This window comes from Binatus sp. (SeqCode), assembly GCF_035272065.1.
Lineage (GTDB): Bacteria > Desulfobacterota > Binatia > Binatales > Binataceae > Binatus.
In genome coordinates this window covers 1-41,412 of record NZ_DATEQZ010000037.1, presented here as the reverse complement: position 1 = coordinate 41,412, position 41,412 = coordinate 1, and the positions used below count along the sequence as shown (strand labels likewise).

Annotated in this window: 39 protein-coding genes and 1 tRNA gene; 18 read left to right on the top strand and 22 right to left on the bottom strand. The window is 61.7% G+C overall.

Translation table 11 applies throughout. From position 1 onward, the window contains the following. A partial coding sequence (metH, locus tag VJX68_RS06580; protein WP_324094872.1) for a methionine synthase occupies positions 1 to 2,960 on the bottom strand: 2,960 nt, incomplete at its 3' end. A gap of 95 nt (positions 2,961 to 3,055) precedes the next feature. Here metH and VJX68_RS06575 point away from each other — a divergent pair. Further along, entirely contained in the window at positions 3,056 to 3,973 is a 918-nt protein-coding gene (locus tag VJX68_RS06575) for an NAD-dependent epimerase/dehydratase family protein (protein ID WP_324094871.1), read from the top strand. A gap of 460 nt (positions 3,974 to 4,433) precedes the next feature. Here VJX68_RS06575 and VJX68_RS06570 read toward each other — a convergent pair whose 3' ends face one another. The 7 genes from VJX68_RS06570 to trmFO all read right to left on the bottom strand — a co-directional run bounded on the left by VJX68_RS06570 (position 4,434) and on the right by trmFO (position 12,503). Beyond that, positions 4,434 to 5,519, bottom strand: a complete 1,086-nt coding sequence (locus VJX68_RS06570) for a Zn-dependent alcohol dehydrogenase (protein ID WP_324094870.1) — start codon at positions 5,517 to 5,519, stop codon at positions 4,434 to 4,436. 37 nt (positions 5,520 to 5,556) lie between these two features. Next, positions 5,557 to 6,642, bottom strand: a complete 1,086-nt coding sequence (locus VJX68_RS06565; RefSeq protein ID WP_324094869.1) for a Zn-dependent alcohol dehydrogenase — start codon at positions 6,640 to 6,642, stop codon at positions 5,557 to 5,559. Positions 6,643 to 6,946: 304 nt separating this feature from the next. Continuing rightward, positions 6,947 to 8,500 carry a hypothetical protein gene (locus VJX68_RS06560; RefSeq protein WP_324094868.1) on the bottom strand — a complete coding sequence of 518 codons (1,554 nt, stop codon included), beginning with the start codon at positions 8,498 to 8,500 and terminating at the stop codon, positions 6,947 to 6,949. A 12-nt stretch (positions 8,501 to 8,512) separates the two neighbouring features. Further along, a complete protein-coding gene (locus tag VJX68_RS06555) occupies positions 8,513 to 9,367 on the bottom strand; it encodes a class I SAM-dependent methyltransferase (RefSeq protein ID WP_324094867.1) in 855 nt (284 codons plus the stop codon). A gap of 7 nt (positions 9,368 to 9,374) precedes the next feature. Continuing rightward, the gene (locus VJX68_RS06550) at positions 9,375 to 10,637 is read right to left on the bottom strand and encodes a hypothetical protein (protein ID WP_324094866.1); all 1,263 of its coding nucleotides are present in this window, start codon (positions 10,635 to 10,637) and stop codon (positions 9,375 to 9,377) included. A gap of 224 nt (positions 10,638 to 10,861) precedes the next feature. After that, positions 10,862 to 11,131 carry an HU family DNA-binding protein gene (locus VJX68_RS06545; RefSeq protein ID WP_324094865.1) on the bottom strand — a complete coding sequence of 90 codons (270 nt, stop codon included), beginning with the start codon at positions 11,129 to 11,131 and terminating at the stop codon, positions 10,862 to 10,864. Between the two features lie 22 nt (positions 11,132 to 11,153). Beyond that, positions 11,154 to 12,503 (bottom strand): methylenetetrahydrofolate--tRNA-(uracil(54)-C(5))-methyltransferase (FADH(2)-oxidizing) TrmFO, encoded by a 1,350-nt coding sequence (gene trmFO, locus VJX68_RS06540; RefSeq protein ID WP_324094864.1) that lies wholly within the window; start codon positions 12,501 to 12,503, stop codon positions 11,154 to 11,156. A gap of 125 nt (positions 12,504 to 12,628) precedes the next feature. On the opposite strand from trmFO, the gene VJX68_RS06535 reads away from it, so the two are divergent. From VJX68_RS06535 to VJX68_RS06525, 3 genes are read left to right on the top strand one after another with little or no spacing between them, the layout of a single operon-like run. Continuing rightward, the gene (locus tag VJX68_RS06535; protein WP_324094863.1) at positions 12,629 to 12,982 is read left to right on the top strand and encodes a YciI family protein; all 354 of its coding nucleotides are present in this window, start codon (positions 12,629 to 12,631) and stop codon (positions 12,980 to 12,982) included. Between the two features lie 23 nt (positions 12,983 to 13,005). Then, a complete protein-coding gene (locus tag VJX68_RS06530; protein WP_324094862.1) occupies positions 13,006 to 13,794 on the top strand; it encodes a YciI family protein in 789 nt (262 codons plus the stop codon). Positions 13,795 to 13,851: 57 nt separating this feature from the next. Beyond that, complete coding sequence (locus VJX68_RS06525; protein WP_324094861.1) at positions 13,852 to 15,108, top strand: RNA polymerase sigma factor; 1,257 nt, start codon at positions 13,852 to 13,854, stop codon at positions 15,106 to 15,108. A gap of 8 nt (positions 15,109 to 15,116) precedes the next feature. On the opposite strand, the gene VJX68_RS06520 is transcribed toward VJX68_RS06525, so the two are convergent. The 3 genes from VJX68_RS06520 to dprA form a co-directional block, all read right to left on the bottom strand. Continuing rightward, positions 15,117 to 16,025, bottom strand: coding sequence for a hypothetical protein (locus tag VJX68_RS06520; protein ID WP_324094860.1), 909 nt, complete (start codon positions 16,023 to 16,025; stop codon positions 15,117 to 15,119). Positions 16,026 to 16,113: 88 nt separating this feature from the next. Beyond that, positions 16,114 to 18,441, bottom strand: coding sequence for a type I DNA topoisomerase (topA, locus tag VJX68_RS06515; protein ID WP_324094859.1), 2,328 nt, complete (start codon positions 18,439 to 18,441; stop codon positions 16,114 to 16,116). A gap of 92 nt (positions 18,442 to 18,533) precedes the next feature. After that, positions 18,534 to 19,703 (bottom strand): DNA-processing protein DprA, encoded by a 1,170-nt coding sequence (dprA, locus tag VJX68_RS06510; RefSeq protein WP_324094858.1) that lies wholly within the window; start codon positions 19,701 to 19,703, stop codon positions 18,534 to 18,536. 185 nt (positions 19,704 to 19,888) lie between these two features. Here dprA and VJX68_RS06505 point away from each other — a divergent pair, with 185 nt between their 5' ends. Beyond that, positions 19,889 to 20,473: a ferritin-like domain-containing protein gene (locus tag VJX68_RS06505; protein WP_324094857.1), complete on the top strand. Its 585-nt coding sequence runs from the start codon at positions 19,889 to 19,891 to the stop codon at positions 20,471 to 20,473. Positions 20,474 to 20,571: 98 nt separating this feature from the next. Here the strand turns inward: VJX68_RS06505 and pyrF are convergent, their stop codons facing one another. Next, a complete protein-coding gene (gene pyrF / locus VJX68_RS06500) occupies positions 20,572 to 21,456 on the bottom strand; it encodes an orotidine-5'-phosphate decarboxylase (RefSeq protein ID WP_324094856.1) in 885 nt (294 codons plus the stop codon). A 101-nt stretch (positions 21,457 to 21,557) separates the two neighbouring features. Here pyrF and VJX68_RS06495 point away from each other — a divergent pair, with 101 nt between their 5' ends. Both VJX68_RS06495 and VJX68_RS19100 read left to right on the top strand, forming a co-directional pair. Continuing rightward, positions 21,558 to 22,265: a hypothetical protein gene (locus tag VJX68_RS06495; RefSeq protein ID WP_324094855.1), complete on the top strand. Its 708-nt coding sequence runs from the start codon at positions 21,558 to 21,560 to the stop codon at positions 22,263 to 22,265. A gap of 22 nt (positions 22,266 to 22,287) precedes the next feature. Further along, positions 22,288 to 22,704 (top strand): GFA family protein, encoded by a 417-nt coding sequence (locus tag VJX68_RS19100; RefSeq protein ID WP_349255889.1) that lies wholly within the window; start codon positions 22,288 to 22,290, stop codon positions 22,702 to 22,704. 23 nt (positions 22,705 to 22,727) lie between these two features. On the opposite strand, the gene VJX68_RS06485 is transcribed toward VJX68_RS19100, so the two are convergent. After that, positions 22,728 to 23,408 (bottom strand): DNA-3-methyladenine glycosylase family protein, encoded by a 681-nt coding sequence (locus VJX68_RS06485; protein WP_324094853.1) that lies wholly within the window; start codon positions 23,406 to 23,408, stop codon positions 22,728 to 22,730. Between the two features lie 59 nt (positions 23,409 to 23,467). On the opposite strand from VJX68_RS06485, the gene VJX68_RS06480 reads away from it, so the two are divergent. From VJX68_RS06480 to VJX68_RS06470, 3 genes are read left to right on the top strand one after another with little or no spacing between them, the layout of a single operon-like run. After that, on the top strand, positions 23,468 to 23,917 hold the full coding sequence (locus VJX68_RS06480; protein ID WP_324094852.1) for an FAS1-like dehydratase domain-containing protein: 450 nt from the start codon (positions 23,468 to 23,470) through the stop codon (positions 23,915 to 23,917). After that, positions 23,914 to 24,351 carry a MaoC family dehydratase gene (locus tag VJX68_RS06475; RefSeq protein WP_324094851.1) on the top strand — a complete coding sequence of 146 codons (438 nt, stop codon included), beginning with the start codon at positions 23,914 to 23,916 and terminating at the stop codon, positions 24,349 to 24,351. Before VJX68_RS06480 ends, VJX68_RS06475 begins: the two co-directional genes overlap by 4 nt. Next, a complete protein-coding gene (locus tag VJX68_RS06470) occupies positions 24,348 to 25,382 on the top strand; it encodes a lysylphosphatidylglycerol synthase domain-containing protein (RefSeq protein ID WP_324094850.1) in 1,035 nt (344 codons plus the stop codon). Before VJX68_RS06475 ends, VJX68_RS06470 begins: the two co-directional genes overlap by 4 nt. 9 nt (positions 25,383 to 25,391) lie before the next feature. Here VJX68_RS06470 and VJX68_RS06465 read toward each other — a convergent pair whose 3' ends face one another. From VJX68_RS06465 to VJX68_RS06435, 7 genes are read right to left on the bottom strand one after another with little or no spacing between them, the layout of a single operon-like run. After that, positions 25,392 to 26,987, bottom strand: a complete 1,596-nt coding sequence (locus tag VJX68_RS06465) for an ABC transporter substrate-binding protein (protein WP_324094849.1) — start codon at positions 26,985 to 26,987, stop codon at positions 25,392 to 25,394. Next, on the bottom strand, positions 26,984 to 27,796 hold the full coding sequence (locus VJX68_RS06460; protein WP_324094848.1) for an ABC transporter permease: 813 nt from the start codon (positions 27,794 to 27,796) through the stop codon (positions 26,984 to 26,986). The genes VJX68_RS06465 and VJX68_RS06460 overlap by 4 nt, the downstream gene beginning before the upstream one ends. Continuing rightward, positions 27,793 to 28,722, bottom strand: a complete 930-nt coding sequence (locus VJX68_RS06455; RefSeq protein WP_324094847.1) for an ABC transporter permease — start codon at positions 28,720 to 28,722, stop codon at positions 27,793 to 27,795. Before VJX68_RS06455 ends, VJX68_RS06460 begins: the two co-directional genes overlap by 4 nt. A gap of 3 nt (positions 28,723 to 28,725) precedes the next feature. Continuing rightward, a complete protein-coding gene (locus tag VJX68_RS06450) occupies positions 28,726 to 28,977 on the bottom strand; it encodes a hypothetical protein (RefSeq protein ID WP_324094846.1) in 252 nt (83 codons plus the stop codon). 10 nt (positions 28,978 to 28,987) lie between these two features. Continuing rightward, complete coding sequence (locus VJX68_RS06445) at positions 28,988 to 29,713, bottom strand: VIT1/CCC1 transporter family protein (RefSeq protein WP_324094845.1); 726 nt, start codon at positions 29,711 to 29,713, stop codon at positions 28,988 to 28,990. A gap of 7 nt (positions 29,714 to 29,720) precedes the next feature. After that, positions 29,721 to 30,248 (bottom strand): redoxin domain-containing protein, encoded by a 528-nt coding sequence (locus VJX68_RS06440; RefSeq protein WP_324094844.1) that lies wholly within the window; start codon positions 30,246 to 30,248, stop codon positions 29,721 to 29,723. A 42-nt stretch (positions 30,249 to 30,290) separates the two neighbouring features. Then, the gene (locus VJX68_RS06435) at positions 30,291 to 31,010 is read right to left on the bottom strand and encodes an SIMPL domain-containing protein (RefSeq protein WP_324094843.1); all 720 of its coding nucleotides are present in this window, start codon (positions 31,008 to 31,010) and stop codon (positions 30,291 to 30,293) included. Positions 31,011 to 31,109: 99 nt separating this feature from the next. Here VJX68_RS06435 and proS point away from each other — a divergent pair, with 99 nt between their 5' ends. After that, positions 31,110 to 32,582, top strand: coding sequence for a proline--tRNA ligase (gene proS / locus VJX68_RS06430; RefSeq protein WP_324094842.1), 1,473 nt, complete (start codon positions 31,110 to 31,112; stop codon positions 32,580 to 32,582). Between the two features lie 6 nt (positions 32,583 to 32,588). Here proS and trpS read toward each other — a convergent pair whose 3' ends face one another. After that, positions 32,589 to 33,587, bottom strand: a complete 999-nt coding sequence (trpS, locus tag VJX68_RS06425) for a tryptophan--tRNA ligase (protein ID WP_324094841.1) — start codon at positions 33,585 to 33,587, stop codon at positions 32,589 to 32,591. Positions 33,588 to 33,598: 11 nt separating this feature from the next. Beyond that, positions 33,599 to 34,474, bottom strand: a complete 876-nt coding sequence (locus tag VJX68_RS06420; RefSeq protein WP_324094840.1) for a deoxyribonuclease IV — start codon at positions 34,472 to 34,474, stop codon at positions 33,599 to 33,601. Between the two features lie 123 nt (positions 34,475 to 34,597). On the opposite strand from VJX68_RS06420, the gene VJX68_RS06415 reads away from it, so the two are divergent. The 7 genes from VJX68_RS06415 to VJX68_RS19300 all read left to right on the top strand — a co-directional run bounded on the left by VJX68_RS06415 (position 34,598) and on the right by VJX68_RS19300 (position 40,812). After that, on the top strand, positions 34,598 to 35,023 hold the full coding sequence (locus VJX68_RS06415; RefSeq protein WP_324094839.1) for a hypothetical protein: 426 nt from the start codon (positions 34,598 to 34,600) through the stop codon (positions 35,021 to 35,023). Positions 35,024 to 35,086: 63 nt separating this feature from the next. After that, complete coding sequence (locus VJX68_RS06410) at positions 35,087 to 35,953, top strand: NAD(+)/NADH kinase (protein WP_324094838.1); 867 nt, start codon at positions 35,087 to 35,089, stop codon at positions 35,951 to 35,953. 15 nt (positions 35,954 to 35,968) lie between these two features. Next, positions 35,969 to 37,666, top strand: a complete 1,698-nt coding sequence (recN, locus tag VJX68_RS06405; RefSeq protein ID WP_324094837.1) for a DNA repair protein RecN — start codon at positions 35,969 to 35,971, stop codon at positions 37,664 to 37,666. Between the two features lie 75 nt (positions 37,667 to 37,741). Beyond that, positions 37,742 to 38,842 (top strand): amidohydrolase family protein, encoded by a 1,101-nt coding sequence (locus tag VJX68_RS06400; protein WP_324094836.1) that lies wholly within the window; start codon positions 37,742 to 37,744, stop codon positions 38,840 to 38,842. Between the two features lie 94 nt (positions 38,843 to 38,936). Beyond that, positions 38,937 to 39,013, top strand: a tRNA-Ala gene (locus VJX68_RS06395). A 290-nt stretch (positions 39,014 to 39,303) separates the two neighbouring features. Beyond that, the gene (locus VJX68_RS19305; protein ID WP_414643460.1) at positions 39,304 to 40,131 is read left to right on the top strand and encodes a GNAT family N-acetyltransferase; all 828 of its coding nucleotides are present in this window, start codon (positions 39,304 to 39,306) and stop codon (positions 40,129 to 40,131) included. 375 nt (positions 40,132 to 40,506) lie between these two features. After that, positions 40,507 to 40,812 (top strand): ASCH domain-containing protein, encoded by a 306-nt coding sequence (locus VJX68_RS19300; protein ID WP_414643459.1) that lies wholly within the window; start codon positions 40,507 to 40,509, stop codon positions 40,810 to 40,812. The last annotated feature ends 600 nt before the right edge of the window (positions 40,813 to 41,412 follow it).

The following is a 41,412-nucleotide window of genomic DNA, read 5'->3' as shown; positions in this document are numbered from 1 at the left end:
ACCGTTTTGCCGTCGGGCGAATAAATCATGACGGTCCGATTGCCGTCGGATTGCGCAGGAAAGAACCGATAAACGGCGTTCGCGGAAATATCCGCGCGCGCGAGAATCTGTTGCGCTACTTCCTCGACGCGATCGTGAAGCTCACGCGCCTTCTGGTCGCCCGCCTCGAACGCTTCCACAAAATTCTGAAAGCCGAGATGCTTGGAGTAGAGGCTTTTGGGATTGATGTACTCGAAGATCTCGCCGAGATCGTAACCGCGAATCACGTGAGTCTTGAGGTCGGGCGGTTTCGGAATCTCGACGTCGCGACGCACCGATGAAGTGCGTGGGGTCGTGTCCGCGGGCGCATCGACAACCTTCGGCGCGGCTTCGAGCATCTTTTTCGATTGCTCGGCGAGCACGTGCTTGAGCGACTCGCGCCGCTCGAAGTCCATGATCTGATTGGCGAGGTCGAGCCCGTTCATCGCGTCGTTGGCGTAGGCGACCAGACCTTCATACTCGGGCGCGATCTTCATCCGCGTGAAGCGGTTCGAGAGCGCGGCGCCGCCGACCAGGATCGGACAATCGATCCCTGCGGTCTTCAGGTCCTGCGCCGTCGCAACCATCATCTGCGCCGACTTCACGAGCAAGCCCGACAGCCCTATAGCGTCGGGCCCATGCTCGCGGAAAGCCTTGATCAATTCCTCGGGCGGCACCTTGATGCCGAGATTGACGACCCGGTAGCCATTGTTGCTGAGAATGATCTCGACCAGGTTCTTGCCGATGTCGTGGACGTCGCCCTTGACGGTCGCGAGAATAATTTTGCCCTTGGTCGAGCTCCCGGACTTCTGCATGTGCGGCTCGAGGTGCGCGACCGCGGCCTTCATCGCCTCGGCCGATTGCAGAACTTCGGCGACGATCATCTGGTTGGCGTTGAACAGCCGTCCGACCTCGTCCATGCCCTTCATCAACGGGCCGTTGATGATTTCGAGCGGGCCGCGAATCGTCAGCGCCTCGTTGAGGTCCTCGACCAGGCCGTCCTTCGAGCCTTCGAGGATGTAGCGCGCGAGGCGATCGTCGAGCGGCATCGACTTGCGATCTTCGGCGGTGACGGTGCTTTTGCGCGCGCGGAAATACGCGGCAAACGCCGCGATCGGATCGTCGCCGCGCCACCAGATCAGATCCTCTGCGAGCTTGCGCTCTTCTTCTGGAATGGACGGATAACGGTGCAGTTTCTCTGAATTAACGATCGCGAGGTCGAGACCCGCCTGCACGCAGTGATAGAGCATCACCGCGTTCAGCACTTCGCGACCCGCCTCGGGCAGTCCAAACGACACGTTCGAGATGCCGAGAATCGTTTTGCAACGGGGCAGCGCTTCCTTGATCAGCCGAATGCCCTCGATCGTCTCGACGCCCGAGCCGATGTAGTTCTTGTCGCCGGTGCCGACCGGGAAGACGAGCGGATCGAAGATGATGTCTTCGGGCTCGACGCCGTGTTTTTCGGTGAGCAGCTTGTACGATCGCTCCGCCACCTGCAGCTTGCGATCGCGCGTAACCGCTTGCGCCTGCTGCTTGTCGTCGTCGATACATCCGACGACCAGCGCGGCGCCGAAGCGGCGCGCGAGCGGCACGACCTTCCTGAAGCGATCCTCGCCGTCTTCGAGATTGATCGAATTGATCAGCGACTTGCCCGGCGTGCGCTTGAGCGACTCTTCGATCACACGATGATCGGTCGAGTCGATCATCAACGGCACCTTGACTTTTTTTACTTCGATTTCGAGAAAGCGCGTGACATCCGCCATCTCGTCGCGGTCCGGATCCTGCAGGCATACGTCAAGGATGTGCGCGCCGCGGCGCACCTGTACCCGCCCCACTTCTGAAGCTTCCTCGAACTTGCCTTCGGCGATCAGCCGCTTGAACTTGCGGCTGCCGAGCACGTTAGTCCGCTCGCCGACGATCACGGGCCGCGTGTCGTTGTCTATAACGAGAGTCTCGATTCCCGAAACCACGGAGCGCCTGAGCGTCGATGGCTGTCGCGGACGTTTGCCTGCGACGGCCTGTACCAGTAGCCGGATATGCTCGGGCGTCGTGCCGCAGCATCCGCCGACCAGGTTGACCCATCCATTTTCGGCGAAGCGCGCGATTTTCCCCGCGAGCATCGCGGGTGTCTCATTGTAATGACCCTCTTCGTCGGGCAGACCCGCGTTCGGCACGCATGCGACAAAGAATTTCGAGATGCCCGAGAGAGTGCGCAGATGATCGGTCATGAAGTCGGGACCGGTCGCGCAGTTCAGGCCTATCCAGAGCAGGTCGCGATGCGCGAGCGAAGTGTAGAACGCTTCGATGTCCTGGCCGCTCAGGAGAGTGCCCATCGTCTCGATCGTTCCCGACACGGCGACGGCAGGTGCGACGCCGAGTTTTGCGATCGCGGCCTCGATGCCGACGAGGCCGGCCTTGCAGTTCAGCGTGTCGTTGACGGTTTCGAGGATGAGGATGTCGGCGCCGCCTTCGATCAATCCTTCGGCCTGCACCTGGTAGCCGTCGCGCATCTGATCGAAGGTGACGCCGCCGGTGACCGAGATGCTCTTGGTGGTTGGACCCATCGAGCCCGCCACGAAGCGCGGTTTGTCCGCAGTGCTGAACCGCGCGGCTTCCTCGCGCGCGAGCGTCGCGGCGATACGGTTGATCTCGCGGGTGTCCTGTTCGAGGCCGTACTCGGCGAGCACGATGGGGCTGGCCTGGAAGCTCGCGGTCTCGATAATGTCGGCGCCCACTTCGAGGAAGCCGTCGTGCATGCGGCGAATCAGCTCCGGCCGCGTCCGGACGACGTTCTCGTTGCAGCCTTCGTAGCGAGCGCCGCCGTAATCCGCGGCGCTCAGATTCTCGCCGAGCACGAAGGTGCCGAATGCGCCATCCAGAACGAGGATTCGTTCGGCGAGCAACTCCTTGAGGAGCTTGATCCTGTGCGCGTCGGTGGTCATTGTTGGGTGCCCATTTGGATGCGGGCGGTAACGAACTAAGTTATCCTAGCGATGCCAACCACGCAATTTTGTCCGATGCGCGTGCACTTCTCTCAATGAGCACAAATCCGCAATCACATGGACGTCTGGTGCTGGTGACGGGCGGCGCCGGATTTATCGGATCGCATCTCGTTGATGCGCTTGTCGCCAGCGGATTGCGAGTGCGAGTAATCGATAACTTCGCGACCGGCCGGCGAGAGTTTGTGAACCGCGCGGCCGAGCTGGTCGAAGGTGACATTCGCGACGCGTCTTCGATCGCCGACGCCTTCGAGGGTGTCGATACGGTATTCCACGTCGCGGCGCTTCCGCGGATACCGCTCTCGATTGCGAAGCCGGTCGAGACGCACATGACCAACGTGGTCGGGACGCTGAACGTGCTGATCGCGGCGCGCGATCATAAGGTTCGCCGCGTTGTCTACTCGGGATCGTCGTCGGTGTACGGCGAGCAGGCGAAGATGCCGCTGGTCGAGACGATGACGCCGAATCCGCTGAATCCGTACGCGCTGCAAAAGTATGTCGGCGAGCAGTATGTGCGAATGTTTCATCGGCTGTTCGGGATGCAGACGATCACGCTGCGCTACTTCGGCGTGTATGGTCCGCGGATGCCGCAAGAGGGATCGTACGTGCTGGCGATCGCGGCGTTCCTGAAAGCGCGGCGCGAGGGGCGGCCGCTGGAGATTCATGGCGACGGCGAGCAGACGCGGGACTTCACGCACGTGAGCGACGTGGTGTCGGCGAACATGCTCGCGATGGATTGTGAAATTGCCGACGGTCGGGCGCTCAACATCGGCCGCGGCGAGAATGTCAGCGTGAATCGTGTTGCGGCGATGATCGGAGGGCCGACGGTCCGCCGCGAAGGGCGCATCGGCGACATGCGCGATACGCTCGCCGATCGCACACAAGCCGAGCGGGTGCTAGGATGGCGCCCGCGCGTGTCGATTGAGGAGGGAATCGCGGATTTGCTGAAGCAGTAGCGCGCGATTTTGGACTGAGCAATTCGGCCAGTGCGGGGGAATTCTACCATTAGTTGTGGTTTTTTGATTAGCGTACTACCAAGGGTAGCTTCGTTCCGTCAAATTTTGTTTCGCGAGCAGGCACGGCCCGGATGCGCTGACTGTTTGTCGAGAACCGCGCTGACTGTTTGTCCATAACGTATGTCTAGCACGCCGGGGACGGCGTTGGCAGGCTGAATAGTTCATCCCTGAAGAACCTAACCCCTAACCCCTTCCCGCGCGGGAAGGGGAACCGGGTTAGCAAGAGAGAAGACGATTTTGCGCGCGGGGTTCTATCCAGGGAGGTTGCTTGAGTCGCGGAACCCTCACCGCTGACCGCGATGCGGCCAGCCGCCTCTCCCGTAAATGAACGGGCGAGGTGAGGATCAAGAAGGCCGATCGGAAATCCCGACCGGCCCTCTTTTTGTTATGCAGACGTGTTCTACTCGAACATCAGGACTGTGCGGGCGACTTCGCCGGCCTTCATTGCGCGGAACGCCTCGTTGACGTCTTCGAGTTTGCCGCGGCGCGTGATCATATCGTCGAGATCGAGCCGTCCTTGCTGATAGAGCTCGATGATGCGCGGCATGTCGATGCGGAAGCGGTTCGAGCCCATGAAGCATCCCTGGATGCGCTTCTCGAACAGCAGCGAGAAGCCGTCGACGTCGACTTTTTGGCCGAGCGGGACCATCCCGACTATGGTGGCGATGCCGCCGGCGGTGAGCGATTGGTAAGCCTGCTCGGCCGCGACCTTGAGGCCAATCGCTTCGAATGAGTACTCGACGCCGCCGCCGGTGAGTTCGCGAATCTGATCGACCGCGTCGCCCTTCGACGCGTCGACGGCGTGGGTCGCGCCAAGCTTTTTGGCGAGATCGAGCTTGGCCGGGAACTTGTCCACCGCGATAATGATGCGCGCGCCCGCGATTCGCGCGCCCTGGATGATCGCGAGGCCGACGCCGCCGGCGCCAAACACTGCGACCGTCGAGCCGGGTGCGACCTTCGCGGTATTGAGCGCGGCGCCGACGCCTGTCATCACGCCGCATCCAATCAGCGCGGCGCGGTCGAGCGGCACGTCGTCGGCAATCTTCACCAGCGCGTTTTCGTGCAACAGCATTTTTTCGGCGTAGCCCGACAGGTCAGCGAACTGATTGACCATCTTGCCCTTCTGCGAGAGGCGGGGCTTGTCGCTGGCGCCGCGCTGCGTGGCGGCCTTGTTCGAGCAGAGGTTCGGATGGCCCGACATGCAGTCCTCGCAGTAGCCGCAGAAGACCGACAGGCACGCGATGACGTGATCGCCGGGCTTGAGGTAGGAGACCTGCGAGCCGACTTTCTCGACGACGCCGGCGGCCTCGTGACCGAGCACCGCGGGGGTAGGCCACATGTAGAGGCCGTCCACGAAATGAAGATCGCTATGGCACACGCCGCTGGCGACGGTGCGCACAACGACTTCGCGCTCTTTGGGCTCGTCGATATCGACCTGCTCGATAGTGAGTGGCTGACCGGGGCCGTGGAAGACAGCAGCTTTCATTTTGGATTGCTCCTCTTTTCAGTTTTTTCAGTGGCGCCTAATTGAACATGAGAACGGTCCTGGCGACCTCGCCGGCTTTCATCGCGCGGAAGGCGTCGTTGACGTCCTCGAGCTTGCCGCGACGGCTGATCATGTCGTCGAGGTTGAGGCGCCCCTGCAAGTAGAAGTCGATGTATTTCGGCATGTCGATGCGGAATCGGTTCGAGCCCATGTTGGAGCCCTGCAGTTTGCGCTCGGTCAGAAACATGTAACCGTCGAGCTCGACCTTCTGGCCGACGGGAATCATGCCGATGACGGTCGCGGTGCCGCCGGCCTTGAGCGCGTTGAACGCCTGCTCGGCGACCTTTTTGAGTCCGATCGCTTCGAATGAGTAGTCAACGCCGCCGCCGGTCAGCTTTCGGATCTCATCGACGGGATCGCTGCTCGACGCGTCGACAGTGTCGGTCGCGCCGAGCCGCTTCGCCATCGCGAGCTTGCCCTCGAACATATCGATCGCGATTATTTTGCGCGCGCCCGCAATTCGCGCGCCCTGGATTGCCGCGAGTCCAACGCCGCCCGCGCCGAAGACCGCGACCGTCGAGCCGGGCTCGATCTTCGCCGTATTGAGCACCGCGCCGACGCCGGTGGTGACGCCGCATCCGATGAGCGCCGCGCGATCGAGCGGGAAGTCCTCGCGAATCTTCACCACCGCGTTCTCGTGCAGCAGCATCTTCTCGCAGTATGACGAGATGTCGAGGAACTGGAAGACGGGCTTGCCCTTTTGCGAGATGCGCGGCTTGTCTGCAGGATTGCGCTGCGTGGCGGCCTTGTTCGAGCATCGATTCGGATGCCCCGACATGCACTGCTCGCAATAGCCGCAGAATACCGACAGGCAGCAGATCACGTGGTCGCCCGGCTTCACGTAGGTCACCTGCTTGCCGACTTCCTCGATTATGCCGGCGGCCTCGTGACCGAGCACCGCGGGGGCGGGGTACGGGTAGAAGCCGTCGACGAAATGCAGGTCGCTGTGGCATACGCCGCTGGCGACGGTTTTGATCAGGACTTCACGGTCCTGCGGTTTGTCGAGTTCGACGTCCTCGATACTGAGGGGCATCTTGGGCCCGTGGAAAACTGCGGCTTTCATTCTGAGTGCTCCTTGAGTGTGGCGATAATTTTGGCTGCACGCGCGAGCAAGTTCCCTCGCTGCGCGTACGCCTTGGCGACTACCTTACTACCACACTGACGGCACATTTCCAGTGCGGGGAATTCACGGCGCCGATGCCCCTGACTATGAGAGCTTTACGTAACCTCTTCACGCGTTGAGGGCAGAGGCAGAATCTTGAATCGCGCGCGAAAAATGCGCGCTGCAAATGGACCCTCACCTTCACCCTCGCCCTAACAGGGCGAGGAGACAGAAAGGAGGATCAAGTTACGCAAGGGTCTTCTGACTATGGGAAGAACGTCGGCCGGGCCGTGCCCTTGAACGGCACGCCGTCGAGATGGGCGGCAGGTGAGTTCGCGCGTGCGTAGAGGCGGGCAACATCGTCGCTATAGATGAGCCGCCAATCGGGTTGGGAATCCATCACCTTTGCCTCCGGATAGTTTGGCCTGGTCAAAACGAAATCAGTCGGATAGGCGGCGAGAGTGTGCGCGGCGTCCGGCTTGCCTCGGTCCAGTTCCAGGAAGTCCGCGATCACCTGAGGCGGATAGCCGAGGTCATAGCGGCTATCGATGAAGACCTTGGTGCCCGGCCCGCCATGCCAAATGACGAACTCGCCCCACACGTAATCGGCCAGCACATTCCCGGCGAGTCCGTGGCGGTTCATGAAGTTGACGGCGTCGGCGGGATTGCCCGATGCGTCTATGCCGGGCTTCAGAATCCCGCTGTACCGTGCGAACCCGATGGCGACGAGGGCGATCAGAAGTTCGGCGATCCACTTGCCCGCAGGCGGTGTCGGACGAACTCTCTCAGCAGTTGCGGCCTCGCGCGGGCGGAGTAGCAGGCCCAGATGGTTCGCGAATACGGGAACGACCGCAATCGTCGCGATCGCGATATTGCGTTGGGCCGCGAAGCCTGCCGCGAGCAGTACGGTGGCCACAGCGACCAGCGGCGCATCTTTGCCTTTCGGCCTGAGAATCACCGATATGATCGCGGCGGCAAAGAAGAGAAGCACCGTCGCGAAATACTTCTGCTCGAGGCTCCCGGCTGGCGCGGTCGTAAGAGAAGCGACCAGCGGCTTCCAATCCACGATGTTGCTGCGAGTGGTCGGGTCCAGGAGCGCGTAAATCAGCGTGTACCAGGTGTCGCGCGCGGGCGGGATCAGAAGCGTGCACAACGTGGATGCAGCAGCGGCGGCGGTAATTGCAAGAATGACGAGCCCGCGACGCTGGCCGCGACCCATATAGGTGTCTTCCAAAATGGTCGCTGCTCCATATACGCCCATCGCGACCAGGCCAATGAAGAATCCGCCGTGGAGATTGCTCCAAATTGCCATGATCGGAATTACAATCCACAGCGGCGCCGAACCGCGTCGGTTGCGACGAGCAAGCAGGTAAATAATTGCGGACAGCGACAGCAAATCGAATAGGTGCGGCCGGAACTGAATCGACGGTACTAGGATCAGGGCCGCGACCAGAGTGATTAGCGCCTGCACGCCCGCGGGCGCGGCGGTCTCGGACTCGGCGAGAACGATAAAGGAGATGGTGGCGGCCGTGCAGAGGAACTTGAACAGCTTCAGGCCGAAAGGGCCGAACCGGTCGAAGATCGAGCTCATCAGGATTTGGCTCAGCCATTCATGGCGTAGCCAGTGGTAGCCGGGCGCGGTGTACGAGTAGACATTGTTGGCAGGTAGTGAACCATGCGCGAGCAGCTCGCGGCCCCAGAGAATGTGTCCCCATAGATCGGGATCGCTGAGCTGACGAATGTCCGCGATCGCGATCGCGAACAAGACCAGCGCCGGAGAGTAGCGCCAGAGCGAGACGCGAGCCGGACCGTCGGGCACCGTGCTATCCCGCTATGCTCGCGCGCAGAAGCAAATCGTCTCGTTGCTGAGCCGCACGCCGCCGCCAGCCGCCGCGTATTCCCGCGCCGACGTTACGACTGCGTCACGCACCTGGCGAGCAACGTCGGCGGGCATTTTCGAGAGCATCGCGCGGGTGCCGCCGATTTGACCGCGGAAGTCCGCGAATGCTTCCGCCGACGGAAATTCGAACGTTACGATTTTCCGTTCAATCGTCACGTCGCGAAAGCCGGCGGCGACCAGAGCGCGCTCGAGGATCGAGGTGTCCGCGAGCCGGGTCGGGTCGGGTGCGTTCGGCGGCGGCACGATCCCGGTGATTCGCCTTATCGCGTCGCGCGCCAGGCCACACATCGGAACCTTGTTCGCAACCGACCAAACCGCTGTGGCGAAACGCCCGCCCGGCTTGAGCGCGCGATGCATCCCGCGCACCACGCCGTCGAGGTCAGGCATGAACATGAGACCCCATCGGCACAGCGCGGCGTCAAACGAATGCGCATCCAGGCGGAGAGACTCGGCGTCGGACTCGACAAGCTCGACGTTCCGCAAGCCCGCCGCGTCGATCCGCTCGCGCGCGATCGCGAGCATCCCGGGCGACATATCCACAGCGACGACTCGCCCCGAAGGTCCGACCGCGCGCGCCGCGGTCAGTGCAGGCTCGCCGCTACCAGTCGCGATGTCGAGCACGCGATCGCCGGCGCGCACTCCCGCCAACTCGACCAGCCGATCGTTGACCGTCTGCGCGGCTCGCTCGAATGTGGGCCACCATCGCTTCCACCCCTCCGCGCTGTCGTCCCACGCGGCCTTCTGCTGGCCCTTAATTTTCAAATCATCGGGATTCTGATCGCTCATCGCAGTTTCACCTTCGCAGTACTGTTACGCCGCGCAGCCGCGCGACCGTTTGCGGATATTCCTTTCTATACGACTCGACGGCGCCCGGCGCGAGGTTCTGATCGCCAAGAATCAAAACGGCAGCCGGCGATGCCGACGGACCATACTGAACCGCACGATCGAGCTGATCGGCTGGCAGATAATACCGGATCACTTCGATCGCATACGACGGCACTACCGTCATGACCTCCCCCGGTTTGAGCGCGGAGGAGGCTGCCGCGATGGCTTCGCGAAACTGCGCGTCGTGAGGTTTGCGATCGTATGAAACGATATGGCTGACTGAGAATGCGAGCACGAGCACAAGCGTCGCGCCGCGAACGCGATCGCCAGGGCACTCGAATATTCCCAATGCGACGAGTATGAAAAACGGGACGAAGCACCACAGCGCGTAACGCTCGACGAACACAGGCGCAATCGCGTACGACGCTGCCAGCATCAGAATCGGCGGCGCCCACATCAGGAGGACCGCCAGGGCGACCGCGTCGCGCGCACCGCGGCGCCATCTGCTGACCACCCCCCAAATCGCAACTGCGGCGAGGATGGGGAATGCGAAACTGCCGGTTGCTTTGTTGAATAACGCGAAGGGCGAGTAGAGGGCGGGCGGCTTGCGCCATCCACGAATGACCCCGCTCCTCGTCGTCGCCGCGTGCAAAGGCGAAAATAGTTTCGGTACCAGGATCAACCCTGCCACTGCGAGCGCGGCTGCGACCGCCCATGCGCGTCGCGCGTTCAGGTTGTCCAGCCGCCATCCCGAGCGCGTGAGGATATGCAACAGCCACAGGCCTTCGGTCGCCGGCACCGCCAACGCGGAGTAGTTCGTGGCGACGACAATCGCCGTCAGAACCGCGACCCCTGCATAGTTCGCGATGCGGCCGGCGCGAAGCGCGCGTAGGAACATCGTAATCTGCGCGAGAATCGCGGCGAGCAGCAGCGGATACATCCGCGCCTCGCGCGAGTATTTGATGGTGACGAGATTCACGGCGAAGACCAGCGCGGCGAGCGCCGCGATCAGCCGAATGTCTTCGCGGTCCTGCGCGGATCCTCCCTCGGACGGGGGCGCGAACAGCTCGCATGTGATCAGATAAACCAGCAGTATCGTCACAACGCCGAAGGACGCCGACAACGCGCGCATCGCAACCGGGCTCGTTCCAAAACCCGCGATCCATACGTGCAGCGTCAAATCGTATATCGGCAATTCGCCGGGGTTGAGTTCCGCATGCCGTACGCCCACTTCCGCGACGCTTGGAGCAGAGGCAGCCGCCCAAGACGTCGCCTCGTCGGGTGATATCTCGAGCGCGCCGAGATTTACGAAACGGAGCGCGCCGCCTGCGGCGAGAGCGACGATGAGCAGGATGAGACTCAGCGCATGGGCCGAAACGATCGGGCGGGAGGTCGTTTGATCGTGCGGATGATCGCGTGGCCGACCGCGCTCATCCGCTTTGGAGGCGGCCAGCGTCAGAGACCTTTCCTTAGCTCCGGCGCGGGACGAAAGCCAACCGTGCGCGCCGCTGGAATTGTCATCGGCGCGTTGGTGCGAGGATTGAAGCCCGCGCGAGCTTTGCGGCGGCGCACGGAGAAGGTGCCGAAGCCGGGCACCCAGAAGCGCTTGTCTTTGCGAATTGAGCGCGCGATTTGTTCGAAGGCGAGGTCCAAGGTAGTGGCGACCACTTTTTTGGGCTGGTCGGTGGACTTGGCGATCGTGTCAATCAATTCCGCTTTGGTCATCGACGGGACCTCCAGCGATTTTCTATAGCCGAAGTTCGCGCGGAGCCATAGCTGCGGGCGGTTCGATCTGATTGCGCTCGATCCACCCGTCTATTGCCGCCAACGCCCGGTTGCCCATCTCGATTTTCTTCTGACGGCCGCGCGCACGGATCTTCAAATCAGGCATCAAGCCGTAGTTCGCGTTCATCGGCTGAAAGTCGCGCCGCGCTGAATCGGTGATATACGCGACCAGCGATCCGACCGCGGTCTCGGGCGGCGGTACGACCAGTTCGCGATTCGTCACCAGGTTCGCTGCGTTGATCCCCGCGAGCAATCCGGCGGCTGCCGACTCGACATAGCCTTCGACCCCGACCATCTGGCCGGCCAGAAACAAATCGTCGCGTGTTTTGAGCTGGAGTGTGGGGCGCAGAAGTCGCGGCGAATCGACAAAGGTATTGCGATGGAGCGAGCCGAGGCGCACGAACTCGGCCATTTCCAATCCGGGGATCATGCGCAGGACGCGCCGCTGCTCGGGGTAGGTCATCTTGGTCTGGAAGCCGACCATGTTATACAGGCGGCCCTCGGCATCGTCCTGTCGCAGCTGCACGACCGCAAACGGCCGGCGCCCGCTGCGTGGCTCGGAGAGCCCGACCGGACGCATCGGGCCGAACGCGAGCGTCATCGGACCGCGCCGCGCCATTTCCTCAATCGGCATGCATCCTTCGAAATACACGGGCTTCTCGAACGGGTGCAGCTCGATTTTTTCCGCCGCCCCGACGGCTGCGAGGAAGGCTTCGTATTGAACATCCGTCATCGGACAGTTGATGTAATCGTCGCCGCCCTTGCCGTAGCGCGAGGCCTTGAAAGCTACGTTCATATCGATCGAATCGGCGGCGACGATTGGCGCGATCGCGTCGTAGAAATACAAGTTGCGCGGACCGACCACGCGGTTCAGCGCTTCGCCAAGAGCTGGGCTGGTCAGGGGACCAGTGGCGAGAATCGTGAGACCGGATGGTATCTCCGATGCCTCGACGCGGGAGATCTCGACCATCGGATGATCCTCGAGCGTCACGGTGATGGCGCGTGAGAAATCATTGCGGTCGACAGCAAGCGCGGAACCGGCCGGCACTCGCGCGCGATCCGCAGCCGCAATCACGAGCGAGCCGAGCCGGCGCATCTCTTCTTTCAGCACGCCGACCGCCGTCTCCATCGAATCGTTGCGCAGCGAATTGGAGCAGACGAGTTCCGCAAAGCCTGACGTTCGATGCGCTCCGGTCATCCTGACGGGACGCATCTCGACGAGCCGCACCGGGATCCCTCGGCGCGCGAGCTGCCAGGCAGCCTCGCTGCCTGCGAGTCCCGCTCCGACGACGGTTACCTGGATTACATTCATGGCGTAGATGTGGCGAAACGTGATCGTGGCGTTTTTCGGCGGTCGTGTAAACCGGGGTGTCGATCCGGCGTGTCCCCGTTCGACTATCAAGTGAAACCCAAAAATGGGCAACAAGGAGAGATGCGATGGAATACGTGCTTTTGATCTACAGCAGCGAGGCGGACGGGAAAAAGATGAGCGCCGCCGAACAGAGCGAGATTTTCCAAGGGTACATGACCTTCACCCAGGACCTCACGAAGAGCGGGAAGAATAAGGGCGGCAATGCGCTCGAGCAGACCACGACGGCTACCACTGTTCGTGTGCGCAACGGCAAGACAGCGGTGACGGACGGGCCGTTCGCGGAGACCAAGGAACAGCTAGGCGGATACTACCTGGTCGAGGCAAAAGATCTCGACGAGGCCATTTCGATTGCCTCGCGAATTCCGGGGGCGAAGCACGGCTCGATCGAAGTGCGGCCGGTCAGAAAGATCAATATGTAGGCGAACTGCCAAGGGCAACCAGTATGAAGTACATGATCACGGGCCTGGAGCCGCGGGGAGAATCGGATCGTACCGACGCTGAGGAGCTGAACCGGCGCGTCCGCTACCATCAGCAGAAGCTCAACGATTTGCTTCGCACGCGCGTGCGGAGCGGAAAGGGCGGGCTGGTCTTCGTTGGCGTTGGTCTCGGGCCGAGTCGAGAAACCGTCACCGTCAAGAACCGCGGCGGCAAGCATCTGCGAATCGATGGCCCGTTTCCGGAGACCAAGGAGCTGGTCGGCGGCTTTGACATAATCGACTTCGACTCTTACGAAGAAGCGATCGGGTTCGCGAAATATGAGGATGCTCATCAAAGTCATGTTGGCGAGGTCCGGCCGATTCGCGAGTTCTGGTGGATCTCGCAGGCGAGCGGACAGGCGGCGTCGAAAATTTTCATGCTCACGTCGGTCGAGGACGAACGCGCCTCGCTCAGCATCCCAGAGAACGAGCGCAAGCAGATCATGAAACAACATCAGGGCGTCGGCGCCGAATACGTGACGAGCCGCGCGATGCTCGATCAGGAGCCAGGGTTGTGGGTTGGAGCGCGCTTGCAGGTTTCCGAGCAGGCGAAAACGATTCGATGGAGAAATGGCGGCCGTCACGTGACCGACGGACCGTTCGCGGAGACCAAGGAAGTGGCGGGCGGGTTCAACATAGTAGCGTGCGCGTCTATCGACGAGGCGATCACGTGGGCGGACAAGCTAGCGGCCCGCGATGGCGATGCGATCGAGGTCAGGCCGGTCGAAGGATGCTGGTGGGTGTATCACGAATGAGCCCGCGGTAGCGGGATGCGCAGCAGGCGGCTAGCCTGCCATCGGACGGATTTGCCGATGGACAACACCGCCGCCGGTATCGAGCGTTTCTATCGTGAGGAGTTCGGGCGAATACTCGCCACGCTCATTCGTCTACTGGGCGACTTCGATCTCGCGGAAGACGCGGCGCAGGACGCGTTTGCGAGCGCGGTTGAGCAATGGCCTCGCGACGGGCTGCCGGAGAATCCGCGCGCATGGATCATCGGGGTCGCGCGCCACAAGGCGATCGACCGATTGCGCAGGCAGGCCCGGTTCAATGATCGCCGCGAGGAGTTGATCCGCATGGCTGAGACTGGTGGCGACGACGCGGAGACCGACGGCGCTGGCACGCTTCCCGACGAGCGTCTCCGGCTAATCTTCACGTGTTGTCATCCCGCGCTGGCCGACGACGCGCGCGTCGCGCTATCGCTGCGCACGCTGTGCGGTCTGACGACCGAGGAGATCGCGCGCGCGTTCTTGACGGCGCCGGCCACGATGGCGCAGCGGCTGGTCCGCGCCAAGCGCAAGATCCGCGCGGCGCGGATTCCCTACGAGGTGCCGTCGCCGGAGTTGATTGCGGAGCGGCTGGACGCCGTGATGGCGGTCATCTACCTGGTCTTCAACGAGGGTTATGCGGCGAGTTCCGGCGAACGGCTGTTGCGAACCGACCTCTGCGCGGAGGCGATTCGCCTCGCCCGTATACTGGTGGCGCTGATGCCCGCCGAGACCGAGCCGTGCGGATTGCTCGCGATGATGCTGCTGCATGATGCGCGCCGTGATGCGCGAATCGACGAGCGCGGTGAGATTGTGCTGCTCGAGGAGCAGGACCGCAAGAGCTGGGATCACGCGCAGATCGCCGAAGGGTTGGCTCACTCCGAAGCCGCGATTGGTGCTGACGCACACGGACCGTATGCAATTCAGTCGGCGATCGCGGCGGTTCACTCACGCGCTGAACGCGCCGACGCAACCGACTGGCGCGCGATCGCGAATCTGTACGCGCGCCTGGTCGCGATACGGCCGTCGCCGGTGATCGAGTTGAATCGCGCGGTCGCGATTGCGATGGCCGACGGTCCCGCGGCCGGACTCGGGTTGATCGATGCGATCGCAGCCAGCGGCGATCTGCGCGACTACTACCTGATGTGGTCGGCGCGCGCGGATTTGCTGCGGCGGCTGGGAAGATGGAGCGAGGCGGCCGAGTCGTACCGCGCGGCGCTGGCGCGGGTGGGCAGCGCACCGGAGCGGAGGTTTTTACGCCGCCGGCTCGAAGAAATGTCGGCGAAGATTAAGCCGTCGTAGCCGGGTCGCTACTTCGTGGCGGGTGACGGGCTGGCCGATTGATCGTTCTTTATCGCACGCGGCCTGGTGGCGTTCATTGCCCCGACGGCCGGCCAGTAGGGACTCTTTGCGAGTTGCGCGCGAAAGTCTCGCGCGAAGACATCCTTGCCTTGCACCTTCGACGGCCACGCCGCGTCGAGAAACTTCCACGCATCGTCTGCGTGCCCGCTGTAGATCAGATCAAGCATCGTGTCCCACAACTGCGGCGAGACCTTGGCATCAGGCCACGCGCCACCCTTGGCGCTCGCTGCGTTGTCCCTGACCACGGCCGCGCGGGTTGCGAGGTCGTTTGCGGCGGGCGCCGGGGTCCGCATCAGGTCGGGCGCGACGCGGTATGCATTGTCGCTGAAGCGGAGGATGACTTTAGGCGCGGGCGAGTCGGCGAAATCTGTGTTCCAGTTAGCAAAGGTCCAGTCATAAATCTGAACGTTCAGCCCCGTGCTCTTCGAGTCCTTGTCTGGATGCACGAAATGCGGGCCCGAGTCTCCGAACTCCGCGTCTATCGTGCCTAGTTTTTTGAAGGTCGGGCCGATTTCGAAGACGTGAAACAGCAGGCAGCAATTCGCGCCGCCGAGCCATTCGGAGATCACCAGGTCGGGCTGCCCGTCGCCGGTGATGTCCATACCCATCTTGACCATCGCAGCGTCGGGATCGTCCTTGTACATCGTGCCGATGAAAAATTTCTCGCTCTTCTCCTTGGCCTTCTGCACATAGACGCGTTTGCCGTCTTTCAGAATCTCGAAGTAGGCGTCGCTGCCGTCTTTCTCCTTTGAATCGAAGTAGATGCGGGCGACGTATGGGGCGACCGTCTCTTCCTGATGAGGGATCACCTGGACTGGGGGGTCGCCGTGAACCGGTGCCGCGAATCCGGCGAGCAAAGCGAGGATCAGAACGGGCAGCGGCGGGTGAACGACGCGATCAACGGTTCTGCGCGAATACGACACGGTAAACAGTGAAACGAACCCGCTACGCGGCGGGCGTCGTCGAGGCCGGCGCCGGTGCGGCTTGCTCAATGAGAGGAGCGGGAGCCTTGTAGCCGCATTCCTTGTTGGCGCATTGCCAGGTGATGCCGGTGCGCTTCAAGTCCTTCTCGACCATGTAGTTCGCACCGCATGACGGGCATGGCTGCAGGACGACTTTGTTCCATGCCGCAAACTTGCACTTGGGGTAGCGGCCGCATCCGAAGAAAATTTTTCCGCGGCGGCTGCGACGCTCGAGGATTTCGCCCTCTTTGCATTCCGGGCATGCGACTCCGGTCTTCACCGGGTCCGATTGCAGGCGTTTGATTCCGTCGCAGTCCGGATATCCCGAGCATCCCAGGAATTCACCGAAGCGTGAGCGCCGCCTGACCATCGGCTTGCCGCATTTCTCGCAAACTTCGTCGCTGGGCACAGGCGCCGACGGCGCCTTCATCGTGATGTTGCCCTGCTCGTCGCGCGCGAGCTCTCCCGTGTTGGTGCATTTGGGGTAGTTCGAGCAGGCGAGAAACTCCCCGTTGCGCCCCCACTTGATCACCATGTCACCGCCGTCGAGCTCGCATTTGAGCCCGGTGGGCAGACCCTTGCGCTTGACCTCGGGCATCTTCTTCTTCGCGTCGGCAAGGTCCTTCGCAAACGGCCCGTAAAAGCGCTTCATCGTCTTAACCCAGTTCTCGGTGCCTTCTTCAACCTTGTCGAGGTCCTCCTCGAACTGCGCGGTGAAACTTGATTCCAAAATGTCGGGAAACGCCTTGACCAGCATGTCGTTGACGACGCGCCCGAGCGATGTCGGCCGCATCCGCTTGCTCTCGTCTTCTTCGACATACTCGACCCGCAGGATGCTCGTCATGATCGCGGCGTACGTCGAGGGCCGCCCAATTCCCTGCTCTTCGAGTTCCTTGATTAGAGTGGCCTGAGTGTAGCGCGGGGGAGGCTGCGTGAAATGCTGCTCCGGGTCCAGCCCGAGCAGTGTCAGCGTCTCGCCTTCGTTGAGCAGCGGCAGCGTGCCCTCTTCGTCATCGGCGGGGGTCTCGTCCTGGCCCTCGATATACACGCGCATGAAGCCGTCGAACTTCATCACCTGGCCGGTCGCGCGGAAAATCGCCTCGGCCGATTCGATGTCCACGGTCGTGCGGTCGTACACCGCCGGCGTCATCTGGCTCGAGACGAAGCGGTTGTAAATCAGCGTGTAGAGCGCGAGCGCGTCCTTGTCGAGGTAGCGCGCGATCGACTCGGGGTCGCGCTCGACGGCGGTCGGACGAATCGCCTCGTGTGCGCCCTGCGACTGCTTACCGGATTTATAAAAGTTCGGCTGGTCGGGGATGTACTCCTTGCCGTAGCGCGCGCCGATATGGTTGCGGACGGACTCGAGCGCCTGGTCAGACACGCGCGGCGAATCGGTGCGCATATAAGTGATAAGGCCGACCGCGCCTTCCTCGCCAAGCTCGACACCCTCGTACAGCTTCTGCGCGATCTGCATCGTGCGCCGCGGCTGATAGTACAGCTTGCGCGATGCCTCCTGCTGGAGCCGCGAAGTGATGAACGGGGGCGCAGGACTGCGGCGGACTTCCTTGCGCTCGACGCTTTTGACCTTGAACGGAGCAGCCTCGACGGCCGCGATGATCTCACGCGCCCGCGCCTCGGGCAGCTTGTAGGCTTTGTTGTCGATGCGGTCGTCTTTGTAGTTGTAGAGCCGCGCCTTGAACGGGGGAGGATTCTTGCCTGACAGGCGGGCGTCGAGGGTCCAGTATTCCTCGGCGCGGAATGCCTCGCGCTCGCGCTCGCGGTCGACGATTATCCTGAGCGCCACCGACTGCACGCGCCCGGCGCTGATCCCGCGCTTGACCTTGTCCCACAGCAGCGGGCTCAGCTTGTAGCCCACCAGCCGGTCGAGTACGCGGCGCGCCTGGTACGCGTCGAACAGATGGCGATCGAGTTTCGAGGGATTGGCGACCGCCTCTTTCACGGCGGCGGACGTTATCTCATGCAGCAGCACGCGGCTGACGTTGGACTTGGTCTTGCCGAGATGCTCGGCGATATGCCATGCGATCGCCTCGCCCTCGCGGTCGGGGTCGCTGGCGAGGTAGATGTTGTCCTTGCCCTTGGCGGCTGTCTTGATCTCGCCGATTACTTTCTCTTTGCCCTTGATTACGACGTAGTCGGGAGCGAAATTGTGCTCGATATCGACCCCCAGCTTGCTCTTGGGCAGGTCCACCACGTGGCCAACCGAGGGCATGACTTGGTAATCGCTACCGAGGTAGCGCTTTATCGTTTTCGCCTTGGCTGGCGATTCGACAATTACGAGATTTTTTGCCACCGATTTGGGTGCCTCCAGCTTCCGTACCCAGCCGCGCAGGTTTCGCGCCAGTGCAAATCGCGCGACGCTTCAGGGCTTACACCCTGCCAGAACTATGCGAGCGAGAAAAGCTTGCCCGGATGCTGGGTGACGCGATCGAGTTCCAGTTCCAGCAGTAACCTAAGCACGGTTTGGGCATTTAGCCCGGAAGACTCGATGATCGAGTCAACGTGGAGTCTTTCAGAATCTTTTAGATTATTCAAGATTGTCGTAGCACTATCCGCGACCATTTCGAGAGTCTTGGCGCCTTCGACCGACTCGGACGACGTGACGGTCTCATCTCTGGCATCGGTGTTAGTCGGCTTTGCGGGGACCTCCAGTTGTCTCGGCGCCCCCTGCGGCCGCGCCATCTGAGGTGCCAGTTCCTCTATCACGTCCTCGACGCATTCGACCAGCTTCGCGCCCTCCTTGAGCAGGCGATTGCTGCCGCGCGTCTTGCCGCTGAGTGGGCTGCCCGGGACGGCGAACACCTGGCGATCCTGCTCGAGTGCCATCCGCGCCGTGATCAGCGAGCCGCTCTTTTCGGCCGCCTCGACGATTACGACGCCCAGGCACAGCCCCGACAGGATGCGGTTGCGGGTCGGGAAGTTCTCCGCCAACGGCTGCGTTCCAATCGGAAGCTCGCTGATGAGGGCGCCGCCGTTCGCAAGGATCTCTTCGGCCAGCTTGCGATGCTCTGCAGGATAGATCACGTCGACGCCGCATCCCATTACGGCAATCGTTTTGCCGTGCGCGTCGAGGGCGCCCTGATGCGCCTCGCCGTCGATTCCACGCGCCAGCCCGCTCACGACGGTGAAGCCCTTGGCCGCCAGCTCGAGCCCGAGCCTCTGCGCCATCCGCCGCCCGATGTCACTCGCCGCGCGCGCGCCTACGATTGCGATGCAGGTTGGGTCGCTCAGCTGGGCCGTCCCGCGCACGAACAGGAACGGCGGCGGGTCCGCGATCTGGCGCAAATTTGGTGGATAGTCGGGGTCGGTCCATTTGATAAGGCGCGCGCCGATGTTCGGCAGCTCGCACAGTTCTTTCTCAAGCGGTTCGAAATCGCGAAACTCGGCGATACTGCGCGCCGTGTTGCGCGGCACCCCGGCCGCCGCGATCTCGTCGGAACTGAGCTGGAATATTTTCTCGGGCGTGCCGAACTTCTTGATCAGCAGCTTGCACGTTCGCGGACCAACTCCGCGCGCTCGTCTCAATGCGAGCCAGTAAACATCCGGTGATGGCATATAAACTAAGTTGTTCTCAAAGCCGATGATTCGCAACCCGAGCGTCAAGACCGCGCATTCCCTGTGCAGCGGCGGCGGCCAATTTTCTTGACCCTTCGATCGGGATCGCATAAGTTACGCGCAACCGTCTTATCTGTTATTATTACACATTGGCCGGGTCTTTGACGGCTGACGGAGGATTGGTATTGAGCGCTACATCACTGGGAACGATGGATTTCACTGGAATGTCCACGGCCGAGAAGCAGATTCTCGTCTTCAGCTTTTATCGCGACGCCGAACTGAGAGGCGCGCGTTTACTCTTTAATCTCCTGAGCCACATGAAGGACGGCGAAGCGCAGCTCAAGATGACCGCTCATCTGGCGGATGAAACGCGCCACGCTTTTCTCTGGACCAAGCGAATCTCGGATCTCGGCGGCGCGCCCATCCTGATCGACGACGGCTACCAGCGCCGGCTCGGCCTTCGCACCGGCGTGCCCAAAACTATCATCGACCTGCTCGCATTGACGGTCGTGGTTGAAGAGCGCGCCCAGAGCCGCTACAACGCGCACATGGCGCTGCCCAACGTCGACGCGGAGACGATGGAAGTCCTGAAGTCGGTCACCAAGGACGAGTCGTGGCATCTGTCGTGGATCGAAAAAGAGATGCACGAGATCGCCAGGGCGCAGGGTAACGAAGAGCAGGCCGAGAAGTCGCTCGAGCGCTATCGCAAGATCGATCGCGAAGTCTATGCCACCATCGCCGCCGACGAAGCCGAGCTGATGCGCGCGTAAGGCGCGATCCCGCATCTTTTTCCTGACACTGGGAGCAGGGGTCACCCCTGCCCAGGGAAGCCTGAAACCCAGGGCGAGTTTCACTACGATTATTTCCGCTACGCGGTGCGCGCAATGCCTTCGGTACTGCGTGTGGCGAGCGCGGCGTTCAAGTCCAAGCGCATCGCCTCGGCGTACTCTGCCGCCGCCTCGACCGGCTGAGCGCCGTCTTTTTTCTGGTACGCGTACATCAGGCTGCGGCTCGCATTGACGATGAACCCGGTGCCGTCCGCGCGCGCCGACGCGACCGCGTCCGCCGCCGTCCCGCCTTGCGTGTCGTATCCCGGAACGAGGATCGTTGCCGCCGGCATCAGTTCGCGCGCGCGCCGCGCCTGCACCGGATACGTCGCGCCGACCACTGCGCCGACCGAGCTGAGTCCGCTCGTGCCGACATGTTCGCTGCCCCATCCGTTGACGCGCTCCGCCACCGACTCCCAGATCGGTCGATTGGGTGCGTTGCGATCCTGAAATTCTCCCGATGAGGGATTCGAGGTCTTGACGAGCACGAACACGCCGCGGCCGTTTTTCACCTTCGCGAGAAACGGCATCAGCGCGTCGCTGCCCTGGTAAGGGTTGACGGTAACGGCGTCGCAATTGAAGTCGCCGTCGCCGAGAAACGCCTCCGCGTACGCTGCCGACGTCGTACCGATATCGCCGCGCTTCGCATCGGCGATCGTGATCAAGCCAAGCCGCCGAGCGGTCTTGACGACCTCGCAAAACGCGCGCATCCCGTCGAGCCCGCGCGCTTCGTAAAACGCAAGCTGCGGCTTGACGGCGATCGCGGAACGCGCACATGACTCAACGATTTCGCAGCAGAAGCGCGCCAGCGTGTAACCGTGTGGAATTCCCGGGGCGCCGGGCGTATCGAGCTGGGGATCGATACCGAGCACCACGACGCTGTCCTTGAGACGTAACGCATGTGCAAGGCGATCGGCAAAGTTCATCGCGCGCATTATTGCATACGGCGGCGCGGAGGTCACATCGGGCGTTGCGTTTTCGCGTCCGTCGCGGGCATCCTTTGGGACAACGACAGGAAAAAAACCGCATGAACAACCTGACTATCGTTACCAAGCTCCGTTTCATGGCCGCGATCGCGCCGGCGATTCTGTTGCTCGCATCCGCCGTGATCGTGGGCGCCTTTCACTACTTCGGCACTATGCCGTGGGAAATTTACGAGAACGAGTATGCGGCGGCGCGCGCGGCCGAGGGGATGGAAAATGCGCTGTACAAGATGGATTGGGGGCGCGGGCAGCCCGACGGGTCGCAAATCGTGAAGGATCAGCAGCGTGGATTCATTTCTGAAATCGAAATCGCGCGGCAGCATATCGGCAGCCGCGAGCAAGCCGAGCGCATCGAGAAAATCGCCAACGACGCTCGCCCGCTGTTCGACGCTCTGCGCACGGCGTCGCCGAGCGACGACAGCCTCGAGCCGCGGCTCCGCGATCTGCAAGGCACGGTAGCGGACCTGATGAGCCTCGACGACGCCGCTCTGATCGCGGTCGCGAACAGCGCCGAATCGCAGTCCCGCACCATGATCGCGATTACAATTGTGGGCCTAGTAGCAGTCCCGTGGATTTGCTTCGTACTGATCGCCCGCCTGTCAGGCAATCTCTACACCGAACTAAAAGAAATGCGCCGCCGCGTCGACGCGCTAGCCGAGCACGAGCCCGCCTCATCCGGCGATACCCGCGCTCTCGACGAATCTCTGACAAACCTGGGCTTCCCAAAACCAAACCCAATGCTGACCAGCTAACACTGCAGCAGAGGAGACTGAAATGTCCACTCCGTTTTTTGGCGGTTGCGCCTGCGGCGCCATTCGGTACAGCGCTGAAGGGGAACCACTCTTCTCAATGAATTGTCACTGTCGGGATTGTCAACGTGAGACCGGGAGCGCCTATGCGCCGGTCCTTGCGGTTCGCAGTGCAACCTTCAGGGTAACCCAAGGGAGCCCGAAGTACTTCGAACTCACGGCCGACAGCGGGCATACGACCAGGCGAGCGTTCTGCGCCGACTGCGGATCACCTCTGTTCGGCTTGCCCGGCATCAGCCCTGACATCGTCACGATTCGAGCCGGCAGCCTGGACGAGCCGAGCGCCTTTCGTCCCACTCGAGACATCTACACCGCGAGTGCTCAACCATGGGACCACATGAACCCAGCCCTGCCCAAATCCTCAAAGCTACCGGACAGGTGACCATACATACTCGCGGACGAATGTTACCGCTTCTTGCGCTTTGCGAGCTTCTTCGCTGGCGGCTTTGCGCCGCCGTCGGGCAGCACTATGTCGAGGCTGCGCCATAGGTACCATGCGGCGGCGGTTCGGTACGGGCGCCAGCGCTCGGCGTGCTTGAGTAGGCGCTTGCGATCGGGGCGCTGGCGCATCCGGTAGTGGCGCTTGACCGCGTTCTGGACGCCGAGATCGTCAGCTGGCATCACGTCGGGGCGGCCCAGGTTGAACATCAGGAAAATTTCAGCCGTCCATTTGCCGATTCCTTTCACTTGCGTGAGGTGCGCGACGATCTCGTCGTCGGTCATTCGATCGAATCGATGGAAGTCGAGCTTGCGGTCGCGAATGTGCGCGGCGAGGTCCTTTATGTAGAGTGCCTTTTTTTCAGAGAGGCCTACTGCGCGTAGCTCGGCGTCGGTTTTGGCCAGCACCTGTTCCGGCGACGGAAATTCCACGCCTGGAAACAGACCGACGAAACGGCCGTAAATCGCATTGGCAGCGGCTCCCGCAAGCTGCTGGAAAATAATCGCCCGCGCCAGCGCCTGAAAGCGCTCGCGCCGCGGCTGGATTCCAAGCGGACCGACCTCAGCGATAATCCGTGCGAGGATCGGGTCGGCCTTGCTAAGATGCATCCGCGCCTTGCGCGCGTATGGGACTCTGGGATTTGGCATAAGACTGAAACGCGGTTCGCCGAATCTTGCACGCCTGCTAAGGTTGTTCAATTGGTAATATGAGCGAAGACACCAGACTCGCGATGTGCCCTGAGAACCTCCACGAGGGGATGCGCCTCGGGCCGATTCATTATGTCGTCACGCCGGAGCGGGCGCGCGCGTTCTCGGATGCGGTCAAAGCCAGGAGTCCCGAATTCATCGTTGATGACCGCAACCCCGAGGCGCTTGTATCGCCCACGATGCGCTTGCAGGATTACGCGCTCCTTATCGCCACTCATCTGAAAGGCGGCAAGGGGGGAGTCCATGCGAAGCACTGGTGCGAGTTCCACGAGCCGATGCGCGTCGGGCAAGCGGTCAAGACCGAGGGCAAAATTACCGCGACGTATCGCAAGCGCGGCAAGTTTTATTTCACTCTCGAATACGAATCGCGCGACGCGGTGACGGACCAACTGCTGGTGCGCCAGGCGATTACGTCAGTGCTGCTGAACGACAAAGGAGAGATGCGATGAACGCGGCGGCCGGTGAGATTCGAATCGGCGCGGAGCTGGTTTCGGCGCCGTACATCCTCGATGCGGATGCGGCGAAAGCCTACCACGACGGTATCGAGCAGCCGCCGCGGCGCCGCCCGCCCCGCGGAATCCACGACGATAAGGACGCGGCGCGCAAGGCGGGATTCGTTGCGCCGATCGCCGGCGGCGAGCAGACCATCGCGATAATCGCGCAATTCCTCGCGGACAACTTCCGTTTGCGCTTCGTTCGCGGCGGACGTATCGAAGTATCGCTCACCAGGCCGGTGCTGTTCGGCGATACTTTGACCTCGCACGCGAAAATCGTTTCGATCAATCCGAATGCGAATCGCGCCGAGCTGCAGATTCACGTCGCAAATCAGCGCGGCGAACAGGTGCTGATAGGCACCGCTGCGGTCAGGATGAGCGACGCATGACGGCAGGGACGATTCCAAGTTCGAGTGATGCGGCACGCGACGACCTTCCCGCGGCTCGCGCGACACCGCTCTGGCGCAAGGCGATTCCTTATATCGGCACCGTCGCGATCTTCGCCCTGATCTTCTGGCGCATCCCGATTCGCAAAGTCGAGCAGGCGCTGTCGCAGGTGCCCGTGCTCGAGTTCCTGGCGGTGTTCATGCCGTACTCGCTGTTCTACTGCGCACTCGATTCGGCGTGTCTGACCTGGGTCGTACGGCACTTCAACGCGCGGATGCACTATCGCGATATCCTGCCGATTCGCGCAAGCATGTACGTGCTGGCGCTGATTAACACCAGCCTCGCGCAGGGCGGCGTCGCGTATTACCTGCATCGCAAGGCCGGAGTCAGCTTCCTGAGCGCGCTCAGCTCGGTGCTGTTCATCGCGCTGCTCGAGATCTACCAGCTGTTTCTGTTCTCGACGCTGGGCGTGATGTTTTACACCCCGGTTGGCGACGCGCAGGTAAAGCTGGTAGCGGTTCTTCGCGTCGTGTACATCGCGGCATGGGCACTACTGGCGGGAATCATGATCTTCTTCGCGATTGCGCGGCGCAGCGCGCGGATTCGGAACTGGGTCGAGAACGGGAGGGCGGGCGCTTTGCTCGCGACGTTCATCCAGGCGCGCCCGCTCGATTACCTGGTGGTGCTGGCGATCAAGGCGCCGACGTTTCTCGCGTCGGTCGTCGCGCAATATTACGCGCTCGCGCTTTACGGAATTGCGATCCCGTTCGTGAAGCTGATGCTGTTTCTGCCGCTGGTGTTCCTGGCCGCCGCGCTGCCGATCTCGGTGGCCCATCTCGGCACCAGCCAAGCGGCGTGGCTGCTGTTTTTCTCGAGCAACGCATCACCTGCAAAGATCGTCGCCTACAGTCTGGCGGCACAACTCACCTTCATGCTGTGCAACGCGCTAATCGGACTGATATTCCTGCCGCGCGCCAGCCGCGAGTTGACCGCGCTCCGCGCGGAGCCTGCGAGCAGTTCCGCAACCGCTTAAAGCTTGTGGCTACTCCGGGTGCGGAGACAGCCACACGTGTTCGAAGCGGGTTGGGCGCATCGGGTTGATCATGTAGTCGTGCACCCACGGCTGGCGGATTATGTAAGTCACCGGGTAATAGAGGAAAACCCAAGGCGCGTCGGTTACCACGATTTTCTCGGCTTGATCGTACAAAGCGTAGCGCTTTTTCATGTCGGCTACCGGCTCGGCTTCATTAAGAAGGTGTTCGACATCGGGGTTGGAATAGAAGCTATCGTTGTTGGAGCCCCACTGCGCATGGGATAGCAGTGCGCCGAGGAAATTTTCGGGATCGGGAAAGTCGGCCTCCCATCCCTGCATGAACGCCTGCACCGTATGCGGCTGGCGAATCGCTTCGAGGAACGGGCCCCAGGCGACCGGTTTCAGCTTCGCGTGGATGCCGAGCGGCGCGAGGTCCTGCTGTATCGATTGCGCGAGCATCAGGAGGGTCTGATCGGCGCGCATCCAGATTTCAAAATCGAAGCCGTGCGCGAGATGAGCTTCCTCGAGCAGCGCGCGCGCCTTCGCGGGGTCGTAATCGTAGCCCTTGAGGTCAGGATCGTAGCCGGGGAGGTTCGGCGGCATGACGCCGCGCGCGACGACGCCGCGTCCGTTCAATATTGCGATCAGCTTGTGGCGGTCGATCGCGTAACTCAGCGCGCGGCGCACGCGAACGTCGGTGAACGGCCACATCTGGCAGTTCATGCCGAGGTAGCGGGTCGTGACCGTAGTTTTCGCCAGGGTCAAATTCTGCAGCGCGGGAGTTTTCATAACGTAGGGGCACTCGGCCGGCGGAATATCGACCACCGCGTCGATTTGCCCTGCGTCGAAGCGGAGCCATTGCAATTCCTGGTTGACGCCGACCGACTCGACGATCGCGTCGAGATGCGGCAACGGTTTGGCGAAGTAGTAGGGATTTTTCACAAGTACAATTCGCTGCCCGCCAATCCAATCACGCAGCATGAACGCGCCGCTGCCGACGACGTGGCGCGAGAAGTCGTCGCCCCATTTCTCCGCGACGTCGCGCGGGATGGCCGACGCAAACGGCATCGCGAGCTTGTGCCCGAATATCGGATCGGGTGCGCTCAGATGGAAGATGATTGTCGAATTGTCAGGCGTCTCGATTCCACTCACATGCGCGGCGCGATGCGCGGCGAAGTCGGCCGCGCCCACTATACCGCGGTAGTACTCCATCCCGCGCGAGCGCGTGGCGGGATTCAGCACACGTTCGATTCCATAGCGGAAGTCGCCGCTGGTGACGGTTCGTCCGTCGGAAAAGCGGGCGTCGGCGCGCATGTGAAATGTGAAAGTCGTCGCGTCGGGTGAACTTTCCCACGCGGTTGCGATATCGGGTTCGAGCTCGATGTTGCCGTCGCCGTAGCGCACGAGGGTGTCGAAAATTGCCTGCTCGAAGGTCCAGGAGACAGTGTCGTATCCGGCGGCCGGATCCAAGGTAGGGATATCGTCAGCATCCGCGAGCCGGAGGACCATCGCGTGCGGCGGTAAGTTGAGCGGAGGTGGGCCGCCGCCACATCCCGCGGATAATGCGATAGCGATGAGAGCCGGCACGATTCTTCGACGCGTCATTGCGAGCGCCTGCGCAGAAATCCGTAGCCGAAAAGATTGAAGCTGAGCACCGCGTAAAAGATCGCGAGACCGGGAAAGGTCGCGAGCCACGGCGCGGTGCGGAAATAAATCGTCGCCTCTTCGATCATGCGGCCCCAACTCGGCGTCGGCGGCGGCACGCCGAGGCCGAGGAAGCTGAGCGCCGCGTCGAGCAGTAAGGTGTCGGACGTTCGCAGAGCTGCCATTACGATGATGATCGGCAAGACGTTCGGCAGGATATGCAGGGCGATCAATCGGCGTGACGGCGCGCCCAGCGCCTCGGCGCCTACCACGAAATCGCGGCGGGTCATCGTCAGCGTTTCCGCGCGCACCACGCGCGCGATCGAGGTCCATGAAACGAGGCCGATTACGATGAAGATCGTGCGCAGACTCGGTCCCAGTACCGCTACCAGAGCCATCGCGAGCAGCAGCGGCGGCAGCGACAGCATCAGGTCCGTGAAACGCATCAGGATAAAATCGACGGCGCCGCCGAAGAATCCCGAGCACAGGCCGATGGCGATGCCGATCGTCATGGTGACAGCCATCGCGGCGACGCCGACGGTGAGCGAAATTCGGGCGCCAAAAATGATGCGCGAGAGGACGTCGCGGCCGAGTTCGTCGGTGCCCATCGGAAATTTGAGCGAGGGCGCGCCGGGATCGCCGAAGGTCGGCGCGACGACGATCGTGGGATCGTGCGGCGCGAGCATCGGTGCGAAGACCGCGACCATCACGAGCACGGTGACCATCGCAGCGCCGACGGTTTCGAGCGTGACGAAGCGGCGGATATTCATCCGGTCTCCGCCAGCCGAATGCGCGGATCGAGCCACGCGTAAAGCAGGTCAACGAGCAGATTGACGACGACAATCAGGAACGCGGAGAAGAGAACGGTGCCCATGATCACCGGGATGTCGAGATTGAAGATCGCATCGGCGGCGAGCCGCCCGATTCCCGGCCAATTGAAGACCGTCTCGGTCAGGACGACGCCTGAAAGCAGGCCCGCTAGATCGAGGCCGGCCAGCGTGACGAGCGGCAGCAACGCGTTTGCCATCGCGTGCTTGAGCATCACGCGTACGGGCGAGAGACCCTTGCCGCGCGCGGTGCGCACGTAGTCCTGATCGAACGCGTCGCACAGGCTGGTATGAAGGACGCGCGAATAGTAGCCGGCCGAGCCGAGAGCTAGGGTCAGTGTCGGCAGGATCAAGCTGGTCGCGCCGCTATAGCCGCCAAGTGGAAACGAGCGAACGGTGGCGGCGACCGTGATTAGAAGCATCGTGCCGAGCCAGAAGACCGGGATCGACACGAGAGCCAGCGAGATGACCAGGAGCAAGTTGTCGGTGGCACGGCCGCGATAGGCGGCAGCGATCGCGCCCATCGCGATTCCGAGAATCAACGACAGCGCCATCGCGGCGCCGGCCAGCACGGCAGTCGCGGGAAAGCGATCGGCGATAAGTGTCGTCACGTTCTCGCGCCGGATATACGAGCGGCCGAGGTCGCCGTGAATCGCGCGGTCGAGGTAGCGCGCGTACTGGACGTAGAGCGGCAGGTTGAGGCCCAACTCGGTACGGATCGAGGCGAGAGTTTGCGGGTCGGCTTTCGCCCCGGCCATCGCGATCGCCGGATCAGCGGGAACGACGAACGCTATCGCGAACGTTATGATCGAAGTTCCAACCAGGACCGCGGCACCAAAAACGATTCGCCGTGCGAGGTAAGCGAGCATCGTTCAGCCCGCGAGAATCCCGCGCGCGGCAAGCTCGCGGCGAAGCTGGAGCTCGGCGCGCTCGCGATGGCGTCGAGAGCTGGCGCTGTCTTCGGCGGAATCGAGTGCGGCGCGAGTCTCCGTCGCTAGCGTCGCGATCGCCGCAGACATTTCAGCGAGTAGATGCTCGTCGTCAGCGCCGCGAGCAGCGTCTGATTTTAGTGCGCGATAGTGCGCGAGAAAGGCGGCTAGCGATGAGTACGCAGGAATTTTCACGCGAACAAGGTTAGCCTGCAGTTGCACCGAGTGGCGAGATCGCGAGTCCGATCATGTAGCCGGCGGCTGCAGCGCTCATCGCGATTGCTAAAAAGCGCATACCCGATCGCCAGCGATCGACCCGATGCGCGAGCCATCCTTCGAAGTATCCGACACCGAACAAGGTCAGTGCGGTTGCGGCGAGCGCGCCGCCAAGGTCGTAGCGCGGAACCGTAATCAGCATGTACGGCAATAGCGGGACCAGCGCGCCGACGAGGAATGCTATTCCCATCACGACGCCGTCCAACGCCGGATTACCGAGCATCGCACCGCCGAGGCCGAACATCTTCGCCTCGGCGGTCGAGGCGAGAGCCTTGGGGGAAGTGCTCAGCATCTTGACGACGCGATAAGCGGCCTCGCGACTGAGGCCCTCCTTGCACAGCTCATCGAGCAGCCCTTCCTGAACGGTGTACGGCCTTGAGGCAGCGTCCGTGCGAACGACCTTGAGCTCGGCGTGCAGCACCTCGGTTTCCGCGCGCGCGCCCAAGTAGGCTCCTGCGGCCATCGAGAGCGCGCCTGCAGCCGTCGAGGCCAGGGCGGCAAGCGCGACCTGCGAATGCTGCGAGACGGCGCCGCTCAGTCCGCATAGCACACCGGCGGTCGTCAGCACGCCGTCTTGTACGCCGAACACAATTTCGCGGACGCTCGAGAGCCGCTCGAAGAGCCGCCTTTTTTCCGCGGGATCGACTGAGGCCAAGCTCGCCCTAGAAGTCGCGGTCAGTTGGACCGAACTCGACGCCCGGTTTCCAATCGGCGGGGCAGAGTCGGCCGGCGCGGAGCGCGCGCACGATTCGAAGAGTCTCAACTACGCTGCGTCCGACGTTCAGCGGACATGATGAGGAGAACGCGACCTTGCGCTTGCGATCAAGGATAAATGTCGCGCGCAACGCGACTTTTTCATTGTCGTCGAAAACGCCGTAGGCGCGCGCGAGACTGCCGTCGGGGTCGGCGAGCAGCGGGTAGGCGATGCCGCCGAGCTCGCGCGCCCACCGCAGATGGCTATCCACGTTGTCGATGCTCACGCCCACGATGGCCGTCTCCTCGGCCGTGAAGTCCTTCAGCGCTTTGTTGAAGCCGGTAACTTCGGTGGGACAGATAAACGAAAAGTCGCGCGGATAGAAAAAGATGAGAACCAGTTCGGAGGAAATTTTCGCGAGACTCGAGCGTGCGATACGCCCGTCAAGGGCGCATTCGAGATCGAACGGTGGAGCGGGATCACCAGGCTTCAGCATCGCGGGCTCAAGTGCGCGCTCGGTCAAAGGCGCAAAGCAAACCTACTCAATCTCGAAGGTTAGAGAAACCGTCGCCGGCACCTTTACCTCGCCCGGTTCGACCGGCGTCGCCACGTTGGCCGACATCGCCATCGCCCTTCCCATCCGCACGGGAATCGGCCGCGCTTCCGATACCGTCGTCCCTTTCAGCACCTTGCCTAGCTTCACGCCCAGCGCGGACGCGAGCGCGTCGGCCTGTGCGCGAGCGTCGCGAGTCGCGATCTCGATCGCCTCGGTGCGCGCCTTGGTGTCGTCCTTGACGGTGAAGTCGAGCGAGTTGATGCGATTTGCGCCGGCCGTAATCGCGGAATCGATCAGCGCGCCAACGAGCTCCAGGGCGCCGGTATGCACCGTGACCGAGTTCTGAGCTGCGTAGCCGATGATCCTCGGCTTCTCGCTCGGGCGCTGGTCGTACTCGGGATTCAGCGAATAGCCGCCAGTGGTAATCCTGCCCTTGTCACCGAGCATGGACTTGAGCGCGTCGATTACCTTTGTGGCGAGCGCGGCGTTGCTGCTGGCGGCTTCCTCTGCGGTTTTCGCTTGAGTATCGATCGCGACATCCAGGTCCGCGGTGTCAGGCGACGTGCGGGTCTCGCCGCTTCCGTTAACTTCGATCGTGCGCACGGCGAAATTGTTCGCATCGCTTTGCGCCGACGCCGCGGCAGCGAAAGCTGGCAGGATAATCGCAAGGCTGATGGCGGCTGCTCGGAGTCTCAGCATCATGACTTTCACCTCGGGCGCGCTCCGGACTAAGTTGATTCGGGGCGATTTAATCCGGAGACTGTACCAATTGACGATAATCAAAGTCGTCACGCAACACGAATGGCGGAAAAGCAACCAAAGCAGAACGACAAGAAGGTGACGCCGCGCAGCGAGGATTTCGCCGCGTGGTACAACGACATCTGCCTGCGCGCCGAGTTGGCCGACTACTCGCCGGTGCGCGGATGCATCGTGTTTCGGCCTGACGGTTTTGCGATTTGGGAGGCGCTGCGCGACGAGCTCGACCGCCGCATCAAGAAGACCGGCGCGCGCAACGCGTACTTCCCGCTGTTCATCCCGCAGAGCTTCCTGCAAAAGGAAGCGCAACACGTCGAGGGTTTCGCGCCCGAGCTTGCGGTCGTCACGCACGGAGGCGGCAAGGAGCTCGAAGAGCCGCTGATCGTGCGGCCGACGTCCGAGACGATCATCAACCACATGTTCGCGCAGTGGATCAGGTCGCATCGCGACCTGCCGATGATGGTGAATCAATGGTGCAACGTCGTCCGATGGGAAATGCGGACGCGATTGTTCCTGCGCACCTCGGAGTTCCTCTGGCAGGAGGGCCACACGGCGCACGCCACGGCCGAGGAAGCGCAAACTGAAACGCTTGGGATGCTTGAAGTCTATCGGCAGTTCGTCGAGGAGTTCCTAGCGATTCCGCTGATTGTCGGACGCAAGAGCGCGGCCGAGCGATTTCCCGGCGCCGTCGAGACGTATTCGATCGAAGGCTTGATGGGTGACGGGCGCGCGCTGCAATGCGGCACCTCGCATTTTCTCGGACAGAATTTTGCCAAGCCGTTCGAGATCCGCTACCTCGACGATCAAAACCAGATGCAGTTCGTGTGGCAGACGAGTTGGGGCGTATCGACGCGGCTGCTCGGCGCGATCGTGATGGCGCACGGCGACGACCAGGGATTGCGGCTGCCGCCGACGGTTGCATCGACACAAGCCGTCGTGGTGCCGATATTTCGCAAACCCGAGGAGGGCGCGACCGTGCTCGCGGCGGCGCGTGCCGCGTTGGAAGCGTTGACGCAGGCGGGCATCCGCGCGCGCATCGACGAGCGCGAAGGGATGACGCCGGGGTTCAAGTTCAACGATTGGGAGATGCGCGGCGTGCCGGTACGAATCGAGATCGGTCCGCGCGACGTTGCGTCGGGTGAAGCGGTGCTCGCGCGCCGCGACAAGTCGGGACCGGAGTCGAAGACCAAGGCGTCGCTCGCAACAATCGCGGACACGGTAGGTGCGCTGCTCGGCGAGATTCAGAAGAATCTCTACGCACAGGCTAAGGCCGCGATGGTCGCGAATACGCGGAGGTTCGACGACTACGCGGCGTTTCGCCAGCATATGGAAGGCGAAGGCGGCGGCGGATTTGCTCACATCTATTGGTGCGGGAATCCTGCGTGCGAGACGCGAATCCGCGAAGAGACGAAAGCAACCTGCCGCGCGATTCCACTCACCAATGACGGCGTCGCGGGCAAATGCCTGGTATGCGGGGAATCGGCAACCGAGCGCGCGTATTTCGCGAAATCGTACTGAACAAGATCAGAATTTGTAGCTGATCTTCATCGCGGTGCGCACTTCGGCCATCGTAGCCTGCGCGACGGCGCGCCCTTTGCGGGTGCCCTCGACGATGATCTCGCGGACGTGCTCGGGCTTCGACGCGAAGTGCATGCGGCGCTCGCGAATCGGCTCCAGGAAAACGCTCAGCGCCTTGAACAGCTTCTCCTTGACCTCGACGTCGCCGACCGTGCCCATCCGGTAGCGCTCCTTCAGCTCTTCGACCTCCGCCCTATCCGGATTGAACACGTCGTGATAGGTGAAAACCGGATTGCCTTCGACGTGGCCCGGGTCCGTCGGATGGAGCCGCGTCGGATCGGTGTACATGGACATGACGCGCTTGCGCACGACGTCGGGCGGGTCGCCAAGGTAGATGCAATTGCCGAGCGACTTCGACATCTTTGCGCCACCGTCAGTCCCCGGCAATCGCGCCACTTCGCCGACGAGGGCCTTCGGCTCGATAAGGACTTTGTCGTACATACGATTGAAGCGCCGCACGATCTCGCGCGCCTGCTCGATCATCGGTAGCTGATCCTCGCCGACCGGCACCAGATGCGCCTTGAAGATCGTAATATCCGAAGCTTGCGAAATCGGGTACGTGTAGAAGCCGACCGGCAATCCTTTGCTGAAGTTCTTCTGCTTGATTTCGTCCTTGAGAGTCGGATTGCGCTCGAGCGTCGCGGTCGTGACCAGGTTCATGAAATAGATCGTCAGCTCGGTCAGCTCCGGGACCATCGACTGCACGACGAATTTCACTTTGTTCGGATCTAGGCCGACGGCGAGGTAGTCGAGCGCGACCTCGAAGATATTCGCTTCTAGTTTCTCGGGATGCTCGAAATTGTCGGTCAGCGCCTGGATGTCCGCGATTAGCAAGTAGGTATCGTATTCTTCCTGCAGGCGTACGCGGTTCTGCAGGGATCCTACATAGTGACCGAGATGCAGCGGCCCGGTGGGACGGTCTCCAGTGAGTATTCGTTTGATCATCCGTCGAATAGTCAGTTCTTGAATAGACTGCGTAATGTCGCGAGGTTCTCGATGTCCTCTTTCATCTCGGGACCCTTGGGCGTCTCGAGGCACATCGGCAAGCCGAAAAATCGCTGGTCGTTGAGGATGCGGCGGAACGCGTCGAGCCCGATAAATCCTTTTCCGATATGCTGATGGCGATCGACGCGCGAATGGAAGTCCTTGATCGAGTCGTTGAGATGGAATGCGGCAAGTTTTTTTATCCCGATGAACTTGTCGAGTTCGCTGAAGGTATTCTCGTATCCTTCCGGCGTGCGAATGTCGTAGCCGGCGGCGAATGCGTGCTCGGTGTCGAAGCAGAGCCGCAGCCGCTCGTTCTCGACGACGGCGTCGAAGATTTGTGCCATCTGCTCGAATGTGTGGCCGAGCGTGCTGCCCTGGCCGGCGGTGATCTCGAGCGCGATCTTCACGTTGAAGCCTTTGCATGCGGCGTGCGCCTCGTTGATCGATTTCGCGATCGTCTTGATTCCATTCTCAATGCCCGAGCCAACGTGCGCTCCCGGATGCGCGACGAGAGTGGGCACGCCGAGCGCCTCGCATCGATTCAGCTCATCGATAAACCCCTTGACCGACTTGGTCCGCAGAGCTTCGTCCGGTGCGCCGAGATTTACCAGGTAGGAATCGTGCGCGATCACGGTCGCGATGCCGGTTTCGACTTGATTGTGTTTGAACTTCTCGATTTCCTCTTTACTGTACGGCTTCGACGCCCACTGTCGCGACGACTTGGTGAAAATCTGGATGCATTCGCAGCCGACCTGCTTGCCGCGGATCAGCGCTTCGCCGACTCCGCCGGCGATCGACATATGCGCCCCAAGGATCGGACGACTGGATTTGCCGGTGTTTGCCATCGGGAGATGCCGCCTTTACGCGCCGGCCGCTGTGGCAGCGAGCGCATCGCGAATTTTATACTAAAGACCGCCCAAAGCGAGCGCGGCGACTCGCGCAATCGCTCTTGCCCACGACGCCGATCGGTGGATACTTCATTACTCGTGCGAATCGCGATCATTATATTGCTGACGATTGCCGCGGCGGGATGCGCGAAAGTCGTTTCGCTGCCGCCGCAAGTCACGCTTTCGGAAGTGGAGCCGTCTGGCCGCGCCGCCAAGCCGCCCGATTGCAACATGCCGGTGTTGCGGCACGAGCCGCTGACAGATTTTCGCAAGGTCGCAATCGTGGAGGCATTGGGAAACGTCTATGCGAGCGAGGCCGACGTGCTGCCGGCAGTGCAGCGCAAGGCCTGCGAAACCGGCGCGGATGCGATCGTCATACTCACGAGCAAGTCGCAGACTACCGAAAGCGCCACTGGCTACTACATAAATTCGGTTGCAATCGTGTACGGCAAGGAAAATCCCGCGGCGGCCGGGACCGCGTATAAGATTCCTCCAATCTCCCAGTGAAACCCACAAGGCACAACGAATGCCTTCGCGTCGCCGCGGATTTCAGGGCATGATGAGCGCCTGATGGCGGTGACGAAGCGGTCCATAAAGACGGTCGGCCTGGTCGTCAAGCGCGAGCGGCCCGAAGCGATCAAAATCGCGCGAATCCTCACGCGCTTTCTCCGCGGCAAGCACAAGACTCCGATCGCTGACTCGGAGACCGCAAAAAAGATCGGCGCGGAGGCCGTCGAAAGGCATCACCTCGCCGACCGTGCCGACCTGATCGTCGTGCTCGGTGGCGACGGCACGCTGCTCGGCGTCGCGCGGCTGGTCGCGTCGGAGGGCATTCCGATCCTGGGCGTCAATCTCGGCGGACTCGGCTTCCTGACCGAAGTGACAATAAAGGAGGCGCGAGCCGCGCTGGGTCGCGTGCTCAACGGCGACTACGAAGTCGATCGGCGCATAATGCTCGAGGCAATTGTCGAACGCGCGTCAGAGGAGATGGCCCAGACCTTTCAAGCATTCAACGACGTGGTCGTCGGCAAAGGCCCGCTCGGCCGGATGCTCCAGCTCGACGTGTTCGCCAACCGCATGGCCTTCTGCTCGTATCGCGCCGACGGATTGATCGTCGCAACGCCCACCGGCTCGACGGCATACGCGCTCGCCGCCGGCGGGCCGATTGTCTATCCAACTCTCAACGCGATCGTGCTCGCGCCAATCTGTCCGCATACTCTGAGCAACCGTCCCGTGGTGCTGCCCGATACCTACCAGATTGAGATTCACGTCAAGGCGCCCGATCACGACACAACGTTCACCGTCGACGGCCAGGAGTCGGCGCAACTGGGGCCGGCCGATATAATCAGAATCCATCGCGCGCGCCACTTCGTCTCGCTGATCCGCTCCGCTCATCCGTATTTCGAAATCTGGCGCGACAAGCTCCACTGGGGATAGCCGCGCGCGTCCCGGATGCTGCTCGAACTGCACATACGCAACTTCGCGATAATCGAGGAAGCCAGTCTCGAGTTCGGCGCCGGCCTCAACGTGCTGTCCGGCGAAACCGGCGCCGGCAAAACGATTATCCTGAGCGCGCTCGGATTGCTGCTCGGCTCGCGCGCGGCGCCCGATATGATTCGCATCGGCGAGAAAGAAGCGGTCGTCGAGGGACTTTTCGAGCTGGAGGGTGAGGCCGCCATGCCTGATCTGGCCTTGCGCAAGAGCGATGGCGGCCGCCGGCAGTTGGCCGTGCGCAGAGTGATTGCCGAGGGCGGTGGACGCTCGCGCGTGACGATCGACGGCGAACTCGCCACCGTGCAAAGCCTCGGCAGAATCGGCGCGTCTCTGGTCCAGGTCTATGGACAGCACGAGCAGCATTCGCTGCTCCGTGCCGAGAGCCACCGCGAGATTCTCGATCGTTACGCGAACCTCGACGACGAACTCGCATCCTATCGCGACCGCTATGCGCGCGCGGAAGAAATCCAATCCCGCCTTCAGGAACTGAACCGCCGCGAACGCGAACGCGCCGATTTGCTGGAGCTCGCAAGGTTCCGCGCGACCGAACTCGAGCGCGCCGACCTCGTCGCCGGGGAGGACGAAGAACTGTCGCGCGAACGGACCGTGCTTTCCAACGCGAGCAAGCTCGCCGCCGCCGCGCTCGAAACCGAGCAAGCGCTTTACGGCGCCGACGGCGCCGCGGCCGACACGGTTGCGGAAGCTGAGGCGCGACTGATCGACGCGGCTGCGCTCGATCCGAAACTCGGCGACGCACTCGAGATGATCCGCTCGGCCCGCGCGAACCTCGAGGAAGCCGCGCGCACGCTCGGCGCGTATGCGTCCAAAATAGAGGCGGACCCCGCGCGTCTCGAGGAAATCGACAACCGCCTTCAGGAGCTGACGCGGCTCAAACGCAAATACGGCGGGTCGATCGACACTGCTATCGAAACGTTGGAGCGATCACGCGCCGAAATTGGCGAGCTCGAAGGAATCGGTGAGTCGAAAGCGCAGGTCGAGGCCGCGATGACGGCTGCACTCGACGAACTTGCCGCGCACGCAAATGAACTGTCGTCGATTCGCCATCGCGCCGCCGCCGAACTCGGCCGAAAGATGGAAGCCGAATTGAAGACGCTCGGGATGCGCTCGCCGGGCTTCGAGCCCCGGCTCGGCACGCTCGGTGAGGACGAAGCCGGCTTCGTGCACAACAGCGCCGCGCTCGGTCCGTTCGGAATCGACACAGTTGAGTTTCATCTGTCGCCGAATGTCGGCCAGCCAGCGATGCCGCTGCTGAGAATCGCTTCGGGCGGGGAGCTATCGCGCGTGATGCTCGCGCTCAAGCGCCTCGAGGCGCAGCGCCGCGGCATTGCCACGATGATTTTCGACGAAGTGGACGCTGGCATCGGCGGCGCAGTTGCCCAAGTGGTTGGCCGCAAAATGAAACAGCTCTCGCGCTTTCATCAGATTCTATGCGTCACGCATCTGGCGCAGATCGCGGCGTTCGCCGACCGTCATCTCACCGTCGAAAAAGAAGAGCGGCGCGGCTCGACGCGCAGCCGCGTGGCGGTTCTGGAACCCGGCGATCGCGCCGAGGAGATCGCGCGCATGCTCGGCGGCGAAGTATCCGACAAATTCCGCCGCGCGGCTCGCGAGCTGCTCGATCGCGCCCGGGAATGACGCGCGCTTGACGCCGATCCGTCGCTGGCGCTAAACGGCGATCAGGCTTCCGATACATGCTAGGAGGACCCCGCGATGGACGCGCAGAAAATCCTGTCCGCCGATTCGCACGTGATCGAACCCGCCGATGTGTGGACCTCGCGAATCGACAAGCGCTTTCTCGAGCGCGCGCCGCGCGTCATCAAGCACGCCGGCAGCCGCGAAGGCGACTTCTTCGTCGCCGAAGGACTCCGCCCGTTTCCGGTCGCGGGATTTGCCGTCGCTGGCGTCGATCCGAAGGACTTTGCCGAAAAGATGGCGGGCGGTTACCCCGGCGTCCGCCCCAGCGCGTGGGATCCCAACCTACGAATCAAAGACCAGGAGCGCGACGGCGTCTCGGGCGAGGTGCTCTATCCGAGCCTTGGGATGCGGCTGTTTCAAATGGAGGACGGCGAACTGCGCGCGGCGTGCTTTCGGGCGTACAACGATTGGCTGGCCGATTACTGCACGCACAGCCCGCGGCGCCTGGCGGGAGTCGCGATGGTTTCGCTCGACGATCCGCTCGAAGGAGTCGAGGAGCTCCGTCGGGCCGCGAAAAAAGGCTTGCGCGGCGCGATGATCTGGGGCGCGGCGCCGGCCGAGCGTCCTTACAGCGACCCGTCGTACGATCCATTCTGGGCGGTGGCGCACGATCTCGGCACTCCGCTCAGCCTGCATATCCTGACTGAGCGTCGCGGCGGCAGCGATTTTCAAAGCGTGATGAAAGGCTACCCCGCGCTGCATCATTCGGTCGAGCGATCGCTCACCGAAATTATTTTCGCCGGCGTGCTCGAACGCTTCCCCAATCTCAAGCTCGTATCGGTCGAAAACGACATCGGATGGATACCGCATTTTCTCCAGCGCCTCGACCATTCATTTGAGAAATATCGCTACCTCGAAAAGGAGACGATCGCGAATCCGCCGAGCTACTATTTTCGGCGCCAAGTAGCGGCAACTCTCCAGGACGACCGCGTCGGCGTGGTGACGCGGCACTTTATCGGCGTCAAGAACCTGATGTGGGGATCGGACTTCCCGCATTCGGACTCTACCTGGCCGAACTCACTGGCGGTAATCGCGCGCGACTTCGAAGGCGTCCCCGACGACGAGCGCCGCCTGATGACCTCGGACAACGTCGCCGCGCTTTACGGTTTCGCCTGAACGTCGTAATGATACCGGCTTTCCGATGACGCTTGGAGCCGGTCGGTTGACTCCACGGGCGGTATCCGGTTAGCTGAAAAATCTCGCCGACGGTGGGGCTGTAGCTCAGTTTGGGAGAGCGCCTGAATGGCATTCAGGAGGTCGCGCGTTCGATCCGCGTCAGCTCCACCAAATAAGTCAAGCACTTTTCGGTTCTCAGACATAGGCAAATGCCCGGATTGTCCGCGTTCTGTCCGCTTTTGTCAAGTTCGACACGACGCGACAGGCGAACAAGCGATGATTCCGCAGAAGTCCTCGGAGACTCAGATGCACGTCAATAGTTGGTGCTTCGAACGAAATTCGGTATTTTTGCTTCCGATAAGAATCTTCATTTTTTGCACCTGGGGGATCTCGGCGAGAGCGGCGAGGGAAGAATTCCAAGCAGAGCATCGGTGATACGGCGTGAGATAGAATGCCTGTCGATGCGGGGTCGTTTGATTACGTTCGACGGCGGCGATTCGGGGGGTCATCTTGACCAGCCGTTGGCGCTTCACTTCGGCTCCGGAATCAATCGTCGTGAATTCCGATTTGTCGCCCAATCATCTGGGGGGCAAATCAGAGAGATCGTGGCGGTCCCGCGGTCTCGACGACTTGGCAACATAGAGACGCGAATTTTCCCGGCTTACCGGCGCATGGCCCAGCTGTCCTTGCCTGGAGCGACAAGGACCAACCTCGAGCTCTGGCTCGTTAACTGCGATGAAGATCGTGAGGCGGCCCACGATCTGATCGCGCGAGTTCACTATCTGAAACCTCCGCGAGGAGGGCTTATACTTTGTTGCGGGACCCGCAGAAAAGGCTCCCTATCCACAGGCAAGAATCAAGACCGCTCATCTGTTAAACTGATTGGCTGTGCGGTGCTAGAGACTTTGTGGCATGGCAATCCGAAAGGCCGACAGATTGCTGCCGAGAGAATATTAGGGCGAAAGGTTCCGCGAACCTGGAGCCGGCGGAACATCGTGGACAAGCTTCGAATAGGGTGGATCAGCAGAATCGCGGTCGAGGAGGGCTTCCAAGGTTTGGGAGTAGGCACCGCCCTGACTACAGAGCTCTGTCGGATCGCACCAGCCTTTCGCTTCCCGGCTCCGCGAGTTCTTGAGGTTATGACCCGTGCGCCTCAGTTCGAGCATATTCGGTACAATCGCGGACAGCGTGATTTTCTTTGTGCAGCCGGATTCACAAAGGTCGATGCCTTGACGTCTAAGAGTCGAAGCCGAGCTGCCAAAATGAACTATTACTACGCGGAGGTATAGGAACATGAGTGATCTTCCCTCCGAAAAGCGATTGTTCGTTGCGTTGGCGCGTGATCCGTTCGTTTGGTTCGAAAGCGGACGGAAGTTTTGGGAACTCCGCCGGTATGGCCGCCAGTACACCGAGAAGCACGTGAAAACGGGTCGCGCGGTGGAACTGCGGAATGGTTACGCTCGTCCCGACAGGGCGCTCTATGGTGTTATTTCGCAGGTCGTACAGGCAACTTGCCTGCGGGAATTTTTTGAGAACATACCGTATTCGGAGGTCATACCGACAGCGATCAGTCGCGAAGATGCCATCCTAACGGCCGCTCGCATACTTGCGATCCCACCTGACACCGAAGTTGCAGTGCTAGGGTTTCGAGTCGACGTTCGACGATGATCCCCGTAATTCCGCTCTCTGGCGAATTTGTTCCGCTCGTTCTGTCCGGAAGGAAAATTTCTACGGTTCGGTTGAAGCGAAGACCGTACACCCCCGGTCCTGCCATACTTCGGTCAAGAGACGTCGAGATTCCGATAACGGTTACCACAGTGCGGAACTGCAACCTGCGTGATTTGAATGATGCGGATGCTCGCAAGGATGGCTTCGAATCGATCGGTGATCTCCACTCCGTTTTACAGAAGATCTATGGGAACCTTGAGCCCGATCAGGAGGTTGCAGTACTTGAATTCTCTCTGAGGTAGACGCTTGATGATCGATATACGAGTCTCCCTATCCGGGAAGAAAATCACCGCGCAGGCCACGACAGCCCTAACTGCAGATGATGCTAGCGGAATCATCAATCAAGTTGTCCGAGACTCCGCGGTGGGGAGTTTCGGTGAGTTCCCTCCGTTTTGGAAGGAACGGTGGGAGGTCGACGATCAATTCTATGCGCGCAGAGAAGAAAAAATCGAAAACCTCGGGGACCGTTTCTCCTTCATACTGAAATTGAACGAGCGTCTCTTCCCACCTGATCGTGGGGGTCTTCAACATCTCACGGGAATCCTTTTGGGAGATGTATTTCGCCCACGGATACCCGGCTACGAGGTTAGTTTCGTAGTGGACCAGGTTTCGCTATCTAGGGATTATTTGGATAGGACCGTGACGATTTTTCGTCAAAACCGCGCAAACACTATCGAGGACATCCGACAACAATTCCAGCTGTGGAGTTGACCCGGTTTCGTGGACAGTGGCGGAGTGGGGAAAGTGGAGGAGAGCCGCGATGCCCAAGAGTCATGCACGGTATGCGCCGGAATACCGGCGCCGAATGGTGGAGCTGGTGCGCGCAGGGCGTAGTCCGGACG

Bases quoted from the DNA above. Each gene is read 5' to 3' on its own strand.
- VJX68_RS06575 (WP_324094871.1), top strand. From the start codon at position 3,056: ATGAGCACAAATCCGCAATCACATGGACGTCTGGTGCTGGTGACGGGC.
- VJX68_RS06570 (WP_324094870.1), bottom strand. From the start codon at position 5,519: ATGAAAGCTGCTGTCTTCCACGGCCCCGGTCAGCCACTCACTATCGAG.
- VJX68_RS06565 (WP_324094869.1), bottom strand. From the start codon at position 6,642: ATGAAAGCCGCAGTTTTCCACGGGCCCAAGATGCCCCTCAGTATCGAG.
- VJX68_RS06555 (WP_324094867.1), bottom strand. From the start codon at position 9,367: ATGAGCGATCAGAATCCCGATGATTTGAAAATTAAGGGCCAGCAGAAG.
- VJX68_RS06545 (WP_324094865.1), bottom strand. From the start codon at position 11,131: ATGACCAAAGCGGAATTGATTGACACGATCGCCAAGTCCACCGACCAG.
- trmFO (WP_324094864.1), bottom strand. From the start codon at position 12,503: ATGAATGTAATCCAGGTAACCGTCGTCGGAGCGGGACTCGCAGGCAGC.
- VJX68_RS06535 (WP_324094863.1), top strand. From the start codon at position 12,629: ATGGAATACGTGCTTTTGATCTACAGCAGCGAGGCGGACGGGAAAAAG.
- VJX68_RS06530 (WP_324094862.1), top strand. From the start codon at position 13,006: ATGAAGTACATGATCACGGGCCTGGAGCCGCGGGGAGAATCGGATCGT.
- VJX68_RS06525 (WP_324094861.1), top strand. From the start codon at position 13,852: ATGGACAACACCGCCGCCGGTATCGAGCGTTTCTATCGTGAGGAGTTC.
- dprA (WP_324094858.1), bottom strand. From the start codon at position 19,703: ATGCCATCACCGGATGTTTACTGGCTCGCATTGAGACGAGCGCGCGGA.
- pyrF (WP_324094856.1), bottom strand. From the start codon at position 21,456: ATGAACTTTGCCGATCGCCTTGCACATGCGTTACGTCTCAAGGACAGC.
- VJX68_RS06495 (WP_324094855.1), top strand. From the start codon at position 21,558: ATGAACAACCTGACTATCGTTACCAAGCTCCGTTTCATGGCCGCGATC.
- VJX68_RS19100 (WP_349255889.1), top strand. From the start codon at position 22,288: ATGTCCACTCCGTTTTTTGGCGGTTGCGCCTGCGGCGCCATTCGGTAC.
- VJX68_RS06485 (WP_324094853.1), bottom strand. From the start codon at position 23,408: ATGCCAAATCCCAGAGTCCCATACGCGCGCAAGGCGCGGATGCATCTT.
- VJX68_RS06480 (WP_324094852.1), top strand. From the start codon at position 23,468: ATGAGCGAAGACACCAGACTCGCGATGTGCCCTGAGAACCTCCACGAG.
- VJX68_RS06475 (WP_324094851.1), top strand. From the start codon at position 23,914: ATGAACGCGGCGGCCGGTGAGATTCGAATCGGCGCGGAGCTGGTTTCG.
- VJX68_RS06470 (WP_324094850.1), top strand. From the start codon at position 24,348: ATGACGGCAGGGACGATTCCAAGTTCGAGTGATGCGGCACGCGACGAC.
- VJX68_RS06465 (WP_324094849.1), bottom strand. From the start codon at position 26,987: ATGACGCGTCGAAGAATCGTGCCGGCTCTCATCGCTATCGCATTATCC.
- VJX68_RS06460 (WP_324094848.1), bottom strand. From the start codon at position 27,796: ATGAATATCCGCCGCTTCGTCACGCTCGAAACCGTCGGCGCTGCGATG.
- VJX68_RS06455 (WP_324094847.1), bottom strand. From the start codon at position 28,722: ATGCTCGCTTACCTCGCACGGCGAATCGTTTTTGGTGCCGCGGTCCTG.
- VJX68_RS06440 (WP_324094844.1), bottom strand. From the start codon at position 30,248: ATGCTGAAGCCTGGTGATCCCGCTCCACCGTTCGATCTCGAATGCGCC.
- VJX68_RS06435 (WP_324094843.1), bottom strand. From the start codon at position 31,010: ATGATGCTGAGACTCCGAGCAGCCGCCATCAGCCTTGCGATTATCCTG.
- proS (WP_324094842.1), top strand. From the start codon at position 31,110: ATGGCGGAAAAGCAACCAAAGCAGAACGACAAGAAGGTGACGCCGCGC.
- trpS (WP_324094841.1), bottom strand. From the start codon at position 33,587: ATGATCAAACGAATACTCACTGGAGACCGTCCCACCGGGCCGCTGCAT.
- VJX68_RS06420 (WP_324094840.1), bottom strand. From the start codon at position 34,474: ATGGCAAACACCGGCAAATCCAGTCGTCCGATCCTTGGGGCGCATATG.
- VJX68_RS06410 (WP_324094838.1), top strand. From the start codon at position 35,087: ATGGCGGTGACGAAGCGGTCCATAAAGACGGTCGGCCTGGTCGTCAAG.
- recN (WP_324094837.1), top strand. From the start codon at position 35,969: ATGCTGCTCGAACTGCACATACGCAACTTCGCGATAATCGAGGAAGCC.
- VJX68_RS06400 (WP_324094836.1), top strand. From the start codon at position 37,742: ATGGACGCGCAGAAAATCCTGTCCGCCGATTCGCACGTGATCGAACCC.
- VJX68_RS19305 (WP_414643460.1), top strand. From the start codon at position 39,304: ATGCGGGGTCGTTTGATTACGTTCGACGGCGGCGATTCGGGGGGTCAT.
- VJX68_RS19300 (WP_414643459.1), top strand. From the start codon at position 40,507: ATGATCCCCGTAATTCCGCTCTCTGGCGAATTTGTTCCGCTCGTTCTG.